The organism is Yinghuangia aomiensis, from assembly GCF_039542225.1.
Classification (GTDB): Bacteria; Actinomycetota; Actinomycetes; order Streptomycetales; family Streptomycetaceae; genus Yinghuangia; species Yinghuangia aomiensis.
Genome location: NZ_BAABHS010000042.1, coordinates 1 through 57671 on the forward strand (window position 1 = coordinate 1; position 57671 = coordinate 57671).

Genomic DNA, 57671 nt, shown 5'->3' on the forward strand with positions numbered 1-57671 from the left:
CCGATGATCCACACGTGCTCCGAAGCCATGCGGAGATTCCTTTCTGCGGGGTGGCGGAGGCTCAGGAGCGCGGGGCGAAGGCGTAGGCGACGGCTTCGACGCCGTTGTCGTCGGTGCCCGCGACGTACGTGGTCAGCCGCACCGGCATGCCCAGCGTGATGTGCTCCGGGTCCGGGTCGACGCCGACGATGTTGCTCTGCACGGTCTCGCCTTCGTCGAGCCGCACGATCGCGGAGACGAAGGGGACCGGGATGCCCGGCGCGGCGCGGTGCACGATCGTGAACGCGACGACCGCGCCGTCGGTGCCCAGCTCGCGCGCGGTGAAGTCGGTGCCGCCGCAGGACGCGCAGGCGTTGCGGCGGGCGAGGTAGTCGGCGCCGCAGGCCGCGCAGACCACGGCCTTCAACCGGGGCTCGGGCTCCAGCAGCAAGTGGTCGACGACGGGAATGCGCGAGGCCATGCGGCTCCTTAGGCGAGTCGGGATTATGCCGTTGGCAGCGGGCATCGGTTGGCCGGAGAGATGGAGGTACGACCGTCGACCCGCTTGTGCGCCTCCTGGGAGGCGCACGTTGAGGCCCTCCGGTCAGCGCAGTCCCGTGTAGTCGACGTTGCCGACCGTCAGAGAGGCTTGGAACCCGCCATCCAGATTGATGTTCGCTCCGTTGATGTAGCAGGAGGCATCCGCGCCGAGGAAGGCGAGGCCGAGTGCTACGTCGCGCCCGGTGGCGAGCCGGCCATTGCCCTGGGCGATGTTCCAGTCGATGACCTTGTCGCTCATCGTCTTCCGGAAGTCCGGAAGCAGTGGCGTGTCGATAGGGGAAGGGCAAATGCTATTGATACGAAGACCGTTGGCGGCGGCAGTCCTGGCGTAGTGCATGGTGTAGACCTGCACGAGTTCCTTGGCGTAGACGTACGCGTCCTGCACCCCGCGTGCGGTCAGCTCCGCGAGGGCGTCCTCCCAGTCGGACAGGGAGATCAGAGCCTGGTGCTCGTCGAGACGGTGTGCCCACGCGTATCCGGCAATCGAAGCGGTGTTGACGATTGCGCCGCCCCGGCGGAGCGTGCCGTTCTCGACGAGCCGTTCGGTGAGGTGGCGCAACCCCAAGTAGTTGACGCAGAAGACGACAGGGGCGGGCAGTGTGCCCGCCACACCTGCATTGTTGAACAGTACGTCGACCGGCCCGTCACTGCCTATCGCAGCTACCGCCGCATCCACCGATGCCCTGTCGTTCAGGTCGGTGCGAACGAACTTGTGGGCGGTGCCGGTCGGTTGATTGATGTCAAGGATCGTAATCTGTGCCGCGCCCAGCTCGTCCAGCAGTTCGACCAGCGCGGCGCCCACTCCCGAATGCCCGCCGGTGACGACGACGGTCTTGCCGTGGTAGCTGTAGGGATTGCTCATTCATGCCCTCCGGTGGGTTGGTCCGCTTGAGGGGGAGCGGTTGTGCGGTGGCTCAGTGTCCGGCGCCCTCTGGGTTTGTGTCGGGAACGCCCGGTGCGAGCCCCTCGCTCGCGGCCCCCTTCGCCCACGCCTCACCGAAGCGCTCCAGCAGGCTCCCCAATGTCGCCCGGTCTTCGGCTGGCCAGTCCTTGATGGCCCAGGCGATGTCCCGGCGGCCAACGGCCTGGGCGCGCTCGCAGGCGGCAAAGCCGATCTCGGTAAGGGTGAGGAGCGCGATCCGCCGGTGGGACGGATGCACCGTGCGGGTAAGGAAACCATCCTCTTCCAGCGGAGCTACCTGGCGGCTGGCTGTGGACTGGTTGACTCCGAGGTGTCGGGCGAGATCCGTGACCGACAACGGGCCCGTGCGTCTCAGGAGCATGAGGATCGCGAGCCCCGAGTCGTGGGTGTCGATCTCGGCCAGCCGTCGCAGCCGCCGCCGTGAGGCGGGCAGCCGGCTCATCGCCGTGATCTGGCCGATGAAGGCCTCGATGCGCCGCACAGCCGGGTCCTCCGCCAAGTTGCTTGCCACGCCCACAGTCATACATGCATTGATGCATAACTTCAACCAAGATGTTGTGAGGTGGGCGAGGGGCGTTCAGGGTGCATATTTTGCGGATGGCATACAAAAAAATGGCCGTCTCCCTTGATGGCATGCATTGATGCATGTATGTCTGTGCAGTGAAGGTCCCGACACCACCGCTGTTGCCTGGGGCGGCGCGCGCGGTTTCGGCAGCCAGGACGTGAGGAGACCCCTATGGCCACGGATACGACCACCGATGTGCAGCGCCTGAACGACGTGCTCCGGCCGGCGGCGCCGCCCCGGGTGATGCAAGACCTCTACACCGAGGACCAGCACGAGCGGATGCTCGGCGTGATCCGGGACCGCGGCCCGTGGCCGACGATCGGCGCCCACCACTTCGACACCGTCGAGGAGCTGGTCGCGACCTCCAACGGCGGCAGTGCCGAACGGGTCGACTTCACGCTCGACGACATCGCCTCGGCGCACTTCCGGGGCTTCTTCGCGGAGAACTCGGTCGTCTACTACCCGGAAATCCACGACTGCTTCTACAACGAGCGGTTCCTGGGCCTGGCGAAGGACTACTGGGGCGGCGCCGCGTACGCGCGGCCGACGATGATGCTGTTCAACTTCTGCGGCCCGCACCGGAGCGGGTTGAACTCGCACATCGACGCGGTCACGTTCCGCGGGATCCGCATCGAGAACTCGCCGGTGTGGCTGCAGAACGTGATGGGCCGGTCGGGCCTGTTCACCGAGCACCTGGTGAAGATGGCGCAGGTCATCACGTGGTGGTATTTGGGGGAGAACGGCACCTTCACGTACTGGCCCGACGGCCCGCTCGGCGACCCGCAGCGCCTCGAACACCCCCTGTGGAACAAAGGGGTCGTCGTGCAGAACGAGGCGATGTTCCATCGCGGCGACCCGGTCGGCCGTCCGGACGAGCGCGACGTCCCCGGTCTGAAGCACCGGTCGCTGATCGGCTACGACGCGGAGCACGGCGACTGGTCGGTCACCACGGACGGCGAGGTGATCCGCCGCTACCGTCCGGACGAGATGCGGCTCCTCGTGCACTGGAACGCCGAGGTCTACAGCGACCTCGACGAGGTCAAGAAGAACATGGACCACTCCGACGACCTCACCCACGACATCGTCTTCGACCGCCTGCTGGCCGACATGCGCGCCCGCGGGGTCAAGGTCGCGGAACCGTCGGACCCGCTGCACGACCAGGACTTCATCCGCGCGCTGATCGCCGCCTACTCGATCACCCCCGCCAAGGACTGGGCCCGCCCCGCCGCCTGACCTCGGCATCAGGCCGGAGCGACCCCTCCGTTCACGACGACCAGGAGTGCCCCATGAGTGTCCACGACCACCTTGCGGCCCATCAGCTTGTCCACCGCTGGTGGTTCAACTACGACGAAGGCCACCTCGACGTACTCGCCGGCCTGCTCGCCGACGACTGCCACCTCAGCTCCCGCACCGAGACCGGACAACATCCGCACGAGGAGTTCATTCGCTCCGACAGCCGCGGCCCCGAAGCGGCCATGGCCTGGACTCGCGAGCATCGCCGGCACAGCCCGTACCCCTTGCGCCACCATGCCGCGAACATTCACGTCACCGCCGAGCGGGAGGGGGAACTCGACCTGGAGTCCTACCTCTTCGTCACCCAGATCGTCGACCGCAGGCCGAGCACCCTGTCCAGCGGCATTGTCCGTTTCACCCTCGTGCAGGCCGAACCCGGGTATCTGATTCGCCGCAAGGAAGTCATCCTCGACTCGATCGAGTCGGCGCCCTTCCATCAGGTCGACTTCGTCGCGGAGCGTCAAAAGGACTGGTGACGTCGACGGACGTCGTCCTCGCGCGGCGTTGCGCCGCGAGACCTGAGGTTGCGGTGTGGCGCGTCCGGGCTTGATTGCCGGGCGCGCCGCACTGTGTTGTATCGACCCTCGCCGGCGGCAATGCACTCGGAGGCCACGCTCCCACGGCCTTGAATCATGCACCAATGCATGACACTCTGATGTTCCCGCTCCCGCCGATCCGTGCAGGGCAGCATGGGCCCATTTTTTTGGCCGCGCGTCGATTGCCGCGGCCGTACCCCGAATTCAGCGTCAAGGAGACCCGTATGGGCAGCAAGCGTTTGGACGGTAAGCGCGTTGTGGTCACAGGTGCGAGCCGCGGCATCGGGGCCGCCGTCGCACGGCGCGCCGCCGCCGAAGGCGCCGACGTGGCGATCGTCGCCCGCACCGTGAACGCGGCTGACGCCTATCTCCCCGGGACACTCGGCGAAACGGCGGACCAACTGCGTCAATTCGGCGGACGAGTGGCGGTGATCCAGGCGGATCTGGCGGACGAGAACGACCGGGACCGCGTCATCGCCGAGGCCGAGGCCGGGCTCGGCGGTTCGATCGACGTCCTGGTCAACAACGCCGCGGTGGCCCTGTACGGCACCGTGGCCGACTATGCGTTCAAGCGCATGCGCCTGATGTACGAACTTAACTGCGTCGCCCCGCTGCACCTCGCCCAGGCCGTGATCCCTGCCATGACGGAGCGCGGCGAAGGCTGGATCGTCAACGTGTCCAGCGGCACCGCCCGGCACTGGCAGGGACCGCCGTTCCAACTCGGCGGCACCGGCACCGGCACCACCGTGTACGGCGCATCCAAAGCAGCCCTGAACCGCGTCAGCAACGGACTCGCCGCCGAACTCCACGGCAACGGCATCCGCGTCAACACGGTCGAACCACGCGCGGCCGTGATGAGCGAAGGAGCCCGGGACCTGGTCGGTGACATCGTCCGCCCCGACCAGATCGAATCCATGGAGGAGATGGTCGAGGCGATACTCGCCCTGTGCGACTGCCCGGCCGACCACACCGGACGCACCCACATCAGTCTGGACCTGATCAGCGAACTCGGACTCGACGTCCGCAGCCTCGACGGCGCCCCGATGTAGGCAGGACTGCCTGCGGATCGCCTTTCAGGTGCCCAAATGGCGCCAATCTGAAGCGTTACCGCTGGGTGATCGTGGACATCCCGTCCACGCAGGCGGCCGCCCTAGCTGAGAGCTATCGGGCGTCGCTCGGCGATCACCTCGCCGCATCAGCTCGTGCGCACGCTGCTTTTGGCACGCACGTCCAGGCTGCGGTCCGCGCGGAGGAGCGCACGTTGGTTCGTTGGCACCGCTCGGATACAGGCGAAGCCGACCGCTCGCGTACTCGGTTCCTGAGCTGACAGAACCTCCGGTGGTCCGGCCACTTCCGCCGACCACCGCACCAATGTAACCGGAGAATCCGCATGTTCGAACTACAGCACAAGACCGCCCTGGTCACCGGCGCCGGACAGGGTGTGGGTGCAGGCATAGCAGGGCTCCTTGCCGAGCAAGGCGCCTTGGTGGCAGTGAATGACGTGGACGCCGAACGGGCAGAAGCCACTGCGGCAAAGATCCGCGATGCCGGCTACCTGGCCAAGGCGTTGCCGTTCGACGTGACCGACTACGAACAAGTGACCGCCGCAGTTGCCGCGTTCGCGCGGAAGGCGTCCCCGTTCGACGTCCTCGTGAACAACGCAGGCAATGCCGGGAGCGGAGCGTTCCGGCCGAAGCCGTTTCGTGCGAGCGAGCCGGAGGAATGGCGCCGGTTCACCGACGTCAACCTGTTCGGCGTCATGAACTGCGCCAAGGCGGTCATCGAAGGGATGAGCAGCCGGGGCCATGGTCGCATCATCACCATCGCTTCCGGTTCCGGCGTCGTGGGCCAGGCGATCGGGGTGTCTCTCTATGCCGCGGCCAAGGGGGGCGCCATTGCCTTCATGCGCCACCTCGCCCTGGAGATGGCGAGTGAAGGCATTACGGCCAACACGATCGCCCTCGGCATGATCGATCCGGCCACAAGCGGTCGCGTGGCAAACCACACGAAGAAGCTCGCCGCCCGCATCCCTGTAGGCCGGACCGGCGCACCCGAGGACGCCGGGGCGCTGTGCGCATTTCTGGCCTCGGACCAGGCGTCGTGGATCACGGGTCAGACGATCCACCTCAACGGTGGCTCCTACACGTCGTAGAGCGAAGACAGCGGACAGCGAGAGGAAGGCCAGCCGTGACGGAGACGGTCGTTCACCAAATCCACGACCGGACAATGGTCATCAAGCTGCAGCGCGAACACAAACGCAACGCCGTCGATCAAGAGCTCAGCGAAGGCATCGAGGCTGGCCTGGACAAGCTCGAGCGGGATCCGGATGTATGGTGCGGCATCGTCACCGGCACAAGTTCGGTCTTCTCCGCAGGCACCGACCTGGCTGCCGGCTATTCGCCGAGGACCGATCGTGGTGGTGAGTACGGCTTGATCCGCCGACCGCGCACCAAGCCTCTGATCGCCGCGGTCGAGGGCCATGCCGTCGGCGGCGGCTTCGAAATCGTTCTGGCTTGCGACTTGGTTGTTGCGTCGCGCAGCGCCACGTTCGGTTTGCCCGAGGTGCGGCGCGGAGTTGTGGCCAACTGTGGTGCCCTCTTCCGCGGGCCCCGTGCCTTGCCGCTCAACTTCGCCCGCGAAATGCTGCTGACTGCCGACCCGGTCGGTGCGGCCCGCCTCCATGACGTCGGTTTCGTGAACCGGCTCACGGAGCCGGGTGAGGCCCTCGTCGGCGCACTGGAGCTCGCCGCTCGCATATGCCTGAACTCGCCCACGGCTGTGGCACAGACGCGGCGAGCCATTGAATTGGCGACCACGTCCCACGACGCCGTCGGCTGGATCGCCACCGAGGTGGGGCATCATGCCGTGCTCGCTTCCGGTGATGCACAGGAAGGGCGAACTGCCTTTCTGGAGAAGCGTCCTCCGCGATGGCGTGGCAAGCCAGAACACTGAGTTGCGCACCAAGCCAGCGAATGGGCGGCCACAACGAGAGCCGACAGTGACCATGACCAGAACACATGCCGAGGGAGATGTCGACGAAATCCAGCGCGGTCTCGAACTCCTGCTGAGAGTCAGGGCAAACCGCCGAGGGCACGCTGTATTTGCCCAAGCCGCAGGTGTGTCCGTCAGCCAGTCATCGTTTGAGGTGCTGTCCCTGCTGTCGCGCACGGGTCCGCTTCCGATGGGCAAGATCGCACAGCAGACCGGAACGGACCGGACGGCGACCACACGGACCGTTGATCGGCTCTTCCGCGTCGGGTTTGTCCGGCGCTTGGCTGACGCAGGCGACCGGCGCCGCGTTCTCCTCGCCATGACCTGGCGCGGTGTGGAGGCGCATCGCAAGATCGCCACGCTGAGGGAGCAGCATATCGTCCACGTGCTGCGCGGTTGGGATGCCGTGGACGTGGAAGCGTTCGCCGGGCTCTTGGCCAGGTTCGTCGAAGACGCCGCGGTGCACGAGTTGGAGACCGCGGGCTCCGCGTAGTGACGCATTTGTGCGGTCGGTTCGCATCACTGCACGTCAGCTGCGCGGGAGACCCTGCATCTGAGGGGACGGGGGACGCCTCCCCAGCGTTGAAGCCGCAGTCGACCGAAGGCCTCGCCGACTTTCGCGTCCACGTGATTTTCCGAAGTCCATGGAGTGCGCAAGCACCAGGTGGCCTTCCAGTCGCGCGCATCCGTTCGCCAAATCGACGTAGTGCCAAGGATGGCTGAAGTAGGGCAGGGCGTCGGACCAGCCGCCCCCGGGCATCGTGGCCGGACCGTGCGGTGGCAGCCGCGCTGGCCCGGGTGCTGCCGAAGGCGCTGCGCGCGCATCGGATCGTCACCCCGGCGACGCTGCTGCGGTGGCACCGACGGCTGGTCGCGGTGCGATGGCGGCAACTGCGTCCGCCGGGCCGACCACCGCTCCCCGACGAGGTGGCCCGGGCTGATCGTGCGGCTCTCGACCGAGAACCGCACCGGGGGCGTGGTCCGGATCCAGGGCGAACTGCGGCGCCTGGGCCACCGCGTGGCCGCGTCCACGATCCGGATGATCCTGCGCGTACGCCGGCTCCCACCGCCCGGCCGACGCGACGACTCGTGGTGCACATTCCTGCGCGTCCAGGCCGATGCGCTGCCGGCGATCGACTTCCTCCACGTCGACACGGTGACGCTGAAGCGGCTGTACGCGGCGTTTGTTATCGCACGGGGCACCCTGCGGGTGCGGCTGCTCGGCGTTACTGCACACCCGACCGGCTCCTGGGCCGTCCAGGTCGCCCGCGACCTGCCGCGCCGACCTCGAGGACGCCGGGCACCGGTTCGCGTACCTGATCCGGGACCGGATCGCGCACTTCGACATAGCCGACACGACCGACTCGGCGGAACCCTCCACGAATACCGACATGCCGCGTGACCTGAATGGATGCATATTCGGCACCCACAGCAGACGCGTGCCGACCGTCTGAGGCGCCTGGGCGTGCAGCGATGCCAAGGCCGGGGCCGACGCGGGGCTCAGCCGATGGATAGCGGATCGGCGAGCACGCGGGACAGGATCGTTCCGGCGGCGCCGCGGACGGCGCTTTCCTCGGCCAGCGCCGACGGCAGCAGGGCCGGGACGCGCGCGCGGAGTCTGCCACCCCCGCGCGTGACCGCCGCTTCGATGGGAGGGATGAGCCAGGGGCCGAGGCGGGCGTGCAGGCCGCCGAGGACCACGGTGTCCGGGTCCAGGAGGTTCACGGCCCCGACGAGGGCGATGGCCAGTCCGCGACCGGCGGCGTTGATCGCCCGATGAGCGTTGCCGTCGCCCTCGTCGAGGCGACGGACCAACTCGGTAAGACGGGACTCGGAGCTTTCCTCGCCGTCGTCGATGCCGCCCGCGCGCAGGACGGCGTCGAGTCCGGCGACCTGTTCGAGGCAGCCGACGCCACCGCACGGGCAGGCGGCCCCGCCGGGGTCGACCACCACGTGACCGAGTTCGCCGGCTGCTCCGTGGGCGCCGCGGAACAGCTCACCGCCGACCACGATTCCGGCGCCGATTCCGGTCTCCCCGGACAGGTACAGGTAGCTGCCAGCGCCGCGTCCCGCGCCGTACCACAGTTCGCCCAGGGCGGCGAGGTTCGCCTCGTTGTCCACCTCGACGCCGTGGGCTTGCGCGGGCAAGGCCTCGGTGAGCATGGCCGCCGCCGGAACCGCCTCCCAGCCGAGGTTGGGAGCGTTGACCCGGCCCTCCACGAAGACGCCCGGCAGCGCGACTGCCGTGCCTGCCACGGTCAGTCCATCGTCGCCGGCCCGCGCGGTGACCCTGCGTGCCAGGGCGGCCAGCGCGTCGACAGTGACCTGGGCGTCGCGGCCGCGGTTGTCGACCCTTACGTGCTCGCGCTGCCGCACCGCCCCGGTCAGGTCGAGCACGCAGGCGGCGAGATAGTGGCCGTTGACCTCCAGTCCCAGGCCGGCGACCGGCCCGGGGGCGAGGGACAGCGGGGCCCCGGGGCGCCCGCGGCCCCCCTCGCGGACCGGCCCGGCGCTGGCGACCAGCCGCAGCGTCTCCAGGCTGGATACCAGGTTGGCGACGGTGGTCTTGGTCAGTCCGGTCAGGTCGGACAGGCGGGCGCGTGTCACCGGCTGATGGCGAGCGATCTGTTCGAGGACCAGGGCGAGGTTGAGGCCGCGCATGGTCTCGGCGTGGGTCGGGCGGGCAGGCACGGTCATGCCGTGATCCTTTCATCGCACCGCAACCGCCCGGTCGGCGAGCCATTGACAGGCGGCCGCGGTGCCGCTTGACTATATTTAGTCTATCGGATGGACTTATTTCTGTGGAGGCGCCATGACCACCCTGACCCCCGTGCCCGACGACCGGTTCACCTTCGGACTGTGGACGGTCGGGTGGCAGGCGCGCGACCCGTTCGGGGACGCCACCCGGGCGCCGCTGGACCCGGTGGAGGCCGTGCACAGGCTGGCGGAACTGGGCGCGTACGGCGTGACCTTCCACGACGACGACCTGATCCCGTTCGGCGCCGACGACCGCGACCGCGCCAAGCGCATCGCCGCGTTCCGCGCCGCCCTCGACGCCACCGGGCTGGCGGTGCCGATGGCGACGACGAACCTGTTCACCCACCCGGTGTTCAAGGACGGCGCGTTCACCGCCAACGACCGCGGCGTGCGTCGCTTCGCGCTGCGCAAGGTGATGCGCAACATCGACCTGGCCGCCGAACTCGGTGCGGGGACATATGTGTTCTGGGGCGGCCGAGAAGGCGCCGAGTCGGACGCGGCCAAGGACGGGCGGGTCGCGCTGGACCGCTTCAAGGAGGCCCTGGACACACTGTGCGAGTACGTTCGCGACCAGGATTACGGCATGAGGTTTGCGCTCGAACCCAAGCCGAACGAGCCGCGCGGGGACATCTTCCTGCCCACGATCGGCCACGCCCTCGGTTTCATCGAGCGCCTTGAGCACCCGGAGATGGTCGGCCTCAACCCCGAGGTCGGTCACGAGCAGATGGCCGGGCTCAACATGGTGCACGGTGTCGCGCAGGCGCTGTGGGCGGGCAAGCTGTTCCACATCGACCTCAATGGCCAGCACGGCCCGAAGTACGACCAGGACCTGGTGTTCGGCCACGGCGACCTCAAGAGCGCCTTCTTCCTCGTCGACCTCCTCGAACACGGCGGATACGACGGGCCCCGGCATTTCGACTACAAGCCGTTGCGCACCGAATCCGCCGACGGGGTGTGGGCCTCGGCCGCTGCGAACATGCGCACCTACCTGCTGCTGCGCGAACGAGCGCACGCCTTCCGCGCCGACCCGGCGGTCCGCGAGGCGATGACCGCGGCCGGCGTTGACGAGCTCATGGTGCCGACGCTGGCTTCCGACGAGTCGTACGCGGACCTGGCCAAGGACGACTTCGACCTGGCCGCGGCAGCCGAACGCGGGTACGGCTACGAGCGGTTGGATCAGCTCGCGGTCGAGCACATCCTCGGCGCCCGCTGACGTGGCGCGGCAACTGGTCGCCGGCGTCGACTCCTCCACACAGTCATGTAAGGTCGTCGTCTGCGACGCCGCGAGTGGGGCGGTGGTCCGCGAGGGCCGCGCCCCGCACCCGGACGGCACCGAGGTCCACCCCGAGGCGTGGTGGCAGGCCCTGCGAAGTGCGCTCGACGACGTCGGCGGGCTCGACGACGTCGCCGCGATCGGCGTCGCCGGTCAACAGCACGGCCTGGTCTGCCTCGACGAGCACGGCGAAGTGGTACGCGACGCGCTGCTGTGGAACGACACCCGCTCCGCGGCGGCCGCCGCGGACCTGGTTGCCGAGCTCGGCGGACCGAAGGCGTGGGCGGACGTGGTCGGCAGCGTCCCGGTCGCCTCGTTCACCGTCACCAAACTGCGCTGGCTCGCCGAGCATGAACCGGAGGCGGCTGCCCGCGTCGCGGCGATATGCCTGCCCCACGACTACCTGACCTGGCGGCTGCGCGGCAGCCGCGACATCGCCGACCTCACCACCGACCGCGGCGACGCGTCGGGCACGGGCTACTGGTCACCCGCACAGGGCGGGTATCGCCAGGATCTGTTGCGTACGGCGTTCGGCCGAACGCCGGTAGTGCCGCGGGTGCTCGGGCCGAGCGACACGGCGGGCACGACCACTGACGGGGCGCTGGTCTCGGCCGGCACGGGAGACAACATGGCTGCCGCGCTCGGCCTGGACGCGGCGCCCGGCGACCTGGTTGTCTCCCTCGGCACCTCCGGGACGGCCTACACTGTCGCGCCCGACGGCGCCGCCGACGCGACCGGTATCGTCGCCGGATTCGCCGACGCCACCGGCAAGTTCCTGCCGTTGGTCTGCACGTTGAACGCGGCCCGCGTCCTCGATGCCGCCGCCCGGCTGCTCCGCGTCGGCCACGACGAGCTGGCTCAACTCGCGTTGTCCGCGCCCCCGGGGGCAGACGGGCTGGTGCTGCTGCCGTACCTCGAGGGCGAACGCACCCCCAACCTGCCTCACGCCACCGGCGCCGTGCACGGACTGACCACCGGGACCACGACCGCAGCCCACTTCGCCCGGGCCGCGGTCGAGGGCATGTTGTGCGGCATCGCCGACGCCCTCGATGCCCTCACCGGCGCACATCCGGCCGGCGAACGCGTCATCCTCATCGGCGGAGCGGCCCGCTCCGCTGCGGTTCTCGACATCGCCCCCGCCCTCTTCGGCCGCACCGTCCTTCTTCCCGAGCCCGCCGAATACGTCGCCCTCGGCGCCGCCCGCCAGGCGGCGTGGGTGCTGCACCCGGCCGCCGCCCCGCCGAGCTGGGCGACGCCGCGCACCGAAATCCACCCCGGCAGGTCCGACGCCGCCGTCCGCGAGCGCTACGCGAGCGCCCACGGACACCACCTCGACCGCCCGGCCGCCCACGCGAGCTCGACAGGGGCACGATGACCAGCGCCGCACCGGCACCGCGCGTCGCGGACTTCGGCACCCTGAGCGACGGCACCCACGTCCAACGCTGGGAGATCGGCGACCCGGGAGGCGTGCACGCAGCGGTGCTCACCTATGGGGCACGCCTGCAGGCCGTCCGCGTGCCCGCCGACGACGGCTCACCCGTCGACGTCGCGCTGGGGCTTCCGACCCTGGACGACTACGTCGCCGACGACGCCTACCTGGGCGCCGTGGTCGGCCGGTACGCCAACCGCATCGCCCACGGCCGCTTCACCCTCGACGGAGCATCCTTCACCCTGCCGCGCAACGACGGACCCCACACCTTGCACGGGGGGCCGGAAGGGTTTCACCGCCGGGTGTGGTCCGGGGAGGGATTCGCGGACGCGAACCGTGAGGGTGTCCGCATGAGCCTGCGCAGCCCTGATGGGGACATGGGGTTCCCCGGGAACCTGGACGTGACGGTCACCTACAGCGTCGACCGGCACGGCACGGTCACCGTGGACTACCACGCCACCACCGACGCCCCGACCGTGGTCAACCTGAGCCAGCACGTGTACTGGAACCTCGCAGGGACCGGAAGCGTTGACGGCCACCTGCTGACGGTCCACGCGGATCAATATCTTCCCGTCGACCCCGCCGGCCTGCCGCTGACGGACCCCCGCCCTGTCACGGGAACCGCCTTCGCCCTCGATGCCCCTCTCGGGCCGGCCCGGCGCTCGTCGGAGACACAGATCGCCCGCCGCGGCGGGCTCGACCACTGCTACCTGCTGCGTGGCGGGGCCACCCGTGAACCACGGCCCGCAGCCGTGCTGACCGAGCCCGCGTCGGGCCTGCGCCTGGAAACGTGGACGACCGAACCGGGCCTGCAGGTCTACACCGCCAACACTCTTGCCAAGCCTTTCGGCCCGTGGGCCGCGGTGTGTCTGGAAACGCAGAACTACCCCGACGGCCCTAATCGAACGTGGACGCCGCGCCCGGTCCTGCGCCCCGGCGGGGTCTACCGCTCCCGCACCGAATACCGGTTCACCGCGACCACGACAGGGAAGCCCGCATGACCGGCGGTCGCCGGCAGAGCACCGTCATTGAATTAGTGTTGCTATTAGATTAAATTGGGCGGTACGCGCTCCAGCGGCTGTTTCATCCCGGTGACCCTGGTAGTCGGTATCCGTGAACGGCTGGGAGCAGCACCGTCGCCAGGTCGCCCGCGCTCGAGCACGGCAACCCCCGCCCATGGTCGTCGTATCGGCAGCGACGACATCCATCAAGGCACAGCGGCCTCAGTGCCGCAGCGGGGCACTATCCGAGCCCCTCCATGCCGCGATGTGACCGCCACCTACAGACAAGGTAAGGAAACGGCGTATGACCACCTGGTCGTGGAGCCCCGACGACATCGCCACATTGGTGTCCCGTCTCACCGTGGAGCAGAAGGTCGCCCAGCTCGGCGGGCTCAGCGCCCCCGACTTGCTCAAGCTCGACGGCGCCGGTCCGCAGCCCGAGGTCGACACGGGTCGCATCGCGTCGCTGCGTCCGCATGGTCTGGGACACCTCTCGATGGCGTGGTTCCTCGCCTCCGACGCGGACGGCCTGCGCGCCAAGGTCGCCGAAGTCCAGGCCGCGGTACGGGACATATCGCCCTTCGGTATCGGCGCACTCGTCCACAACGAGGGCGTCAACGGCTTCCTTCATGCGTCGGCGACACAGTTCCCCACCGCCTGGGCGCAAGCGACGACGTGGGACCCCGAGCTGCTCCGGAAGGCCGCGGCGATCACCTCGCAGCACACCCGCGACGCGGGAATGCAACTGTTGCTGTCCCCGGTCATGGACATCAACCGCGACCCACGATGGGGACGCGTGCACGAGACCTACGGCGAGGACCCGGAGCTGGCCGCGCAGTTCGCCGTCGCCTTCGTCCGCGGCATCCAAGGCGACGACCAGGACACGGGGATCCTGGCAACCGGCAAGCACTTCCTGGGATACGGCGCCTCCGAAGGCGGCCTGAACACCGCAGCGACACAGCTGGGCCGACGGGCTCTGCTCGACGAGTACGCCGAGCCGTTCCGCCGGGCAATCGCCGACGCCGGGCTGGCGGTGATGATGAACTCCTACAACGAGATCGACGGTATCCCCGCGTCCGCGAACCGGTGGCTGCTGACCGACCTGCTCCGCGGCCTCCTCGGGTTCGACGGCATGGTCGTCAGCGACTACGACGCCGTCAATCTCCAGCGCACGACCTACCACACCGCGGCCACCCACGGCGAGGCCGCCGTTCAGGCGCTCTCCGCCGGTCTGGACGCCGAACTGCCCGGTGACGTGAACTACTCCCACCTCGTCGACGAAGTCGCCGCCGGCCGACTCGACGAGCGGATCCTCGACATCGCCGTGGCGCGCGTGCTGACCGCGAAGGCCCGCACCGGCCTGATCCCGGGCTTCAGCACACCCACCGCGCCCACGGCCCGCTCCGAGCCGGAGCACGCGGCAACGACGCGGCGGGCGATCGCCGCGCGCGGCACGGTCCTGCTGGACAACGACGGCACGTTGCCGCTGGCTGCGGACGGGCGGCGCATCGTCGTCGTCGGCCCCGCCGCTGACGAACTGCGCATCCACTTCGGCGCGTATACCTCCGTCTCGTCGGGGGAGATGCCCATGGGGATCATGGCGGTGATGGAGGGCCGTGTCCCCGGCGTCGACCCCGCGACCTTCGTCTTCACCGACATCTTCCAAACGCGCATGCCGGGCATTGAGCCGGCGTTCGAGCAGGCGGCCCGCAGCATCCACCCGCATGCCCCCACCGTCCTGGAGGCACTGCGCGCCCACCACCCGAAGACCGAGTACGCACCGCTCGGCCGCTTCGAAGCCGACCCCGAACACCCGTTGGACGCCGACGCGGTTGCCGCCGCGGTGAACGACGCCGACCTGGTCATCGCCGTCGTGGGGGAGAGGACGGGCTGGGTCGGCAACAACACCGCAGGCGAAGGCCAGTCCACCGCGTCCCCGACCCTGCCCGGCGACCAAGAGGACCTGCTCGCATTCGTCGCCGCCACCGGCAAGCCGTTGGTGACCGTGGTGGTCTCCGGCCGCCCGCTGCTGCTGGAGCGCGCGGCGCAGGCGTCCAACGCTGTGCTGCTCGCGCCACTGCTGGGAGAAGAAGCCGGCGCCGCCGTCGCGGACACCCTGTTCGGCACGATCAACCCCAGCGGCAAACTGCCCAGCACCTTCCCCCGCCACGTGGGCCAACTGCCCATCTACCATGGACACCACTACGGCAGCGGTTACGACCACCCGACCGGCAGCCGGCACGGCTACGGCGACCTCTCCGACCAAGGACCGCTCTACCCGTTCGGCCACGGCCTGTCCTACAGCACCTTCGACGTCGCCCTCGACACCACCGACGGACCTGCGGTCGACCTGCGCGACGGCGTCGTCCACGCGCGCCTGGCCGTCACCAACACCGGCACTAGCGACGGCGAAACCGTGCTGCAGCTGTACGCGCGCGACGAGGCCGCCACCGTCGTGCGCCCCGTCCGGCAACTTATCCAGTTCCGCCGCGTCGCCGCCGCCGCAGGACAGACACAGTCCGTCACGCTCGCGGCGCCGATCGAGCGCCTGTTCTACACCCTGCCCGACGGCCGCCGCGGCATCGAGGCCGGCGACATCACCGTCATGGCCGGCCTGAGCAGCCACGACATCCGCTGCAACGCCACCGTCACCACCCCTGAACACCGCGACACCATCCGCCCGGCACTCGCCCTGTAGATCCAGGAACCCGCTTCGCAAGCAACCCGCGTCGAGGCGGCTCCCCATCGGGACGCCGCCTCGACCCGACCTTCCGGAGACCAGCCATATGCCCAGCAAGACGCTCGCCCTGTTGGAAAGCATCATCAAGGCCGGGCACAGCAACGCTCCCGCCGACCGTGATGCCGAGCGACGGGCCCAGGCGGAACAGGCCGCGATGTACCAGCCGTTCCCCGGAGTCCGCGACGAACCGGCCCCCACCCTGTGCGACGGCTCCTACCTCATGACCCCGGACGGCCCACGCGACGACCTGGTCATCCTCTACATTCACGGCGGCGGGTTCACCTCCGGCACCGCGGGCCTCGCCCGCGCCGTCGCAGCCCATCTGGCCTCCGGTACCCGCGCCCGCGTCGTCCTGCCCGAATACCGCCTCGCCCCCGAACACCCCTACCCCGCAGGCCTGGACGACTGCGAGGAAGCTCTCGCCTACGCCGCCTCCCTCGCACCGCGCGTCGTCGTCGCCGGGGAATCCGCCGGCGCCAACCTCGCAACCGCACTGCTGCTGCGCCGCGCCGCCGCCCACGACCCCGCTCCGATCGCCGGAGTCCTGTACGGGGGCGTGTTCGACCAGCGCGAAGAACGGTACTCTGCCGGCAGCTGGACCGAACGCGCGGACACCGACCTGTTCCTGGGCGCCAGCGACGGCTCCATGAGCCGCCTCTACCTCAACGGCCACCCCGCCGACGATCCCTTGGTCTCACCGCTCCTCGCCGACCTGACCGGACTGCCGCCGCTGTTCATTCAGGCATCCAGCGCCGAACGCCTCCTGGACGACTCTCTGGAATTGGCTGCTCGCGCGGCCCGGGCCGGCGTCCACGTCGAAATGGAGATCTGGCCCCAGATGCCCCACACCTGGCAGATCACCGCAGGCTTTCTCCCTGAAGCCACCGAAGCCGCCGCACGCACTGCCGCATTCATCAACCGGGTCGCCGACGGCCGCATCGTCGACGGCACAGCGCTGCTGGGCGGCCCAGCCACCCTGGAGGAAATCGCCCAAGCCTGACTCCGAGTACGCCACAGATAGTCAACTAGCCAGGTATCGGCGGACTTTCGCGTGCTCACGAAATCCGCGGCAGGTTGTCGATCGCGCCCGCCGGGCGGTCGAGTGCGCTTGAGGCCGAAGATCTTCGTGGCAGCTCCGAGGACCTGGTCGCGAGCGCGAGAGGCCCTGATTCTCTGCGATAGGAGCCGATGACAGGAGCTCGCTTCCCCGTCGCGACCCTCCTGCCGGCTCCACCGTCACCGGCATGCAACGCGAGCAACAGGAACCGCTGCGACGCCGTGGCACAGGCCCCGGCGACCTTATCGAACTCTCGGGCCGGTTCCGTGGCTGGGGCGGCGCCCTGGCGCTGCTCAACCCGGCTTCAGTCGAACATCTGACGCGTGCAATGGTTGGACGTGCTCCGGGATCTTCTCGACTACCCGCGGGAACTGAAGGCTGTCCCGTATCTGGTGAGCGTGACCAACGGCCCCATGGCAACGCGGCCGGCTCAGATTTCGCGGCGTCCCGGTCGCATGGCTGATCGCCGAAGGGTCTCCTGCTACTCGGCCACCACATCGTGGGACTCATCCATGGCAGGACCGCGATTTCCGCCGAATGCATAGGCCGGGAACCGACTGCCGGACTGGCATGCAGGGGGATCCGGGTCATCAGAGGAGCGTTCAACCTCCCGCGCCCGGCGGCGTCGAAGCATGTGCGTTCAGGTGCTGACGCCCCAGTGCGCGGCGATGTCGCGCGGTGGTTCGTGGATGGTCCGGGGGGCCGGGTCGATCTGGCGGGTGGTATCGGTATCGGTGTGGCCGGCGCTGTGGGCTGCCCAGCCGGGGTTTCCGGTGTGGACGAAGCGACGCCAGGCGTCGGCGAGGTGGTCGCGGGTGGCGAGATTGTCGGGCGTGTCGATTCCGACGGCGTTGAGTTTGTCGCCGAGGTAGATCGCTTCGGCGCCGTGGAACGCGCCGGTGCCGGGCCCGAAGGGTTCGGCGGTGAAGAGGTAGGTGTGGGCACGGCCGCCTGCCGCGGACTGGGCGCGAGCGAGTCGAGCGGAAGGGATGCGGTAGACGGCATCGCTGAGGAAAACCGTGCGCAGGTCCCGTAGTTCGTCGGGCGCGCCGCCATACGGACGGCCCGCCCCGGAGGCAGCGGCCCGGAGCCGCGACCGGTAGACCTCCAGCAGGGCCGGCGGGTCGGCGATGCCGGCCCGGGTCATCTCGGCGATCAGGGCGTGCTCGTCGGCGGGGCGGTAGTCGTCACCGCCGAAGTGCGCCCACATGCGGATCTCGTCGCGGTTGGCGCCGATCAGCAGGGGGATGTGTGCGGCGGCCCCGGCCGCAACGGCATCGAGGGGGCGGTCGGACAGGACGGTGCCGTCGTGGACCACACCCCAGATGCGCCCGCCCGGGAGATTGCGGCGTCCGATATCGGAGTCGACGACCCGTGCCTGCGCGTCGAGGATGCGGTCGAGCGGAACATCGGCCAACCGGTCGAAGTCCTCGACCCCCGCGGCGGCGAGGAAGTCCTCGGTGAGGGCCGCGGCGGTGCCGGGGGCCTGTACGCGGGTGACGCTGCCGCTCTGCAGGATTGCCTTGTGGAACAGGCCCTTGGCGGCGGGCAGGGCCAGGAGCGCCCCGACGGAGAACGCCCCGGCGGAGGCTCCGGCGACCGTGACGTTGTCCGGGTCGCCGCCGAAGCGGGCTGCGTTGTCGCGGACCCAGCGCAGTGCCGCGGACTGGTCCTGGAGCCCGAGGTTGGCGCTTTGCGTCCAACGGTGGCTGCCCGGCCCTGCGGGATAGAGCCATCCGAGCGCCCCGACCCGGTAGTTCGCGGCCACCACGACCGCGCCGGTGAGCCGGGACAGCGCCGCGCCGTCGAAGCCGGGCGGGGACGCCGTTCCGGTCTCGAAGCCTCCGCCGTAGATCCACACCAGCACCGGGAGCCGGCTGTCGATGCCCGGCGTCCACACATTCAGGTACAGGCAATCCTCGGAGAACGTGCCCTCGGCGGCCCCGAGCGCCCGGACAACGGCCACCGCCTTGGGGCCGAGCGCCTCGACCTCCGGGGTGATCCCGGCCCGCTGGGCCGGTCCCGCGGGGAAGGTCACCGTGTCGCGGACACCCGTCCACGGCGCGGCCGGCTCCGGCGGCCGCAGCCGTCGCTCGGCCACCGGCGGGGCAGCGAACGGAACCCCGGCGAACAGCAGCCCGGCATCCGCGAACGTGCCGCGGACGGCTCCGTGGGTGGTCGCCACGACCGGTCGGCGAGCCGTCGGCGGCTGGGTGCCGGTCATCGTGTCATGCCTTCCACAGTCGGTCCTTGAACGGTCGCCGTTGCGTGAGGGGTCGGCGACTCACCAGGGAGTTCCATCTCCAACAGGCACATGGCCAGGGCCTTTCCGTGCGCGTCGAGGGCCAGGGAGCGGGTGACGCCACCGTCCAGCGCGTCCTCCAGAACGAACTTGAGCGCCCCGAGCGAGGGCACCTCGTAGCGCCGCACCACGCCGCCGACAACCCCGGTCAGGTGGGCGCGCACGCGGTCAGCGGTGACCTGGTCACGCAGCATCGGGAAGTCAGCGGGATGCCGGGCGATCACCGTGACATCCGCAGTCGCGCCTTTGTCGCCGGAGCGGGCGTGGGCGACGTGATGGAGTAGCACCGCTCATGCCTCCAACACGTGGACGTCGTGGCGTACCACGTCGCGTGGCACGAGGACCGAAGCGACGGCTATGTTCTCCCGGGCGCTGCGGTTCGCCCCGGCCCCGCCTGCGGGGCCGTTGAGCCACAATGCGGTCACCTCCCGCCCGATCCGCCGGGCATCCGCCAATGTCTCGGCCCGCGCGGCAACGCGCGCACGAACCTCCGGTGCTGAGTGGCCACCTGACCGGAAGCCCTCGGGAGCGCGGTGGACGGCGTCGACCCCGATGAGGTCGAACCGCGTCTCGGCACCGTCGAAGCCCAGCAGCCGCAACCGCTCACGGACGATGTCCAGCGCCAGCCGCCCGCGGGCCTCCGCGTTCGCGCCGGCATAGGAGATCTGGCCCTCTCCGATGAACCCGTCGCGGTAAGCCACCGACACCTTCAAATGATCGGGACGCGGGCCGCCGTCAATCCCTGACACGGAAGCGCGGTCCTCGTCGACTTGCGTTGCGCGGGCGGCGGAGAAGTCGGCCACCACGTCGGGGGTCACGTACGCGGCCGGATTATGTACCTCGTACAGCAACTGCTCGGCAACGGTCGCCACGGTGACTCGCCCGCCCGAGCCGGGCACTTTGGAGACGCTGAACGCCCCGTCGGCGGCAACCTCCGCAAGCGGGAACCCCAGCCGCACCAGCCCCGGCACATCATTCACTCCGGGATCGGCGAAGTATCCGCCGGTGACCTGCCCCGCGCACTCCAACAAGTGCCCCACAGCCGTGCCACGCGCCAGCAACCTCCAGTCGTCCAGCGGCCACCCGAACTCATGTACCAACGGCGCCAGGAACAACGACGGATCCGCCACCCGCCCGCACACCACCACATCCGCGCCCAATTCCAGCGCATGAACCACTGGGCCCACGCCCAGATATGCGTTGGAGGCGATGATCCGTTCGCCGAGATCGGCGACCGTCCCGTTGCCGTCCGTCAGCGGCAGATCCGATCCGCGGACGACATCCAGCACATCGTCCCCAGTCACCGCCGCGACCCGGACGCCGCCCAATCCCAATTGCCGCGCGACGCCGACAACCACCTGGGCGGCGGCCAGCGGGTTGGCCGCGCCCATATTGGTCACCACCCGCACGCCGCGCTCCGCGCACGGCGCGAGCACCGCCTCCATGCGCTCGACCAGCCACTCGTTGAACCCCGACTTCGGGTCGGCCAGCCGCTCCAATTGGGCCAGCGCCACCGTCCGCTCAGCCAGGCACTCGAACACCAGATAGTCCAGGGCGCCGTGCTCGACCAACTCCAGTGCGGGTTCCACCCGGTCGTCCGCGAACCCGGCGCCGCAGCCGATCCGAACTGTCCTCATCCGCGCCCCATGGTCTGCTCGACGCCCCAAGAGGCGGGTCGCCCGCCCGCGAACATCGGCCGAAGGCACGACCGCGGGCCGGGGTCGATTGAAACGTTCTATTTGCTGCGCTGGAGCCTAGATCGCAAAACCATGCGTGACAAGGTTTTCGTACGGGCACAACGATGCACAGCCGCCGCACATGCCTCCTCTGTTGTGCCGCGCCAGGCGTGGTAGTCGATGCGAGGGAAGGGGCGTCTGGGCCCTCGGTGCCGACGGCGTGGCCCCCGGCGTCGGCGGGCCGGAGGTAAGCGAGGACTCGACTGCCACCAGCATTGGTACGGGTCCGGAGACGGCCACCCGCTGCCCTGGTGTTGGGAAAGGCAGGTGCTCATTCGTTGCGCTGGTGCAGCAGAAACACGAGCTCAACGACAAGGTCGTCAGCCGCCTGACGTGACGTCCGGCAGCGCCCGCGGCGGCCCCGCCACGTGAAGGGCTCTCAGCTGTTCCCGGCATCGAGAAGGGCACGGACACTGCGGATGTCCCGGACGGGGTCCGTGCCTTCGGGTGTGACATTTAGCGTGGTCACGCCGGCGGCCCGGTAGGCGTCGATGCGGTTGGCGATGTGGTCGGCCGGACCGACGAGGTGGATGAGGTCGATGAGCTCGTCCGGGACCGCGGCCTCTGCGTCGGCGCGGCGGCCGGACAGGAAGAGGTCCTGGATGCGGTCGGCAGCGTCGGCGAAGCCGTACCGGCAGACGAGCGCGTGGTAGAAATTCTGTCCGCGTGCGCCCATTCCGCCGACGTAGAGCGCCGTCATGGGACGCGCCAAGTCGCGAAGCGCTGCTTGGTCGTCGCCGATTGCCAGTACGCCGCCGGCGACGATGTCCAGTGGCCCCAGCGTCGCCGATCGGCGGGCCGATCCGGCAGCCAGCGGCTTTCCCCAAACCTCGTGCATGGCCTCGGGGGCGAAGAGGAAGGTGAGCCAGCCCTCGGCGATCTCGGCCGTGAGCTCGACATTCTTCGCCCCGAGTGCGGCAAGGTAGACAGGGATGCGGCCCCGGACCGGTCGCGTGAGCATCTTCAGCGGCTTGCCCAAGCCGCTCCCCTTGCCCGGAGCGAGCGGCACACGGATTGTCGTTCCGTCAAATGCCACCACCTCGCGACGCCACGCGGACCGGCAGATCTCCACTACGTCGCGGGTCCGCGCAAGCGGCCTGTCATAGGCGAGACCGTGCCAGCCTTCGACGACCTGAGGTCCTGACGCCCCAAGACCGAGAACCGCGCGTCCGCCCGATACCGCGTCGAGGCCGGCCGCGGTCTGCGCCAGCAGGGCCGGAGTCCGGGAGAACACGTTCAGCACTCCCGGCCCCACTTGCACCCGCCGCGTCCGCGCTGCAAGTGCCCCCAGGATAGTGGCGGAATCGAAACCGTACGACTCCGTGACCCACAGAGCATCTGCCCCGGCGTCCTCGAACTGCATGGCACGGTTGAGGACCAGGCCCAGGTCGCCGGTGTACTTCAGGGAGACACTCAAACGCACGGGCCAACTCCTCGATGAGATTGCAGGGGGCTTGCCAGGTTGCAAACGACGGAATGGACCGGGCTCGTCCGCCGGCAGGTGTCTGCGGGCGGCGCAGCCGGTTGTGCAAGCCGGACGCGCCGCTTGCCGCCGTCTCAGTGCCCGTCGGGCACTCTCTCCAGGACCAGGACCGGGATCTCGCGGTCGGTCTTCTCTTGATACTCCGCGTAGTCCGGGTACGCCTCGACCGCCCGCGCCCACCACAGCGTCTTCTCGTCCCCGGTGACCTCGCGCGCGGCCATGTCCTGGCGCCGCGGACCATCCTGGAGTTCGGCGCGGGGGTCGGCTGCCAAGTTGTGGTACCACTGCGGGTGGACGGGTGCGCCGCCCTGTGAAGCGACCACGGCGTACGCGCCGTTGTGCACGACTCGCATGACCGGCGTTTTGCGAAGGACGCCGCTTTTTGCTCCCCGCGTGGTCAGCACGACCACCGGCATGCCGCGGAAGGTCGTTCCTTCGACACCGCCGGAGGACTCGTACGCCTCAACCTGGTTGCGCACCCATTTCTGCGTGCTCGGTACGTACTCACCTGTGAGCGGCACCTGGTCATCTTCCCTTCGTCGTGGGCGGGTTGCTGCGCAACCAGGTCGCCGGACTTGTCAGGCCGGGAGCCGGTGCGGCCAACCCTTTTACCGATGTACGGAATCCGTCATTGGCCGAGCTCGTCAGACCGCGCCCGCGGTCGCCCAGTCTGTGGTGGGGGCGATGGCGTAGGTGTCGATGAGTGCGCGAATGAAGTCCTTGTCGTGCATGGGGTCGCTGGGTTCGGCGACGCTGACGCCGCGGTCCCTGAGGTCGGCGAGAAGGCGTTCGAACACCATGTCGTGTGTCAGGTCGTCGCTGTGGTCCATGTTCTTCTTCAGTTCGTCGTGGTCGGTGTAGACCTCGGCGTTCCAGTGGACCAGGAGGCGCATCTCATCGGGCCGGTAGCGGCGGATGACCTGGTCGTCGGTGGTGATAGCCCAGTCGCCGCGGTCCGCGTCGTAGCCGAGCAGCGAGCGGTGCTTCAGCCCTTCGATGTCGCGTTCGTCGGGGCGGCCGACGGGGTCGCCACGGTGGAACATCGCCTCGTTCTGGACGACGACGCCCTTGTTCCAGAGCGGGTGTTCGAGGCGCTGCGGCTCGCCGAGGGGGCCGTCGGGCCAGTAGGTGAAGGTGCCGTTCTCGCCCAGGTACCACCACGTGATGACCTGGGCCATCTTCACCAGGTGATCGGTGAACAGGCCGGATCGGCCCATGACGTTCATCAGCCACGTGGGGGAGTTCTCGTAGCGAACGCCGCGGAAGGTGACCGCGTCCAGGTGCGAGGTGAGGCCGCTGTGGTGAGGGCCGCACAAGTTGAAGAGCATCATCGTCGGGCGCGCGTGCTGCACGCCCCAGTAGTTCCGTGCCAGGTCCAGGAAACGGCTGTTGTAGAAGCAGTCCTCCAGCTCCGGGTACAGGCACGTGGAGTTCTGCGCGAAAAATCCGCGGAAGTGAGCGTTGGCGATGTCGTCGAGGGTGAAGTTGAGGACGCGGTCGTTGTCGGGGCCGCTGGAGGTGGCGACGAGTTCCTCGACGGAGGAGAACGTCTGGGCGATGATGCTCTGCCACGGACCGTGCTGCTTGAGGACGTCGAGGATGCGCGCGTGCTGGTCGTCGGTGTAGACGCCTTCGACTACCTGAGGCGGCGCCACGGGCTTCAGGATGTCGTTCAACTGCTGCAGAGTCGGGCTCATCGTATGGTTTCCCCTCAAGGAACAGACGGCCGCACGTTCAGGGGCCGGCGTCCGGCGGCAGGAGGCGCGGCCCGGCTCCCTCTGCGTGCGGCATTCATCGGGCGGCCTGGCTGCAGCGCAGGCGTCGGCGACAAGTCCGCCGAGGCCGTGGCCCGGCCGGCGCTTGCCGCGCGGCAGCGGCCGTTAGACGTTGACGGCCAAATAAAATACCACCTACACAAAAAACGCAAGGGGGGCCTGGCTGTCCCCTCTCCATCCGGGGAGGGGAGTGGGGCAGGTGTCCGACGAGTCAATGCAGCGACTGTTGCATTGTTGCGTCGATTGGTTGATGCTGCACCAGGCGGGGACGTCGAACGAGCGCCCGATCGCGCGGTGGTGGCCTCGATTTGGTCCCGAGCCGTGGTCATGGCATCCGGCCGGGCGCTGATGGTCGCCGCACGCCGGACCAAGGGCGCACCAGTAGGCGCCCCCCAGGTGACAAGGAGCTTCCATGGCACGAGCGTTGACCGGCCGTCGGATCGCCGACTCCCACCCCGGATTTGTCGCGTACCCGAAACCTCCTGCCGGAGCGCCGAACGTTGTCGTGATCGTGCTCGACGACGTGGGGTTCGCCCAACTGGGGTGCTTCGGCGGTGGGATCGACACGCCGAACATCGACGCTCTGGCGATGGGTGGCCTGCGCTTCAACCGCTTTCACGTGACTGCGGTGTGCTCGCCGACGCGGGCGTGCCTGATGACCGGGCGCAACCATCACGCGGTCGGCATGGGCATGATCTCCGAGATGCCCCTCGGGTTCCCGGGGTACAACGCCCGCATCCCGAAGTCCGCGGCCATGCTGCCGCGCATCCTGCGGGACAACGGCTACAACACGTTCGCGGTGGGCAAGTGGCATCTCGCGCCGGGAGGGGAACTGTCGGCGTCCGGTCCCATGGACCGCTGGCCGATCGCCCAGGGTTTCGACCGCTTCTACGGCTACTTGGGAGCGGAGACAAGTCAGTGGCACCCCGAGCTGGTGCGGGACAACACGTTCATCGACCAGCCGCGCACGGCGGCAGACGGCTACCACCTCACCGAGGACCTCGCCGACCAGGCCATCCGCATGATCCTGGACCAGCGCCAAGCGACGCCGGACAAGCCGTTCTTCTGCTATTTCGCCACTGGCGCCGCGCACTCCCCGCACCAGGTGCCCGCCGCTTGGAGCGACGCGTACCGCGGCCGCTTCGACGATGGCTGGGAGGCATTCCGCCGCGACGCGTTCGCCCGCCAGCTTTCCGAAGGTGTGGTGCCCGACGGCACGCACCTGACGGAACGTCCCTCCTGGGTGCCTGAGTGGGCGAGCCTTACGGCGGAGGAACGGCGCCTGTACGCCAGGTACATGGAAGTCTTCGCCGGCTTCATGTCCCATGCCGACGCGCAGATCGGACGGGTCATCGACTTCCTGGCGAGCCGAGGCGACCTCGACAACACACTGGTGCTTCTGCTCTCGGACAACGGCGCGAGCGCGGAAGGCGGGCCCACTGGCACGCTGCACGCGAGCCAGGTTACCCTCCGCGGCGAAGCCGAGGACCCGGTGACGGCGATGGCGCGCATCGAGGAGATCGGAGGGTTGCGGACCGACAACCACTACCCCTGGGGCTGGGCGTGGGCCGGCAACACTCCGCTGCGGCTGTGGAAGCGCTACAGCTGGCTCGGTGGCGTACGTACCCCGATGATCGCCCACTGGCCGGCACGGATCCCCGACCCCGGGTCGGTGCGGAACCAGTTCTGCCACGCGGTCGACGTCTTCGCGACGGTGCTCGACGCGGTCGGAGCGGAAGTCCCCGGTGCCGTAGACGGCGTCACGCAGCAACCGGTCGACGGAGCCAGCCTGCTCCCCGCGCTGCTCGACCCGGAAGCACCAAGCCTTCGCCGCACCCAGTACTTCGAGACCTTCGGCTCACGGGCCATCTACCACGACGGCTGGAAGGCGACGACGGACCGCGTCCTGCCGATGTTCGGCGAGCAGGAACGCATCCCCGGCAGTCACGACCTCGACGACGACCGTTGGTCCCTGTTCCACCTTGACGCGGACTTCTCCGAGGCCCACGATCTGGCCGACGGGCACCCGGACAAGGTCGTCGAACTGAACGACGTGTGGTGGATGGAAGCCGGGCGGAACGGCGTCCTGCCCCTCTTCGAGGGCATGGCATCGATGCTCGCGACCCACCCCGGGGAGTACTCCCCGCCGCAGCGGGCCGAGTACCAGCCTGGCGGCGGACCGGTGAAGAGCGGACAACTCCCGCCGATGGCAGCTGGTTTCGACCTCACGGCCGACATCGGGACGCCGGACCGCGCCCCCGTTGAAGGCGTTCTGTGCGCGCAAGGCGACGCTCACTGCGGCTGGACGCTGTACTTGCTTGAGGGAAGGCCGACGGTCTGGTTCACCATCTTCGGGGAGCACGTTGTGCTTCGCTCCAGCGACCCGATCCAGGCTGAGAAGCACACCGTGGCGGTCTCCTACCGACCCGTCGACGGCGGCTCGGTCGTCCTTTCCCTGGACGGGAAGCCGGTCGCGGAGGCCGTGCTCCCGTCGGGGCCGCCGCTGGCGACGCAGGCGATCTTCGGCAGCCCCATGACCTTCGGCGGCGATCCCGGCCTGCCGGTGACCGAGGACTACGAGGCTCCGTTCCTCTTCACCGGCACGCTGACCCAAGTGGCGATCGAAAGCCACGCCGTGCCGGTGCCGCCCCCGACCGACGAGGCGCTGCGGGCCGGTCTGCGCGCCGACTGAGGAATGGCTGGTGGCGCCGACCCGACACCCTTTGCGGCGAGTACGGCGGCGACCCTCCGGGTCTCCTCAGGGACTCCTGCCATCCATCCTCCTCGTCCCCCGATACCGACGACGCAGGGAGCCTTTTGTGACCGCCCCCGTACGCATTGGACTCGCCGGCTACGGCTTCGGCGGCCGCTTCTTCCATGCCCCCTTGATTGCGTCCGCATCGGCATGCGACTTCCTGGGCGTGGTCACCACTTCGCGCGAGCGCGGGGCCCAGGTTGCCGAGCAGTGGAACCGGCCGACCTACGACTCACTGGAGGCCTTGGCGCGCGCGGGCGCCGAGGCCGTGGCGATCTCCACCCCCGCGTCCACCCATGCCTCGCTGGTCCGGCAGGCCCTCGAACTGGGTCTGGCCGTCGTCTGTGACAAGCCGTTCACTCTCGACGCCGCTACGGCACGCACCACGGTTGAACTCGCCGAGAAGCTCGGCCGCCCACTGACGGTGTATCAGAACCGGCGATGGGACTCGGACTTCCTCACACTCCGCGCACTGCTGGAGGCCGGGCAACTCGGTTCCTTGGTGCGGTACGAGTCGCGCTTCGAGCGTTTCGCCCCAGAGGGGGAAGTGCCCGTCGCGGGAGGCGGAACCCTCCTGGACTTCGGAAGCCATCTGGTGGACCAGGCTCTGGTGCTGTCCGGGCCGGTCGCGCGGGTATACGCGGAGGTGCACCATCGGGCGGATGTCGACTGCTTCGACGACGACGTTTTCGTGGCCCTCACACACCGCAACGGTGTGCAGTCTCATCTCTGGGGGAGCTGGCGACAGGGTGCCCCGGGGCCCAGGATACGCGCTACCGGGAGCACGGGCACCTTCGTCGTCGACCATGTGGACAGCCAGGAACCGGTGCTTCTGACCGGCGCGACCCCTGCAACGGAAGGCGACCGATGGGGCCTGGAACCCAAGGGCCACCATGGTGAGGTGCGGCGCGGCGACCAAGCCGAATCCGCCCCTTCTGCGCGTGGAAGGTGGGACTTGTTCTACCCGGCTTTCGCGGCGGCGGTCCGCGGCGCCGGCCCGATGCCCGTTGACCCCTGGGAGGCCGTGGCCACCGCCACCGTTCTGGACGCCGCCAGGGCAAGTGCCTCCGTAGGTCGAGTGGTTCACCTGACCTGAGGACATCCCTTCTGCCGATGGCAGATGGACCGACGGTCTGGGCTGTCGGCCCCGGTCAGGTGCCGGGGGTGACCAAGCCGGTCTGGTAGGCGATGACGACGAGTTGGGCGCGGTCGCGCGCGCCGAGCTTGGTCATGGCCCGGTTGACGTGGGTCTTGGCGGTGAGTGGGGTCACGTGCAGGCGCTCCGCGATGTCGTGGTTGGACAGTCCGAGCGCGGTGAGGATCATGATCTCGCGTTCGCGAGGGGTCAGGCGATCGAGCTGTCGGACGACCCGGGGGTCGGCGGCGGTGGGTTGGGCGAGGACTCGCGAGATGAGCTGGCGCGTGGCGGTGGGCGACAGCAACGCCTCGCCCAAGGCGACCGTACGGATCGCGTCGAGCAGGTCGGGCGGGTCGATGCCCTTGCCGAGGAAGCCGCTTGCTCCGGCGCGCAGGGCGTCCACGACGTGTTCGTCGACCTCGAACGTGGTGAGGATCAGAACCTTGACGCCCGCGAGATCCTCGTCGGCGCAGATGCGGCGCGTGGCCTCGATGCCGTCCAGGACGGGCATCCGGATATCCATGAGCACGACGTCGGCGCGTTCGCTGCGAGTCGACTCGACGGCTTCTGCCCCGGTGGACGCTTCGGCTACCACTTCCATGTCCGGCTGGCTGTCGATGAGGAGTTTGAAGGTCCCGCGCAGGAGAGCTTGGTCGTCGGCAAGGAGAACGCGGATGGTCATGATCGGGCTCCCGGGTCGGCGGACAGGGGGAGTTCGGCGCTGACGCAGAACCCGCCACCGGGCCGTGGCCCGGCGGTGAGGATGCCGCCCGAGGCGGCGGCGCGTTCGCGCATACCGATCAGCCCATGGCCACTGGTGGTGATCGCGCTCGGGGGGACGACCTCGCCGGTGTTGGTGATCTCCAACCGCAGCGCGGCATCGCCGTAGTCGAGTCGGACGCGGGCATGGGCATCGGGGCCCGCGTGCTTCGCGGTGTTCGTCAGAGCCTCCTGGGCGATTCGGTACGCGGCCAGTTCGACCGACGGGGAGGGCGGACGGGGAGTTCCCGTGACAGTGACGTCGACGGGGAGTCCGGTGTGGCGGAAGGAGGCGGCGAGGTTGTCGAGGTCGGCCAGAGTGGGCGTGGGTGTGCGCGACTCCGCCGCGTCGTCGTCCTGGCGCAACAGGCCAACAGTTGCCCGTAGTTCGTCCAGAGCCGCGCGGCTGTTCTCCTTCAACTGGCCAAGCGCCAGGTATGCGGCCTCCGCGTCGGTGCGCACCAGATGCTGGGCCACCCCGGCCTGGGCGTTGACGAGAGTGATGTGGTGGGCGACGACATCGTGCAGGTCGCGGGCGATGCGCACGCGTTCGGCGGTGACCCGGCGGGCGGCTTCGTCCTCGCGGGTGCGTTCCGCCTGTTCGGCTCGCTGCCGTAGTGCCAAGAGATGGGCGCGCCGTGAGCGCGTGAGGTCACCGAGTGCAAGCGCCAAGACCAGCAGATCGAAGGACGCGAGTGTGCCAGCGGCGAAGAATTCGTCCGAGCCGTCCAGGGCCAGCGCGATGGTCAGCAAGACCGCGACGGTGAGGCCGATGGGCCAGGCACGCTGCCGCGGCAGACGCGAGGCGACGGTGTAGAGGGCGATCAGGCTCGAACTGGGAACCAGTAGTTGGTCCGACGCCACGGCCAGATGGGTGATCTCGACGGCCACGACCGCGACGGCCACCGTCACGGGAGCGCGGCTGCGCCACACCAGCGGCACGCACGCGGCGGCCGTCCACAGCACGGGAGCCGCCCTCGGCCCGTGCCATCCGGACGCCCCGGCCATCGAGGCGAACACCGAGATCGCGACAAGCAGCAGGCCTGGGAAGGCGTCCCGGGCTCGGCGGTGCGCCGCTAGGTGGTCGCGAACGTTGCTGATCATGCGCACTCCTGAACGGTACGCAGGCCCTGCCCGGCGCGGAAGCCGTCCGCGCCGAGCAGAGCCGAATGGGCGAAAAGGGAGGGGGACCAGCGCGAGGCCCCGAACCTCAGCGTTGGACCGGCACTGGGACTGTCTCCTCGACGACTGGGGGCGGCGTGTGTTCGGGTGCGCCTTCGACGGATATACGGGGCAACGCTTTGTCCAGCCATGTCGGGAGCCACCAGTTGGCCCGGCCGCAAAGGTGCATCAGACCAGGCACCAAGATCATGCGTACGACGATGGCGTCCAAGGCGATCGCCGCCGCGAGGCCTACTCCGAACGTGGCGATCACGCGCATGCCGCCTCCCGCGAAGGCTGCGAACACGCTGAACATGATGGCCGCGGCGACCGCGATCACCTGTCCGGTTTCCGCCTGGCCGACGCGGACCGCGCGGTGGTTGTCCCCAGTGTGCGTCCACTCCTCGCGCATGCGGCTGACCAGGAAGACCTGGTAGTCCATCGACAGTCCGAACATCACGCCGATGACGAGGATCGGCACGAACGCTTCGATCGGCCCGGCCGACCCGACCCCGAGGAGTTCACTTCCCCACCCGTGCTGGAACACCAGCACGATCGCGCCGAGGGCCGTCCCCAGCGTCAGGATGTTGGTGAGGGCACCGACCAGCGGCACCAGCAAACTGCGGAACGCCACGGTCAGCAGTAGGAAACCGAGTGCGACGATGATGCCGATGAACAGCGGCAGCTTGGCGATGAGAGCGTCGGCGAAGTCGTTGTTGGTCGCGGTGGTTCCGCCGACGTACACGCGCAGGTCGTTGCCCTGTTCGGCGGCAGGGACCACGTCGTCGCGCAGATGCTCGATGAGGTCACTGGTCGCCTGCGATTGCGGGGCGCTGTCCGGGACCACCGTGACCACGGAGAACGTCTGGCCGGGTGCCGGGGCCGAGGCTGTGACGGCCGCGACCCCGTCAGTGCCGTCCAGACGATCGACCAAACCGCTCAGAGCCTGACGGGCGGCGTCGTCCGGGGTCTGGGTGGCCAGCAAAAGAGGACCGTTGAAGCCGGGGCCGAATCCGTCGGCAAGGATGTCGTAGGCCTTCCGACTGGTCGACGCGGGCGGATTGTTTCCGGCGTCGGGCGAACCGAGACGGATCGACAACGCCGGAATCGCCACAACGGTCATGACGACGACCGCGACGGCGACGAGCCGCTTGGGTTGCCGCCGCACCCGGTCGGCCCAGCGGCCCCAGAACCCGTCGGCCGCGCTTCCGCGCGATGATGCGTGGGCTGGCCCATCCGACTGGGTCCGCGGCCCGTCCCCGGCCAGTTCGCGACGCTGACGCCGGCTCAGCACCCGGCTGCCGAGCATGCCGAGGAGCGCCGGCAGCAGCGTGACAGCGGCCAGCATGGTCAGCACGACGGTCAATGCGGCACCGAGCGCCATGCCGTTGAGGATGCCGATCCCGAGCGTCAACATGCCCAGCAACGCGATGACCACGGTCAGCCCGGCGAAGACAACCGCTCGTCCCGAGGTGTTGAGCGCCTTCGCGACGGAGGAGGCCACGTCGTCGCCGTGCATGAGGTTGCGGCGGTGCCGGTTGACGATGAACAACGCATAGTCGATGCCCACGCCCAGCCCGATCAACGCACCGAGCGTCGGCGTGACGTCGGCGAGGGTCATCAGGTGGCTGAGCAGCACCGTGGCCATCAGCGCGGTCACGACGCCGGCCACCGCAGTGATCACCGGCAGGGCCGCCGCCCACGCGGAGCGGAAGACCAGCAGGAGCAGCAGGGCGGCCATACCGATCCCGATCAGCTCGCTCCACTTGGACACCGAGGGCGCCTCGTTGAACGCCCCGCCGCCGAGCTCGACATGCAGGGCATCGGTGCGCGCGGAAGTCGCCATGTCTTCCACGGCCTGCACGTCGGCCTTGGGCAGGTCTCCTTCTTCCTCGGTGAAGTTCACTGTGGCATACGCGGTGTGCCGGTCCGGACTGACTTGGTGCGCACCCTCGTCGGTGTACGGAGTGACGACCGCGGCCACACCGGGGGAGTGGGCAATGCGGTCCAGGACCGCGCTCATCTCCCCGCGCACACCGGGGTCGCCGACGTCTCCGCTCTCGACCTGCCATACGACCGTCCCGCTTGCGCCGGCGACGGCCGGGGCGTTGGCCTGCATTAGCTTGATGGCGGTCGCCGACTCGGTGTCCGGCATGGACGAGTCGTTGCTGTACTTCGCCCCTGCGGACAGGGCGGAGATGGCGAGCGCGGCGAGCACCCCCACCCACAGCAGGACAACCAGGACGCGGTGCTTATGGCACCAGCGGGCGAGCGCGGACATCGAGCCTCCGAAGCAACGGCGGTCTTCCCGTCTTCGCGGCATGACAAGGCTTGCGAGCGGGATGCTTTCCAGGGCCGGCGACCAGAGCCTGGAGTGGTGGTCGCGTTCGCCCTCGTCAACCATCGCGCGATGTCGCCGCCGCGTCGTTGCCCAGTCGTAGACACTTGTCCCTGCAACGAACGCAGCAGGCACCGACGCGGCGGCGGTACGTATGTGAGCCGTTGAAGCGCTGTGACGCACGTCGGCGCACGCCTGGCTGGTCAGGCGACGGCGAGTACGGCAAGGAGCGGGCCCAGCGCAGCCACCGAGCTGGTGGGCGAGATGCAGCAGTCCCAGGGCCCGGGCCGCCTGGGCCCTCGGGCGCCCGGCGTGTCACGAACGTGCCGAGCGTGGACGGCCCGCCGAAGGCTGCGGCGGCGCACAGAGCGGCGGCAGGCAGAAGCGCGAGGCTCCAAGGCACCAGCGCCGCGGTCGCCGGCGATACCAAGCCGCACCCAATGAGGATGGCGACCGGCAGGCGCCGCCCCAGCCACATCGACGTGGCAGCCAGAACCAGGGACGCCGGCGCTCCGGCCGGCAGCGCTGTCATCTGGGGCAGCGCCGACTACGATGGCAAGTCGTGGAAACCGGGGGCGCGGAGCAGCGCGATACAACGTGGTGTCGAGCAGCGTCGCACCGCGAACGTCGCAAGGGTCCACGCCGCGCACGGCAGTCGGGTGTGCGACGCAGGCCGCACCGCCGAGGCTCTGCAGCGCTCGTCCGGCGACCCATGAATCCGTCGTCGATGCGGGCAGCCGCTTCGACGCTGCCCTCGTCAAGGGCCGGGGCGGCTGATCGATCAGGTGCGGATGCAACAGCCCGGATGTCTCGGCGGTGTTGCCTGTGGCGTCTTCGAGTAGTGCGCACTGCGCGCTGTCGGCCGTGGCGGTCGCGTGGGGCCGCCCTCAGTGGTCCAGGCGGACGAGGACCTTGCCCGGGGTCCCGTCACGTGCAGCCAGGCCGGCAAAGACCGTCGGCGCATCGTCGAGCGGAACCTGACGGCTGATCAGCTGGGCGGCCACAGCAGGTGCTGCCCCCATCCACGACGCGGCAGCACGAAAGCTGTCGCTGGAGTAGGCGAAGCTGCCGACAAGGCTGCGTTCCTCGGTAGTCAGCGAGAAGGCGTCGAGTTCCAACCGAGGGCTTGCCATGCCGACCAGGCACACCTTGCCTCCGGGCCGCGTCGCGGCCAGCGCGTCGGCGACGCTGGAGGACGCACCCGCGGCGTCAAGCGTCACGTCGGCGAGGCTGCCGTACAGCCGTCGCACCTGGTCGGGAACGGGCGCGATCGTCGGGTCGATGGTCCGCGCGCCGAGACGTTCCACGAGCGCGCGCCGGGCGGGGTCCGTTTCGCTGACGACAACGTCGTGGATCCCGTCCATGGCCAGTGCCAGGACGACCGACTGCCCGATGGGTCCGCCGCCGACGACAAGCGCCCGGTGAGCGGAAGCGGCGTCGACTCGGCGCGCGGCGTGCACGGCAACGGCAAGCGGTTCGACGAGCGCACCGTACTCAATGGGCATGTCACCAGGGAGCGCGATGACGTTGCGCGCAGGCGCGACCATGAGCTGGGCGAAGGAAGAGACGTAGTCGGCGCGGACACCGATCACGAACTTTCGCGGGCTGTGCTGCTCACGGCCGCCGAACTCCTCGACATCCTCATCCGGGATGACCACCGGGTTGAACGTAACCGGTGTACCGACCGCCAGGCCGGTGACTCCCCGGCCGAGGCTTGCTACGTGGCCCACGCCCTCGTGACCCATGATCTGACCGGGCGTGCGGCGGCCGTTGGCTCCAGTGAAGCCGTGGATGTCGGAGCCGCAGATGCCGGTTGCCACGATCTCGATGAGCACCTCACCCGGGCCCGGTTCAGAGGCGATGCGGTCTTGCACCTCCAGTCGACCGAAGTCCGTGAGTACCAGTGCGCGCATGCGGCTTCACTCTCCTTGATCAGGTGGGGCGACGGCCTTTCGGGAAGCCGGCGAATTCTGAGCCCTTCGCCGGGTGGGGCAAGCCGTTACGGCCCCGAGCGGTGGCGGCGGGGATTCACATGGACCTTGGGACCGGGACCGGCGCCGGCGGGGCGTTCGCCGGCCAGCACGGCGTCTATGCCGTCGAGGTCGACCGTGGCTGCGACCAGGAGGCGAGGGTCGATCTCGCCGTCGGCGAACAATGCGATGGTTGCGTCGAGACCGGGAGAGCCGCTGAGAATTCCGGCGGCCGTGACGTCCTTGAACGCGAGTTTTCGGGTGTCGACCATGCTCGGGGAGCCCGCCAAACCGACATAGACAACGCGGCCGCCGGGCTCGACGAGGTCCAAGGCCTTCGCCGGCAGGGCAGCGGCATTCGAGGCATCGATCACCGCGTCCCAGGGCAGGTCCGGAAGTTCGTCCTCCGTGCCGACGCCGTCGAACCCCAAAGTGCGTGCGAAGTCCAGGGAACGTCCTGGACGCCCCATGACGTGGACTTCCGCGCCCGCCTGCCGGGCGAACATCGCGACGAGCAGCCCGATGGTGCCCGGTCCGAGGACCAGCGCGCGGTCGCCGGGACGAAGGTCCGCAGCCCATGCCGCTCGCAGCGCGTTTCCCCCCGGCTCGACCAGGGCTCCCAGGGCGTCGTCGACGGTGTCGGGCAGCGCGTGCAGTGACGCGGCGGGGACGGCGAGCTGTTCGGCGAGGGCTCCTGCGCGCCCGCCGCGAACACCCAGCTCATGACGGTCCTCGCAGACATGTCCACGTCCATGTGCGCAGCGTCGGCAATGGCCGCAACCAAGCATGGTGTCGCCCATCACACGCCGCCCGATCCAGCATGGGTCGACACCCTCGCCCACCGCCGCGACCGTGCCGGCCCATTCGTGGCCGAGCCGCATGGGGTAGTGGGCGTGGCCCTCGTGGAGGTAGGCCATCTCGCCGGTGTAGAACTCGACGTCGGTGCCGCAGACGCCGACGCGGGCGACGTCGACGACAACCTCACCCGGAGCGGCCGTCGGCGGTTCGACGTCGACGACGGCGGATTCACCGGGGCCGTACAGGATGAACGCTCTCATGGGTCACCTCGCGGGGATCACGCGTTGGCGTTGGGAGCCCAGACTGTTGATGCCGAGCTCCACCACGTCGCCGGCCTGCAACCACACCGGCGGGTTGAACCCCATGCCGACACCGGGAGGGGTGCCGGTGTTGATGAGGTCGCCGGGTTCGAGGACCAGGAACTGGCTGAGGTAGTGAACGATGAAGAAGGGGTCGAAGACCATCGTGGACGTCGACCCGCTCTGTCGGCGGACCCCGTTGACGTCCAGCCACATATCGAGGCTCAGCACGTCGCCGATCTCGTCAGGTGTGACGAGCCACGGTCCCGCCGGGTTGAACGTCTCCGCCGACTTGCCCTTGCACCACTGGCCGCCGCGTTCGAGCTGGAAGGCGCGTTCACTGACGTCGTTCACGACGAGGAAGCCGGCGATGGCGTCACAGGCTTCCTCAATCGACGCGAGGTAACTGGTCCGCTTCTTTATGACTATGCCGAGTTCGACCTCCCAGTCCGGCTTCGTTGCCCCACGGGGCAGCCGGACGTCGTCATGGGGCCCGACGAGAGTGTTCGGGGACTTGGTGAAGACGATCGGCTCGTCGGGAACGGCCTGGCCGGTCTCGGCGGCATGATCGCTGAAGTTGAGCCCAATGCACAGGATCTGGTGCGGCCGGGCGATCGGCGCGCCGACGCGCTCGCCCGCGAAATGACGAAGAGCGCCGCTGCGGACCCGCTCGTCCACCATCCCGGCAAGGCGGTCCAGTCCGCCGTCGCGGAAGAAGCTCTCGTCGAAGTCAGGGACTTGGTCGGACACATCGACATAGCGTTCGTCGTCAAGGCGCACGATGGGGCGCTCGGAGCCGGCGGGCCCGATACGCATGAGATACATGGTTCTCCTCGGACGGTGTTGTGTGGGGCGGGGTCGGTCAGACGGTCGGTGGCCGCCAGGGGGTGGCCGACAGGCCGGGGACCTCGATGCGAGCGGTGAACAGGCGGCCGGAGTCCGGATATCGGCGAAGTGCCCGCACCGGCAGTTCGTTGCGTGCGGTCGTGATCACGAGGGTCCGCAGGTCGTCCCCGGCGAAGGTGACGGCTGAGGTGTGCGGGGCATTGACGTGTACGACACCTGTGAGACGGCCGTCGGGAGTGAAGCGCCGTACTTGGCCTGCTCCCCAGACGGCCACCCACAGGTGGTCGTCTGCGTCGACAGCGATGCCGTCGGGCAGCTCACCGGCAAGTGTGATGTGGTCCGTACGCGGCCCGACCACCTCGGAGGCCGGATCCCAGGCGCGGGAGTGGACGACACCATCGAGGGTGTCGACGCTGTACATGCAGGTGCCGTCGGCGGACCACGCGATGCCGTTGGACAGGGTCAGATCCTCATCGAGGACACGGACTGTCCCGTCGTGGTCGACGACGACGAGGCATTCGCCACTGCCCGGCCCGTGCAATGAGAGAGAGCCGACGACGAACCGTCCACCCGGGTCGACGGCGCCGTCGTTGAGTCGGCGCGTCGAGCCGTCCGGCAGGATTCGCGTTCCGAGAACGCGAGTTCCGTCGGGTCGGATTCGTGTGAGTTGCTCCTTCGCCGCGACGACGAGCTCGCCATCTGCGGTGAAAGCGACGGATCCGGCGAATGTACCGACCGCGAACTCCTCTGCCGGTTGGATGGCCGAGCCGTCGAGCTTGCCGGCATGGACTCGTCCCGCGACGATGTCGACCCACAGGAGGCGTCGGCGTTTCGCGTCCCAGACCGGGCCTTCGGCGAGCGCGTAGGTGGTCCAGGTCGCCGGTCTCGCGATCCACTGCCTGAGGGCATTCATTGACCGGCCTCCGATGCGGCGGCCCTGACCCCCGAGGCGAGTACCTCGAGGACGTGCCGGTAGGGGTGGCCGGTGGCGCGGGTCATGCCGATCTCGCAGGTGCGGTTTGCCGAGACGAACTCGTCGGCCTCGGGAAGACGTTGCGCCTGGCGTCGGGTGGCGGATGCGGTGAGTTCGGGGTGAAGCATGCCCCGGTCGCCGGCAAAGCCGCAGCAGCCCCAATCGTCGGGGACGTGCACCGTGTCCGCCGCCGCGGCGGCGACACGCAGCAGAGCGCCGGTGATGCCTAGGCGGGTGGTCGCGCACGTGGCGTGCACCACGATGTCCGGGACTTTCGATACCGGCGGGAGCTCGGGTAGGAGCACGCGATCGACGAAGTCGACGGCGTCGATGATGGTGAGCGGCGTTCCCTGGGCGGAGAGTTCCAAGGCGAGGAGCCCTTCGGTGCACGAGGAAGCGTCGCAGACCACGGGGAGACGCCCGCCGGTGGTCGCCTCCATCAGCAGGTGTTCGACGCGTACACGCATCTCGCGGTACCCGTCGCTCAGACCTTTGGACTTCCATGGGGTTCCGCAGCATGTTGACCCGGTACGCGGTGGGACGGCGACCTTGAGACCGGCACTTTCGCACAGGGACAGAAAGGCTGACCGGACGCCATTACCGCCCCGCGCGGGGGCGAACATTGCAGAGACACACGAGGGGAAGTAGACGACGTCGGCATCATGCGGCGCGGGGGCTGCCATCGGGCCGCCGCCGCGCGGCAGGTCCGGTGTCCACAGCGGAACCGCGTCGGCGCCGAGCAGGGCGCGGGCGGCCCTGGTGGCTGCCGAAGCGACCCCGTCCGGGAGCGCCGCGGCAACCTTGAGCGCTGCACTCATGGTGCGGGTGGTGCCGCCCCAGTGCTTGGCGGCGAACGTCCACGTCGCGCGCTCGGCGGTCGTACGCCGGTCCGTTCGCAGTCGCCGGACGAGGTCGCCGGTGTTGATGAGCACCGGGCAGGCCGTCTCGCACATGCCGTCGACGGCGCAGGTGTCGATGGCGTCGTAGGCGTAGTCGTCCTCCAGCGCCCGGGCCAGGGCGTGGTCGCCGCCGATGTGGGCGCGTTCGATCTCGCGACGCAGGACGATCCGCTGGCGGGGGGTGGTGGTCAGGTCCTTCGAGGGGCAGCCAGGTTCGCAGTACCCGCACTCGACACACTGGTCGACCTCGGCCTCGACGGGAGGCGTCGACTTCAGGTTCCGCACATGCGCACGGGAGTCCTCGGCGATCAGCACACCGGGGTTCAGGATGCCGTCCGGATCGGCAAGGCGTTTGATCTCGCGCATGACGGCGTGGAGTTCGTCCCCGTACTGGCGGGCGAGATAGGGGGCCATCATGCGGCCGGTGCCGTGCTCGGCCTTGAGGGTGCCGCCCTGAGCGAGCACCAGGTCGACCATGTCCTCGGTGAAGGCGAGGTAGCGGTCGAGGTTGGCGGAGTCGTCGAAGCGCTCGGTGAGCATGAAGTGGATGTTGCCGTCCTTGGCGTGCCCGAAGATCGCACAATCCTGGTATGCGTGCGCGACGAACAGGCCCGTGAGAGCCCGGCAGGTCGGAAGGAGGCGGTCCGGCGGCACCGCGATGTCCTCCAGCAGCGCGGTGGTTCCGCGGGGCCGGTCGCCGGCGACGAGGGCGTAGAGGCCCTTGCGGACATGCCACAACTGTCCGCGTGCGGACGCGTCACGGGTCAGCTCGACCGGCGACACGAGGGGAAACTTGGACCACAGATGGGTTGAGCCGTCTTCGCGCGCGTCGAGCCCGATGTCGTCGAACTCCTGGAACTCCACGAGCAGCGCCGCGTGGTCGGCAACAGTGAGGGCTCGGAGGCTTGACGGGGCCTCGGGGTCGCGTTGCGCGACGCGCAGGCTGGTGGCGTCCATCAGCTCGATAGCGGCGAAGCCCGCGTCGATGAGTTCGGGCAGCGCGGCGGTGGCGGCTTCGAGGCCGTCGAACAGGAGTAGGCCGGTGGCGAAGTGCGTGGGTAGTGGCACCGTGCGGAAGGTCGCCTCGGCGACGAAGGCCAGAGTGCCTTCGCTGCCGATGACCAGGCGCAGCAGGATGTCCACGGCGCTGTCGTGGTCGACGAACGAGTTGAGGCCGTAACCCATGGTGTTCTTGATCGCGTAGAGCCGCGCGATGCGGTCCATGGAGTCCGGATCGGCACGCACGCGGTCTCGCAGGAGCGTCAGTCCGGCGTGCAGTTCCGGTTGGAGTCTGGCGAGTTCGTCGTCGGCATCGGGGCGGGCGGTATCGATGACGTTGCCGCTCGCGAGGACCAGGACGGCGGATTCGAGGGTGCGGTAGGTGTTGTGGGTCGTCCCGCACGTCATGCCGCTGGAATTGTTGGCGACGACGCCGCCGATCGTGCAGGCAATTTCACTGGCCGGGTCTGGGCCGAGCTTGCGGTGGTGACGGGCCAGACGGGCGTTGACTCCGCGGACCGTCGCTCCCGGCTGTACCCGGGCCCGGAGCCCGTCGTCGAGGATGTCAACGCGGCGGAAGTGCCGGCGGGTGTCGACGAGCAGGTGCTCAGTGCCTGCCTGGCCGCTCAGGCTGGTCCCTCCGGAACGGAAGGCGAGCGGCATCGCGTGGGAGGTGGCGAAGCGGGCGAGCCTGCTCATGTCGGCCGTGTCGCTTGGGCGCACGATCGCCTGTGGGGTCAGCAGGTAGTGAGAGGCGTCGTGCGCGTGTGCGAGCCGGTCGCTCGGACGCGCGGCAACCGTGCCCACACGGGCGATCTCCAACGCCGCGACGAGGTCCTGGTCGATGGGAGCAAGCAAGGTCGCGGGTGCGTCGGTGTCAGTGGGATTCACGGCTGACCTCCGATCCGGACGCGCCGACGAGGAAGTCCAGGTCGGCACCGGTGTCGGCCTGCATCACGTGGTCGACGTACAGGCGTTCCCAGCCGCGTCGGGGGGTTGCGTAGGCGGACACTGCGGCCTCGGCGGGTGTACGCGCGGCCAGTTCGGCGGCGTCGACCTCGAGCGTGAGGGTCCGTCCGGGGACGTCCAGGTGGATCAGGTCGCCGTCGCGGACCAAGGCGAGCGGGCCGCCCGCGGCGGCTTCGGGGGCGACGTGTAGGACGACCGTGCCGTACGCGGTTCCACTCATCCGGCCGTCGCATACCCGGACCATGTCGCGCACTCCCTGTTCGAGGAGTTTGCGGGGAAGGGGCATGTTGGCGACCTCGGGCATGCCGGGGTACCCCTTGGGTCCGCAGCCGCGCAAGACCAGCACGGAGTCGGCGTCGACCCGCAGGTCCGGGTCGTCGATACGGGCGTGCAGGTCCTCGATGCTGTCGAACACCACCGCTCGGCCGCGGTGGGTCATGAGTGCCGGGGTCGCGGCGGCGGGCTTGATGATCGCGCCGCCGGGAGCCAGGTTCCCGCGCAGTATGGCGATTCCGGCATCGTGGCGCAGCGGCGCTTGGCGGGTGCGGATGACCTCGTGGTCCCAGATGGGAGCCTCGTCCAAGCCGTCCACCAGCCGCTTGCCGTTGACGGTGATCGCGGTCGTGTCGAGCAGGTCGCGGACCTCGCGCAGCACCGCACGCAGGCCACCCGCGCGGTGGAAGTCGTCCATGAGGAACCTGCCTGACGGCAACAGGTCCACAAGCAGCGGAACTTCCGCGCCGATCCGGTCGAAGTCGTCCAGGTTCAAGCCCACGCCGAGGCGGCCGGCGAGTGCGAGCAGGTGCACGACGGCGTTGGTGGATCCGCCGGTCGCCGCGAGCGTCACGATCGCGTTGCGGAAGGACGCGGCGGTGATCACGGTGGCGGGGGTGCGCTGCTCGTGGACGAGTTCGACGGCGAGTTTCCCGGTGGTGTGGGCGCCTTCGAGCAGCCGACTGTCAGGCGCAGGGGTCCCGGCCAGCCCGGGCACGACCATGCCGAGGGCTTCGGCGAGCAGGCCCATCGTCGAGGCGGTGCCCATGGTGTTGCAGTGGCCGCGGCTTCGGATCATCGACGATTCCGAGCCGGTGAACTCCTGCTCGGTCATGGTTCCCGCGCGAACCTCCTCACTGAGCCGCCATACGTCGGTGCCGCACCCGAGAGGCCGTCCGCGGAAGCTGCCGGTGAGCATTGGGCCGCCGGGCACGACCACGGCGGGGAGGCCGACCGACGCCGCGGCCATGAGCAGCGCCGGAATGGTCTTGTCGCATCCGCCGAGAAGCACGACTCCGTCGATGGGATTGGCGCGCAGCATTTCCTCGATCGCCATCGCGGCCATGTTGCGCCACAGCATGGCGGTGGGGCGGACCTGCGTCTCGCCGAGGGAGATGACCGGGAGGTTCAGCGGGATGCCGCCGGCCTCGTGGACTCCGTCGCGTACCGACCGGGCCACCTCGTCCAGATGGGCGTTGCACGGGGTCAGGTCCGACGCGGTGTTGGCGATCGCGATGTGCGGCCTGCCGGAGAAGGCGTCCCGGGGGAGTCCCCGACGCATCCAGGCGCGGTGAATGTAGGCGTTGCGGTCGGAACCCGCGTACCACTGGGCGCTCCGGAGCCGAGACGGCATCGTGTTCTTCCTTCTCGTCGGGATCGTCCCGCCGCGCGGGGACGTCGGGGGAACGTTAACTCAATGCAACATATGCTGCATAGAAGATCTTGTCAGGCCGCTCCGGTGACGTCGGCCACAGGGAGCGAGTGGGTACGCCGCAGTCCGAACGCGCGACCGTGTACTTGGACGCAGCGACGGCCGACGGCTGTTCCCCGGGGGCCGCGCCTGGTCGAGCATCCGATCGCCAACGCGGGGGAGGCCTGGGGTGCGGGTTGGTCAGCGGCCCGTCGATGTTGCGGGGAACCCGTGTGGCGCTGAGCCTCCGAGGCGCTTCGTGAAGGCGTGCGCGGCGGCGAGCATGCGGTCGCCGATCCGCCCGCCCGCCGGCCGGGTCCAATTCCGCCAAGACGGACGCGCTGACGTTGAGGGCCGCGTGCCCGGCGCCGGTGAACGGGAGCGGACGTCACCACCACCGGATACGTGTGGGACGCGCGGAGGTCCTCGTCGAGGAGTTCGGTGACGGCTGGGTGGCGGACCGAGAGAGAGTCGAGTTCGGAGCGGAGGGCGCGCAGGCGCCGGAAGGCGGGAGCGGTGCTTTCCACGGTGTAGCCGCGACGCCGGACCGTAGCCAGGACCTCCCGGAATCGGCGGCGGCGCTCGGGGTGCCTTTCAGGGCGCGGGTGAGCCCAGCTCTCAACCGCGGCTTCCGTTCCCCGGGCGACCAGGCCCGGGCCGCAGGGCGGGGCGAAGGGGATGCGTTGTCCGATGCGCACGGCGTCGTGGTTCCCGCCGGCGGGGACGCGGCTACCGACGACGATGTGGCCGCCGCTGGGGTAGCTGATGGTGGCGGACATTCCGAGATCCCGTACGAGCGCCGTGAGCTCCCGTTCGGCGGCGGAAGCGGCGGGAACGCTGAACCCGGCTGCGCGGCCGAGTGCGATCAGGCCGGTCCGGCGGCCAAGGTCGTCTTGGCGGGATCGCGCACGATCCATCGGTCGCGTACTGTCCGCGGGACAGGGCCGATGCCCGTCGACCCTGGGACGCCGTGGCCACCACTACTGTCTGGAATGCCGCCCGGCGCAGTGCATGCGGGGACCGAATAGTTCATCTGCAGTGACAGATGTATGGACGACCGCAAACAACGTCTCGGAGGTCGTCGAATTGTCGGATCGTCATCGGGGGGTGCGTCACCCGGCAAATGTGACGACGGCAAGGAACGGCCCGAGCGCGGCACCCAGTTGGTAGGAGAGGTGCAGCAATCCCAAGGCCTGGGCCCCCAGAGGCGGGGGCGCTCGGTGGGACACGAGGACGCCGAGCGTGGAGAGCCCACCAAACGCCGCCGCCGCGCCGAGCGCGGCGGCGGGCACGAGCACGGGGCTCCACGGAACCAGCAGCGACGTCGCCGGTGCCACCAGGCCGCACCCGACGAGTACGGTGATCACCGGTCGCCGCCCCATCCGCGCTGAGGCGGCTGTCAAGCCCAGGGACGCGGCTGCGCCGGTGAGAAGAGCGGACATCTGCGTGATGCCGATTGTGGTGGCCGTCCAGTCGGTCGTGTCGCGCAACCGCAGAGGCAGTGCGTACAGAAGCCCGAAGTGCGCGGTCGCCAGGGCTGCCGCAGCGCTGGTCGCGCCCAGATAGATCCGGTCACGCAGCAGGTCCCGGGGCACGAATCCGCTCGGTCGTCGACGCACATGCCAGGCGAGAACGACCGCGGCGGCGGCGCCCAGTCCGATACCAAGGCGCGGATACCGCGGTGCGAGGACCAGCGCGGACACACCGATCGCGACAAGTGTCGCGCCGCGGGCGTCGAAGCGGTCCGCGCCGACCGCCACGTCGGGCATGCGGCGCAGATGCCACATAACCATGGGGACGCCAGCCAGCGCGATTCCCGATGCGGAGAGCGCGAGCTGCCAGGAGACGGCTGCGCTGAGCAGCGACGCGGTTAGTGGGCCGATCCCGCCCCAGAACGCGAAGCCCGCGGTGATGACCCCCATGCGGCGTACCGTCCCGGCCAGGTTCATCGCCACCGCGGCGAGCGCCGTACTGCCGAGCGCCTGCATCGCCCGTCCGGCCAGTAGGAGCGGCAGGTTCGGCGCACACGCCACCGTGAACACGCCGAGCACAGCCAAAATCGTGCCTGCTCCCAATACGCGCGGCAGCCCGTGACGGCGTATCAGGGCCGCCATCAGCGGGTTGCCTATGGCCGTGGCCATGGCAAAGCTGACGACCACCCAGGTCGCCGCAGTCGTCGACACCGCCAATGAACTCGCGATGTCGGGCAGGATCAGAGCGGGTGCGGTGGCGCTCGCTGCCGCAGGAGTGGCCATCAACGCCAGCCACGGAACCGGTGTACGCGGAGCCGACGGCGCCGAGTCGGCGATGCGGCGGGTCTCGGAACCTCGCCCGCCCGTCCGCGCTGTGACCCGGCTCCGCGCCGCCAGACGGCCGCGCCGCCGCATGTCAGTCAAGGGCGGGGAGAACCTCCGACTCGAACAAGCGGAGGCTCTCCCAGGCCAGCTCCGGCGGAATGCCGCCCATGAGCGGGTGGAACAGCCCGAACGCTGCCGTTCCCGCGGCGTTGAGCTCGGCAGCGAACTGCTGCGGAGTGATTACGCGGTACTGGCCGGTCCTGCGGAGGGCGTCCGCGTTCTCGGCGACCGAGAATCCACCGATGCCCTCAGTGCCGGCCGCCGCCATGTTGGCGCCATATGCGTTGGACTCGTGCATGGCGTAGGGGGCGATGCGCTCCCAGTCCCGGTCGGGATCCTTGGACAGGTGGAGGAACTCGGTGCCGACGCCGAAGTAGGGGCCCGGGTCTTCTTTGCCGAGGGTGACCATCTCGTCCCGGTAGAAGTCCCATACACCGGCGCTGGAGGGCATGAAGCCGTCGGCGATGCGGGCGGCGCGGCGTGCCGCGGCCTCGACGCTGCCGCCGAGGATGATCGGTGGGCCGCCGGGCTGGAAGGGCTTCGGGGTCACGCGCACGGTACGTCCCCGGTATTCGAACGGTTCGCCTGTCCACGCCGCGCGCAGGGTATGCACGGTCTCGGTGGTGAGCCGTGCCCGGTCCTTCATCGAGACGCCGAACATGTCGAACTCGGACTGGACGTAGCCGTTGGCGAGGACGACGCCGACCCTCCCCTGACTGATCAGGTCGACGACGGCGATTTCCTCGGCCAAGTGCAAGGCGTCGTGCAGCGGTGCGGGAACCGCCGCGATGTTGATCATCATGTTCCTGGACCGGGTGGTGATGGCGGCGGCCAGCGGGAGCGGGGCAGGGAGGTAGCCGTCCTCACTGCCGTGGTGCTCCGAGAGTGTGACCGCCATGAATCCGAGTCGGTCCGCCCACTCGACCATGTCCAAGGCGGCGGCGAAGCGTTCCCCCATCGTGGTGCCGGCGAAATCGGGATTGCGGAAGTCGAACCTCAACGCGAAGACGGCCATGTTGTCTGCTCGTTTCCTGGTCGGCGACAGGAATGTCACCTGTCGCGGTGGTGGGCGCCTGTCCAGTGCGGGTGGCGGGTGAAGGGGCTGGGTATTGTGGCGCGCGGCCGACCGGCTGTTCAGTGCGTCGGCAGGGCCTCGCGATCAAGCCCGGCCGGCAGCGGGCGCGGTGTCGGTCAGGATTTCGGCAGGACGAAGGTACGCAGCGCCGGGTCGAAGACGAAGAACTGCTGCGGGACAGCCCCGTTCGGGGTGTCGCGGGTGTACGTCGCGGGCGCGGTGTACGTCGGCAGGTCGAACGTGCCGAGGGTGAACCCGGCGTTCTGGAAGGTCTCGTAGTTCAGATCACGACCGGCCTTCTCCGCGATGGCCTTGAACAAGGCGAGGTTGCGGCATGCGGTCCGGGGGGAGTCGTCCGGTGCAGGCTTGTCCGCCGGGACCGAATCCGGGTCGACGAGCTTGTCCTTGATGGTCGGAATGGCCGCGGAGACCGTGGCCACGCATTCCTGCGTCCCGGGGTCGTTCCAGGGGATGTCGAAGCCGACGGCGGCGGCACCGTTGAACATCGCGAGGTCGTGTTGACCGGGGCTCCGCAGGAACGTTGCCGCGGCCAGGGGCTCGGTCAACATCAGCCGGGGCCGGAACTTGCTCTTCTCCAGCGCGGGCAGCAGCACCCCGCTCACGTATCCGACACTGAGGACCGTGTCGACGTTGGAGGACTGGAACTTCTGGATGAACACGCCCATCTGCTGGGCAACGGCCGCGGCGTCTTGCGCGGGGGCGTCCAGCACACCGGTTTCCACGGGTGTGATGCCGAGCGCCTGGAGGGCGGGGATGACGTGGTCCTTCATCTGGGCCTGGTCGGCCACGTTCGACATGACCGCGACGCGCTTCCCCGCCAATTGGCCGTTGGCTGCGAGTAGCCCCACACCCTTGTCGAGTTCGTCGCCGCCTTGCAGCTCGCTGAACCACGGGGCCTGGGCTAGGGCGTAGGTCTTCTTGGGCAGGGGACCGCCGATCAGCGCTGTCTCGTGGGTCTGCACGTAGCAGAGCGGCTGATCGGTGTTGAAAGCGCCCAGCACCGCGAAGACGTCCTCGTCTTCGGTCAGTTTCACGCAGGTCTCCTGCGCGGATGCCGGGCTGATCATGTTGAGCTTGCCGTAGACGGGGACGATCTTGCGGCCGTTGATGCCGCCGCTGTCGTTGATCTTCTTGATGAGCGCGTTGTAGATGTCCTCGGTGGGCAGAGGGTCGATCTTGACGTACGCCTTGATGGCCTCGTAGTCCGGGTAGGCGATGCCGATCTTGATGGTGGTGTCCGTGACGCCCGGCGCGATGCGCGGCATCGGCGCGCCAGAGGCGGCCTGGCCGGCGTCGTCCTTGGATTCAGCGGTGCAGGCGGTGACAACGAGGGCGGCTGCCGTTGCGATGAGCGCAGCGGCCCGACGTCTGGTTCGAGGCAGTGACATTGGCTGGTGGTCCCTTTCGGTCGTTGCGGGCGTGCGGGGCGCGTGTGACGGCAGGGGTGACACACGCTTCGTGGGTCACACCGCAGGTGCAGGGCGGTACGTCATGCGGTCGAGGGCGTGCCGGCTGCCACGTCGCCAACGGATCCGCTGCGTTCGATGGCGCGTTCGTCGGTGCCGAGGTAACTGGCGACGACCTTGGGGTCGTTGCGGACCTCGGACGGCTGTCCGGCGGCGATGACGCGGCCGGTTTCCAGACAGTAGACGCGGTCGCTGATGCCCATGATCAGCGGCATGTCGTGCTCGATGACCAGCATCGAGGCGCCCAGCTCGCGGCGGATTTCCTGGATGAGTGGTCCGAATGCCTCGGTCTCGCGCTGGGCGACCCCGGCGGTGGGTTCGTCCAGACACAGCACGCGGGCGTCGAGGGCCAGCAGGCCCGCGAGTTCGACAATGCGGCGGGTGCCGGTGGACAGGTCGGCGACGAACGCATCGGCGTACCGGCCCAGCCCGAGGAAGTCGATCAGGTCGTCGGCATCCGAGCGCTTGGCACGTTCACGCGCGAAGCCGTGCGGTAGATGAAGGGCCGTCGACAGCAGTCCGGTGCGCCCGCGGGCCTCCAGCGCGAGCTGCACGGTCTCGCGGACGGTCAGCTCGGGGAAGAGCGTGGCGGCCTGAAAGGTTCGTCCCAGCCCGAGCTTTGCGCGAAGGGCGGGGCCGACGCGGGAGACGTCGCGGCCGAGGAGTTCACATCGCCCGGTGGCAGACACGAATCCGCCGATGGCGTTCATCAGGGTCGATTTGCCGGCGCCGTTTGTCCCGATGAGGCCGACGATCTCGTCCGGGCGCACCTCGAGGGACATCCCGTCGACGGCGGTCTTGCCACCGAAACGGACGCGTACGTTCGACACGCTGAGCACGACGGCGTCGCCAGACAGAGCGACCCGTGCCGTGCGGGTCACGGAGGCGGGCACGGCCGTCGTCGACTTCTCGGGCGGAGGGCCCAGCCGCCTGTCGGCCCAGCCCAGCAGCGCGTCTCTTGCGGCATACGCGATCTGCACGAGGCCGCCCGGGAAGTACAACAACAAAATCAGCAGACCCAGGCTCGAAGTCAGCAGCGGCACCAGGTCGTTGTCGGGGAAGATCGCCGGCAGGCCGATGACCCACAGCGAGCCGAGTATCGGGCCCGACACTGAGCCGAGGCCGCCGATCACCACGATGGAGACCAGAGCCAGCGAGTCGGGGCTGAGGAAGTACTTGTCCGCGTAGGGCACGGTTTGCACGGCTCCGGCGAGCAGCGCTCCACCGAGGCCGGCGATGCCGCCTGCGAGCGCGAACGAGCGCAGCTTCACGCCTGTGGCACCCACCGTGTAGGCAGCGGCGCTCGCAGGATTGTCGCGCACGCCGATGGTCGTTCGGCCGATCCCGGACTTGCGTAGCCGGGCGACGACCACCATGACCACGGCCAGCACGGTCAACACCAGGTAGTAGTAGGCGCGTTGGCTGGTGACGTCGATGCCGAACACCGTGCTGCGGGGGAATGACGCGGTTCCCGCTCCGGTGTCGTGGAAGAAGTCGCGCCGATACAGGTACTGCTCGCACGCCACAGCAAACGCGAACGTGCTCACGGCCAGCAGCAGCCCGCGCACCCGCAGAGCGCCCGCTCCGACCACCGCAGCCAGCGCGGCGGTGACCAACGAGGCGACCAAGACTGACGCGGGGAACGTCAGGCCGCGGAAGGTGAGCACGGAGTCACCGACCTCCAGCCGCAGGCCGCGGCTGAGCGTGGCGGCGGTCAGGGCGCCGAGACCGGCGAATGCCATCTGCCCGAGGGACAGTTGCCCGGCCCAGCCGGTGAGCACGGTGACCGAGGCTGCACAGATGGCATAGGCAAGGATGACGGTGTAGAGCAGGTGGCGCGACGGCTGGGTGACCACGAGGGGGATCACGACGGCGACCAGACCCAGGAGTAGCAGTCCGGCTCGCTCCATGTGGCGTACCCACCACACCCTGCGCAAGCGTTCGGGTACGGGCCTGACCTTCGGTGCGAAGGAGAACGACGATGCCGTGGTGTCGCGTCCGCGGCTGACGAAGAAGACCGCCGTCAGCACGATGGCCAGAATCACCAGGTCCGTCAGCCCGGGCTGGTCGAGCCAGTTGAACTGGACGAAAGCCTGGAGCAGCCCCAGTCCCACGCCCGCGAGCAATGCGATGCGGAAGGACGTCATACGGGCGATCACCGCTGCGGCGAGGGCGCGCAGCAGCGTCGTGGGTCCGAGTGTGGTGACTTGGGTCAGGGACTTGTTCTGTGCGGAGATCAGGATCAGGCAGGTGGTGCCGAGAAGTCCGGCGACGGCCCACACCGCGGTTGAGACGGCCTTGGGGCTGATGCTTTGCAGGCGCGCCAGTTCCGGGTTGTCGGCCGAAGCTTTGACGGTTCGCCCCAACACCGTGCGTCCGAGGAACCATCCGAGGGCGAGTGCCACCAGCGGAACGGCGATGAGGATGCTCATCTGGGCGCTGGTGATGCTCAGGTTCTTGGTCGGGGACCATTCCGCGGTCCACGGCACCGGGTAGTTGCGGGAGTCGTCGACTTCCGGGTAGGACTCCACGATGGCCAGGGCCAACTGGGCGACGCCGATGGTGGCGACCAGGACAATGACGCGGGGTGCGGCGAACAGCCGGCGAACGACCACGAGGTCCACGATCACCCCGAAGAGAGCCCCGGCGGCCAGCGAGACGACGAGTGCGATCCAGTAGGGCACGTGGTAGCGCACGACGAGCAACGCGAACAGCACCGAGCCGACCAGGCCCATGTTGGCGACCGCGAAGTTGATCACCTGGGTGGAGCGGTGCACGAGCACGATGCCCATGGCGAGGAGGCCGATGACCAGGCCGGTGACCGCGCCGTCGAAAAGCAGTTGGATGGTGGGCATATCCATCGCGGTCAGCCTCCTTCCCGTCCGAGGAAGACCGCGCGGGCGAGGTCGTCGCGTTCGGCCAGTTCGCGGGCCGGGCCGGTGAAGCGCACCTGCCCCTTCTCGAGGAAGACTGCGCGGTCGGCCAGTGCGAGCGCGATGTTCAGAGACTGCTCGACGATGACGATCGTCAGACCGTCCGTCTTCAGCCGCTCGATGATCGCCAGCAAGTGCTGCACGACGACCGGGGCCAGGCCGAGCGAGAGTTCGTCGATCAGCAGGACCTCGGGCTCGTGAATCAGCACCATGGACAGCGCCAGCATTTGCTGTTGTCCGCCCGACAGCGACCCGGCGAGTTGCGAACGGCGGTCCTTCAGATCGGGGAACAGGTCCAGCACGTACGCGAAGCGGCGGTCCCGATGCTCGGGATCGCGGCGCATGCGGAAGGCGGCCATCTCCAGGTTCTCCTGGACCGTCATGCCGGGGAAGACACCTTTGCCGCCGGGCAGCAGGTGCACGCCGTAGCGGCCGCGCTGTTCGGGGGAGACGTAGGTGATCGTCCGGCCGTTGAGCCGAACCACACCCCGCGACGGGGTGCCCAGGCCGCAGATGGCCTTCAGGATGGTCGACTTGCCCGCTCCGTTGGTGCCCAGGAGGGCGAGGGTTTCGCCGCGTCTGACCTCGAAGCCGACGTCGAACAGCACCTGTACGTGGCCGTATGAGAAGTCGATGTTTCGGACCTGAAGGACCGGGATGTTCTCCGGGTCCTCCAACTGCCGGTCTCGTTCCTCCAGTTCCTCGCGGAGCTCCTGAACGACCAGAGACAGGTCGTTCTTGATGAACGACGAGCTGCGCACGATGAGGAACCCGCCCACAGCCGTGGCCGGGATGCCGAGAGCCAGCACCGCGACCCGGGGGTCGTATGCGGAGATGATCAGCGCGGCGATCAGTGCGCCGCCGGTGGCGCCGACGAAAAAAATGTAGATGGCGGACAGCGCAGAGCCGAGGCCACGCAATCGGTAGGGCACGACGGACTGGGTGACCGGGCCCACCATGGCGAACGAGGCCGACATCAGGATCAACGACGGGATCCCAACTGCCGCGAACGCCGCTGCGTTGGGCATGAACCACTGGATCGGCGTCAAGACCGCGACCGGCAGGATCAGGTAGCCGAGCAGCGCCAGGGCGCGGGACGGGTCGCGGCGGTACAGGCGGTCGTACCGCGGGCCGACGAACGGCAGGACTGCCAGCACCGCGACGCCCGACACGGAACCCACCACGCCGCGCCCGAACGAGGACATGCCGTAGTGGTCCTCAAGCCACAGGTTGGTCAGCACCCCGCCCGTGAAGAGGCTGAACCCCAGCGCCGCGAACGCCATGATCACGGTTTTGAGCGTGCGGACCCGCATCAGCCGGGCGAACGCTGCCTCCACGGAGATCGGCATCGGCTGGACGTCCTTGACCACTTCGCCCAGGACCGACCTCATTTCGTGCTGCCCCCGCGCGGGCTCGGGCAGCCGAAACGCCCACATCGCCACCGCCAAGGCCGGCAACCCCAGGATCAGGAAAGGCCAGCGCCACCCGTCATTGCCGCCCGCCAGCGCCGCGATGCCCCCGACCGCCAGCGGACTGAGCGCCCCCGTGATCCGACCGGCGCTTGCGCCGAGCGCGCTGAGACGGCCACGAACCCCGATCGGGTACGTGTCGGCCAGCATCGAGCCGTGCACGGGCAGGGTGCTGGACTTGGCCACGCCCACTCCGAAGCGGGCGAGGAAGAACAGGAACGCGTTCGCGGCGAGCCCACCGGCGAACACCATCGCCGAGAACGCCACGCCGGCCCATCCGATCACTCGGCTTCTGCGGCAGCGGTCGGCGAACCATCCCATGGGCAGCGCGCCCAGGACGAGGAACGCACCCGCCGCGGCCGAGATGAACACGATCGCGCCGTTGCTCATGCCGAACGCGTCACGGATGTCCGGGGCGAGCACCGAGAGTGCGGCGGACTCCAGCTCGTCCATGGCCGCCAGTGCCGTCAGCGTCAAGAACGTCGCCGAGCCCCCGGCGGCCAACCCCCGGCGGAGCGACAGTTGTTCCTCGCCGACGCCGGGCAGCAACTCGTCTGCGAACAGCACCTCTCGCTGCGCTTCGGCTTGGCGCCGACGCCGCTCGGCCTCCGCTTCGATCAGGCCGGAGGCCAAGCCGGCGGCCGACGAGGCGGATGTGGTCGCGAGTTCAGGCCCTCCGGGCATGTGCTTCGCGCTCACGCGGTCCCCCGGAGTCTGGGGTGTGGGCATGCAATATTCACCATGGGACTCTCCGCGTAGTACTGAGTAGGACAGAACTGTGCGGTTGCCATGTGGTGCGCAACCAAGTGCTCGAGGAACCGTGCGCCTGCGCACTGCGGTGAGACGGATGTGGACTCTGCGGGGACTGCTGCTTCCCCAATTGCCGTGCGGTTGTTGGGGACAGACCGCTACAGATCGACCCACTCCGCTGGGGCCGAAGCCGGATTCACGCAGTTACTCGGCGGACGACGTCTCCTTGGCGGGTGCGAGCTTGGGGACCAAGGACAGGAGCAGCGTGCCGATCAGCAGGAAGCCGGCGCCGAGCAGGTAGGCGTTGCGGTAACTGGCATCGCTGTAGAACTGGGTGCCTTGCACGACGGTGCCCTCTTTGGCCAGGGTGACGAAGACAAGTTGAGTGCCGATGGCGCCCGCGACGCCCTGGACGATGAGGTTCACGCCGCTCGCGGTGCCCTGCTCGTGCGGCGCGACGACGCGGAGGATCATGACGGGGCCACAGGACACGATCGCGCCCAGGCCTAGCACGAACACCGCGCTACCGAGCACCACATGCCACGTGTCGTCGTGCCACATCGCGAGAAACGTCAGCCCTGCGGCACCTACCAGCGTTCCGACGAGGGTGGGGATCCGAGCGTCGAACCGACGCAGGAGTAGGCCTGTCACAAGCGCGGTGACGAGCATGAGGATGCTGCCCGGCATGCCGATGACGGCCGTCTTCGTCGCGGACACACCGAAGCCTTCCGAGACACCCGGGATCTTGGGATAGAGCAGCAGCAGCGACGTGATCAGCGACGCACCACTCGCCAGACCGGCGACGACGCCGTTGACCAAGAGGACACTCCACACCGGGCGCCTGGACAGCATCCGCGTGTCGACCAGGGGGTGCTTGGCCCTGGACTCGACGACAAGAAATGCGGCGAAGGCGAAGGCCGTTCCAAACACGTACGCGAGGAACTTGCCGCTGGTCCATCCCCAGGCCGCGCCGTTGCCCAGTGCGTAGGTGATGGCCGCCGCGCCGCCCCCCAACAGCAGACCGCCGAGCCAGTCGACGGGAACGCGCGGAACGCGCAGGGAGCTCTCCGGAACCAGCGCTGCGATCAGCACGAAGCTGAGTGCCGTGCACCCGGCGATGAACCACAGCACACCGCGGAACCCGTGGTTGTCGAGCAGCCAGCCGGACAGGAACGGTCCCCCGAGGGCCACCACGCCCATGCTGCCGCCGACCAGGCTGCTGACCAGAGCGACGTGCTTGGGCGGGAAGACGTCCCGGATGAGGGCGTATACCAACGGCGTCATGACGCCGTAGAAGCCGGCCAGGCCGCGGCCGATCAGGAGGACTTCGTAGCTGGTCGCCATCGCAGCGATCACGTCGCCGACGAGGCCGATCGCGGACACCGCCAGCATCACGCGCTTCTTGCCGAAGAAGTCGCCGAAGCGCACCGCGAAGGGAGCGACCACAGTGCTGACAAGGGATACCACGAGCATGAACCAGGCAATGTCCGTGGTGTGGAAGTGCAGCGCGACGCCGGCCTGTGCGTTCGAGCCGAGTAGGCCGGCGGCGGTGAGTACCTGCGCCGGCCAGATCAGAGCCACCAAGGCGGCGGTCAAACGCAGCCCCAGGCCGTTCCCACCACCCTCAGGACTTGTCGCGGTATGGCGGGACGCCGTGGCGGGGGGCGCAGGAGTGTCGGCGGATGTTGTCATGGCGGGTTCTCTCTCACGAAGACCGGCTGCGCGTATGCCGAGTTGCGGCAGTCCGTCGCGAGATGGCAGGTCGACGGACGGGCCATCCGGCGTTGGCGCGGTGCGGCGGCGCGCGGCGTGGTCGTTGACGGGTCCACGTCTGGGGCGCCAGCGGTGAGGAGGCGGCATGAGAACGATTCATGCCCCGCGGGCCAAGATTTCCGATGGGTCGACCACCGGAGATGCGCGGCAGCGTAGCCCGCGAATCCGTCGTGCGCCAGAGATCCAGCTTGCCGTCTTTCGCCGCCCCGAAGACGGCGCCGCATTTTTGTGTATCTGGTACGCAGCATTCATGTCCGCATGTCTATGCAGCGAACGTTGCATTGCGCTAGCGTTTCAAATCCCTGACCGCTGATGACGACGTGGTGGCGAACGATGCAGACAACCTCGTTACCCGACGGCTTACGCGGCCGCCGCAGGCCCGAGCGGACACCCGGTATGAGGAGACCGGGCGTTTGGTCTCGGGCACGGCGGCACCGCCCATCCCAGCACTGCACCTTCTCCGTGCGATCCCAGGCAAAGCATCCGCCGGACCGAACGGCTGCTCGCGCGCACGAGATCCACGGCGGCCGGTCGCCGGCTGTGGCCGGCGACGGTCTGACCTTCGACGACCACAACTGGAGTGCGCACCATGCCCCTGGCGTATCACCCCGACCTCACCGCTCCGATGGCGGTCATCAAGGCCGTCACCGACAACCTGCCGCCACTGCCACCGGGTGATTGGAAAGCCCTCCGGGCCGGCACCGAGCAGTTTCAAGTCTCCACAGGCGCGGAAGGGTCACTGCCTGACGACGTCTTGTGGACCGACTACTCGGTCACCGTCTCCGACGGCGCCTCACTCCTGCTCCGGTGGATCACTCGCCGCGGCTCCGCGCCCGGATCCGCGATCCTGTACCTGCACGGTGGCGGGATGATCATGGGTGACGTCGAGCAAGCCACACCTCTCGTCGCCGGGTACGTCCACGACAGCGGGGTGCCCTTTCTCGCGGTCGACTTCCGCAACGCACCCGAAGTGCCCGGGGCCACACTCGCGGAGGACGCGTTCGCCGGCCTCGGCTGGCTCGTCCGCCACGCCGGTGAACTCGGCGTGGATTCGGCCCGTATCGTGGTCATGGGCGAGAGCGGCGGGGGCGGTATCGCCGCGGGGACGGCGATTCTGGCCCGCGAGCGCGGCGTTTCCCTCGCAGCGCAGATCCTGGTGGCCCCGATGCTCGACGACCGCACCACCGAACCCGACCCGCAGCTGGCGGCCTTGGTCACCTGGAACTATGACGCGAACCAGGCCGCCTGGAGTGCCGTCCTCGGTGATCGAATTGGTGGCCCTGATGTTCCTGCCACTGTGGCGCCCGCCCGGCTCGTGGATGCGACGGGCCTCGCCCCCGCCTACATCGACGTCGGAACGGTCGACATCTTCCGTGACGAGGACATCGCCTACGCGGTCAAGTTGCTCGGTGCCGGCGTCCCGGTCGAACTTCACCTGTATCCGGGCGCACCGCACGGGTTCGAGGGGCTCCAGCCGACGTCCGAGCTGGTCGCCTTGGCCAAGCGAAACCGCATCGCCGCGATCCTCTCGGTCTAGCCCGCCAAACCGGTCGCCCATGCCCCGGGGGACCCGGCCGGATCGCCGGCTTGCCTGGTCGCCGCCGGGGGCGTCCGGCCCCGGACCCTCCCGGCACGGCGATCAGATGGTCGCATACGCTGTGGCAAGGCAGGCCGGCAGGAGGAACACCGTGCGCGAGAACGACCCGAGATTCCGGCGGTCGAGGCGTCTGATGCGGGAGGCTCTCGTCGAGCTGGCCCGGGAGGGACCCGAGAACCTGACGGTTTCGGCGATCTGCCAGGCGACGGGGGTGGACCGCGCCACGTTCTACCGGCACTTCCCCGACCTTGAGCACCTGGTTGCCGACACGCTGGCATATCTCGCCGACGAGTCGGCCACCCGCTGGGAAACGTCGTCATCGGGTGGTACGGCGCGCGGACCCGAAAGCTCCGCTGTCGTCCTCTCGCAGTACTTCGCCCACATCAAGGAGAACTGGGCGCTCTACCGGTGGGCGCTCGGCGGGAGCGGAAGCGCTGCCGCACTCCACGGGATCCTGGACCGTACCCGGCGGGCGATCGAATCCGAGCTCTTGGTCGTCCACCAGGGCGAGCCGGAGACCGACCTTCACCGTCGTGCCACCTTCGCGGCCGGCGCAGTGCTGGGCACGATTCTGGGCTGGCTGGCAGAGCCCAACCCCGCGCCGGCGGAGGAGATGGCGGCTTGGACGGTCTCGGAGATCGACAGCCGCCTGGTCTACCCGGCGCTCGCCCCGCTCGGCGGCCAACCGCGGCGTCCGTGACAGCCGGACATCGACCGCGGCGAGGGCATCGGCGCGCGATCGCGATCTGAAACAGGCAGGGCAGCCGTTGCGTGCCCCCACCACGCGGCAACGCCGCCGATCCTCGCCTCGCGAGGATCGGCGGCGGTGGAGTTTTTCGTGATTTGGTGCATTACGAGTGCTGGAGTGTGCACGACCAGGTCGTTGTGCCAGGAGCGGCATCGTGCTCTTGACCGTCGGGAAGAATTACGCGGGCCGTGCTGCCGGGCGGAACGGTCACATCGAGGGTGAAACGGTCGGCGTCGCGTTCCCAGCGTGTGGCGATCGTGCCGTGCGCGCTGTCGAGCGAAGCCTCGGCCCAGGTCAGGCCGCCGCCGGGCACCGGCTGCACGACAAAGCGACGGTAGGCGGGACTGTCTTCCAGCAGACGGATCCCGGATGTGTGCGTGTGCAGGAAGTGGATGACCGCGCCCTTGCTGTAGTGGTTCAGCGAACCGGACGCGATGCCGTCCTCATCGATACCCTCCCAGTTCTCCCACACAGTTGTGGCGCCTCGGGCGGTCATGGCAAGCCATGACGGGTAAGTCCGCTGCAGAAGAAGTCGATAGGCGACGTCGGCGTGGCCGTTGTCGGCCAACACCGGTAGGAGCAGCGGGGTGGCGAGGAATCCGGTGGCGAGGTGGCCGCCTGCCTCCGCGACCAGGTCGGCCAGGTGTGCCGCAGCGGCTGCCCGAAGGTGCTCGGGGACCAGTTCGAAGGCGAGGGCGCGGACGTACCCGGCCTGGCTGTGCGACGTCACCCTTCCGTCGGCGGACAGGTACTCCGTGCGCCAAGCGTCACGGATCCGCTCGGCCAGGTCGCGGTACGCGGCGGCCCGGTCCTTCATCCCCAGGACCTCGGCGATTTTGACCATGGTGCTTACCGAAAGGAAGAAGTACGCGGTGCCGATCTCGCCCTTGTCCGCGGTGAACCAGACCATGGGGTCGGACATGACGGGGTCGACCCAAGTGCCGTCGTCAAGGCGTTTCTTCGGCTCGGTCCATTCTCCCCAGTGAAAGGTGCCGTCCCACAGGTACTGCTCGTGGGCGGCGGGCTCGGGGGAACGGTCGATCCGCGTTTGGTGGCGCTTCTCGCCGGCGCTGCGGGTCTGGAAGTCGACCCATGCGGTCATCGAGGGCCACAGGTCGCGCAGCACCTGCTCGTCGCCGTAGACGGTGTGCAGGGTCCACGGTACGAGCACTGCCGCGTCTCCCCATCCCGCCGAGCCGGTAACGCCGTCCATGACCGGGTCCGCTTGCCAGCCCGCCGGTCCGCTGGGCGAGATATTGACGATGCGGCCGTCCGGAAGCTGCTCCTCGGCGACCGCCCGGAGCCAACGGGCACTGAATCCGGCGACGTCGTAGAGGAACGACGCCGTCGGAGCGTACAACTGGAAGTCGCCCGTCCATCCCGCGCGTTCGCGGGTCGGGCAGTCGGTGGGCACGTCTACCGCGTTGCCACGAAAGCTCCAGACCGCGGCCTCGTAGAACCGGTTGAGCTCGTCGTCGCTGCACCGGAACCGGC

42 protein-coding genes (1 of these 42 running past the window's edge) are annotated in these 57671 nt (G+C 68.9%); 16 read left to right on the forward strand and 26 right to left on the reverse strand.

Features of this window, described 5'->3' with window-relative positions; all coding sequences use genetic code 11:
- Nucleotides 1-61: 61 nt before the first annotated feature.
- The 3 genes from ABEA93_RS36065 to ABEA93_RS36075 form a co-directional block, all read right to left on the reverse strand.
- Nucleotides 62-460, reverse strand: a complete 399-nt coding sequence (locus ABEA93_RS36065; RefSeq protein ID WP_345680163.1) for a Zn-ribbon domain-containing OB-fold protein — start codon at nt 458-460, stop codon at nt 62-64.
- Between the two features lie 123 nt (nt 461-583).
- Nucleotides 584-1402: a coniferyl-alcohol dehydrogenase gene (locus ABEA93_RS36070; RefSeq protein ID WP_345680164.1), complete on the reverse strand. Its 819-nt coding sequence runs from the start codon at nt 1400-1402 to the stop codon at nt 584-586.
- 52 nt (nt 1403-1454) lie between these two features.
- A complete protein-coding gene (locus ABEA93_RS36075; RefSeq protein WP_345680165.1) occupies nt 1455-1943 on the reverse strand; it encodes a MarR family winged helix-turn-helix transcriptional regulator in 489 nt (162 codons plus the stop codon).
- A gap of 255 nt (nt 1944-2198) precedes the next feature.
- Here ABEA93_RS36075 and ABEA93_RS36080 point away from each other — a divergent pair, with 255 nt between their 5' ends.
- From ABEA93_RS36080 to ABEA93_RS36110, 7 genes are all read left to right on the forward strand, one after another.
- Nucleotides 2199-3260, forward strand: a complete 1062-nt coding sequence (locus tag ABEA93_RS36080; RefSeq protein WP_345680166.1) for a hypothetical protein — start codon at nt 2199-2201, stop codon at nt 3258-3260.
- Between the two features lie 53 nt (nt 3261-3313).
- Nucleotides 3314-3796, forward strand: a complete 483-nt coding sequence (locus ABEA93_RS36085) for a nuclear transport factor 2 family protein (protein ID WP_345680167.1) — start codon at nt 3314-3316, stop codon at nt 3794-3796.
- Nucleotides 3797-4080: 284 nt separating this feature from the next.
- Entirely contained in the window at nt 4081-4905 is an 825-nt protein-coding gene (locus tag ABEA93_RS36090; protein ID WP_345680168.1) for an SDR family NAD(P)-dependent oxidoreductase, read from the forward strand.
- 341 nt (nt 4906-5246) lie between these two features.
- Complete coding sequence (locus ABEA93_RS36095; protein WP_345680169.1) at nt 5247-6008, forward strand: SDR family NAD(P)-dependent oxidoreductase; 762 nt, start codon at nt 5247-5249, stop codon at nt 6006-6008.
- Between the two features lie 35 nt (nt 6009-6043).
- A complete protein-coding gene (locus ABEA93_RS36100) occupies nt 6044-6808 on the forward strand; it encodes an enoyl-CoA hydratase-related protein (protein WP_345680170.1) in 765 nt (254 codons plus the stop codon).
- Nucleotides 6809-6860: 52 nt separating this feature from the next.
- Nucleotides 6861-7340 carry a MarR family winged helix-turn-helix transcriptional regulator gene (locus ABEA93_RS36105; protein WP_345680210.1) on the forward strand — a complete coding sequence of 160 codons (480 nt, stop codon included), beginning with the start codon at nt 6861-6863 and terminating at the stop codon, nt 7338-7340.
- Nucleotides 7341-7790: 450 nt separating this feature from the next.
- Complete coding sequence (locus tag ABEA93_RS36110; protein WP_345680171.1) at nt 7791-8249, forward strand: hypothetical protein; 459 nt, start codon at nt 7791-7793, stop codon at nt 8247-8249.
- Nucleotides 8250-8347: 98 nt separating this feature from the next.
- Here ABEA93_RS36110 and ABEA93_RS36115 read toward each other — a convergent pair whose 3' ends face one another.
- The gene (locus tag ABEA93_RS36115) at nt 8348-9544 is read right to left on the reverse strand and encodes an ROK family transcriptional regulator (protein ID WP_345680172.1); all 1197 of its coding nucleotides are present in this window, start codon (nt 9542-9544) and stop codon (nt 8348-8350) included.
- 115 nt (nt 9545-9659) lie between these two features.
- Between ABEA93_RS36115 and xylA the strand changes: the two genes are divergently transcribed.
- The 5 genes from xylA (at nt 9660) to ABEA93_RS36140 (ending at nt 17047) form a co-directional block, all read left to right on the forward strand.
- The gene (gene xylA, locus ABEA93_RS36120; RefSeq protein WP_345680173.1) at nt 9660-10817 is read left to right on the forward strand and encodes a xylose isomerase; all 1158 of its coding nucleotides are present in this window, start codon (nt 9660-9662) and stop codon (nt 10815-10817) included.
- Between the two features lies 1 nt (nt 10818).
- Nucleotides 10819-12252, forward strand: a complete 1434-nt coding sequence (gene xylB / locus ABEA93_RS36125; RefSeq protein WP_345680174.1) for a xylulokinase — start codon at nt 10819-10821, stop codon at nt 12250-12252.
- Nucleotides 12249-13307: an aldose epimerase family protein gene (locus ABEA93_RS36130; RefSeq protein ID WP_345680175.1), complete on the forward strand. Its 1059-nt coding sequence runs from the start codon at nt 12249-12251 to the stop codon at nt 13305-13307. Before xylB ends, ABEA93_RS36130 begins: the two co-directional genes overlap by 4 nt.
- Nucleotides 13308-13611: 304 nt before the next feature.
- Nucleotides 13612-16005 (forward strand): glycoside hydrolase family 3 N-terminal domain-containing protein, encoded by a 2394-nt coding sequence (locus ABEA93_RS36135; protein ID WP_345680176.1) that lies wholly within the window; start codon nt 13612-13614, stop codon nt 16003-16005.
- Between the two features lie 88 nt (nt 16006-16093).
- Nucleotides 16094-17047, forward strand: coding sequence for an alpha/beta hydrolase (locus ABEA93_RS36140; RefSeq protein ID WP_345680177.1), 954 nt, complete (start codon nt 16094-16096; stop codon nt 17045-17047).
- Between the two features lie 697 nt (nt 17048-17744).
- On the opposite strand, the gene ABEA93_RS36145 is transcribed toward ABEA93_RS36140, so the two are convergent.
- From ABEA93_RS36145 to ABEA93_RS36170, 6 genes are all read right to left on the reverse strand, one after another.
- Complete coding sequence (locus tag ABEA93_RS36145; protein WP_345680178.1) at nt 17745-19328, reverse strand: carboxylesterase/lipase family protein; 1584 nt, start codon at nt 19326-19328, stop codon at nt 17745-17747.
- A complete protein-coding gene (locus ABEA93_RS36150; protein WP_425585234.1) occupies nt 19325-19693 on the reverse strand; it encodes an AtuA-related protein in 369 nt (122 codons plus the stop codon). Before ABEA93_RS36150 ends, ABEA93_RS36145 begins: the two co-directional genes overlap by 4 nt.
- A 3-nt stretch (nt 19694-19696) precedes the next feature.
- Nucleotides 19697-21043: an acyclic terpene utilization AtuA family protein gene (locus ABEA93_RS36155; RefSeq protein WP_345680180.1), complete on the reverse strand. Its 1347-nt coding sequence runs from the start codon at nt 21041-21043 to the stop codon at nt 19697-19699.
- 478 nt (nt 21044-21521) lie between these two features.
- Nucleotides 21522-22565: an LLM class F420-dependent oxidoreductase gene (locus ABEA93_RS36160; protein ID WP_345680181.1), complete on the reverse strand. Its 1044-nt coding sequence runs from the start codon at nt 22563-22565 to the stop codon at nt 21522-21524.
- A gap of 134 nt (nt 22566-22699) precedes the next feature.
- Nucleotides 22700-23146, reverse strand: a complete 447-nt coding sequence (locus ABEA93_RS36165; RefSeq protein WP_345680182.1) for a nitroreductase family deazaflavin-dependent oxidoreductase — start codon at nt 23144-23146, stop codon at nt 22700-22702.
- Between the two features lie 123 nt (nt 23147-23269).
- Nucleotides 23270-24322, reverse strand: a complete 1053-nt coding sequence (locus ABEA93_RS36170; protein ID WP_345680183.1) for a hypothetical protein — start codon at nt 24320-24322, stop codon at nt 23270-23272.
- 490 nt (nt 24323-24812) lie between these two features.
- On the opposite strand from ABEA93_RS36170, the gene ABEA93_RS36175 reads away from it, so the two are divergent.
- The gene (locus tag ABEA93_RS36175; RefSeq protein ID WP_345680184.1) at nt 24813-27092 is read left to right on the forward strand and encodes an arylsulfatase; all 2280 of its coding nucleotides are present in this window, start codon (nt 24813-24815) and stop codon (nt 27090-27092) included.
- 127 nt (nt 27093-27219) lie between these two features.
- Entirely contained in the window at nt 27220-28251 is a 1032-nt protein-coding gene (locus tag ABEA93_RS36180) for a Gfo/Idh/MocA family protein (RefSeq protein ID WP_345680185.1), read from the forward strand.
- Between the two features lie 55 nt (nt 28252-28306).
- On the opposite strand, the gene ABEA93_RS36185 is transcribed toward ABEA93_RS36180, so the two are convergent.
- The 15 genes from ABEA93_RS36185 to ABEA93_RS36255 form a co-directional block, all read right to left on the reverse strand.
- On the reverse strand, nt 28307-28975 hold the full coding sequence (locus ABEA93_RS36185) for a response regulator (protein ID WP_345680186.1): 669 nt from the start codon (nt 28973-28975) through the stop codon (nt 28307-28309).
- Complete coding sequence (locus tag ABEA93_RS36190) at nt 28972-30156, reverse strand: sensor histidine kinase (RefSeq protein WP_345680187.1); 1185 nt, start codon at nt 30154-30156, stop codon at nt 28972-28974. The genes ABEA93_RS36185 and ABEA93_RS36190 overlap by 4 nt, the downstream gene beginning before the upstream one ends.
- Before the next feature lie 106 nt (nt 30157-30262).
- Entirely contained in the window at nt 30263-32494 is a 2232-nt protein-coding gene (locus ABEA93_RS36195) for an MMPL family transporter (protein WP_345680188.1), read from the reverse strand.
- Nucleotides 32495-33438: 944 nt separating this feature from the next.
- Nucleotides 33439-34464, reverse strand: coding sequence for a zinc-dependent alcohol dehydrogenase (locus ABEA93_RS36200; RefSeq protein WP_345680189.1), 1026 nt, complete (start codon nt 34462-34464; stop codon nt 33439-33441).
- Nucleotides 34465-34550: 86 nt separating this feature from the next.
- Nucleotides 34551-35579, reverse strand: a complete 1029-nt coding sequence (locus ABEA93_RS36205) for a zinc-dependent alcohol dehydrogenase (RefSeq protein WP_345680190.1) — start codon at nt 35577-35579, stop codon at nt 34551-34553.
- A gap of 3 nt (nt 35580-35582) precedes the next feature.
- A complete protein-coding gene (locus ABEA93_RS36210; RefSeq protein ID WP_345680191.1) occupies nt 35583-36443 on the reverse strand; it encodes a fumarylacetoacetate hydrolase family protein in 861 nt (286 codons plus the stop codon).
- A gap of 37 nt (nt 36444-36480) precedes the next feature.
- Nucleotides 36481-37377: an SMP-30/gluconolactonase/LRE family protein gene (locus ABEA93_RS36215; protein WP_345680192.1), complete on the reverse strand. Its 897-nt coding sequence runs from the start codon at nt 37375-37377 to the stop codon at nt 36481-36483.
- On the reverse strand, nt 37374-40226 hold the full coding sequence (locus ABEA93_RS36220) for an FAD-binding and (Fe-S)-binding domain-containing protein (RefSeq protein WP_345680193.1): 2853 nt from the start codon (nt 40224-40226) through the stop codon (nt 37374-37376). The genes ABEA93_RS36215 and ABEA93_RS36220 overlap by 4 nt, the downstream gene beginning before the upstream one ends.
- The gene (locus tag ABEA93_RS36225) at nt 40213-41931 is read right to left on the reverse strand and encodes an IlvD/Edd family dehydratase (protein WP_345680194.1); all 1719 of its coding nucleotides are present in this window, start codon (nt 41929-41931) and stop codon (nt 40213-40215) included. The genes ABEA93_RS36220 and ABEA93_RS36225 overlap by 14 nt, the downstream gene beginning before the upstream one ends.
- 1169 nt (nt 41932-43100) lie before the next feature.
- Entirely contained in the window at nt 43101-44243 is a 1143-nt protein-coding gene (locus ABEA93_RS36230) for an MFS transporter (protein ID WP_345680195.1), read from the reverse strand.
- A 133-nt stretch (nt 44244-44376) separates the two neighbouring features.
- Nucleotides 44377-45360, reverse strand: coding sequence for an LLM class flavin-dependent oxidoreductase (locus ABEA93_RS36235; protein WP_345680196.1), 984 nt, complete (start codon nt 45358-45360; stop codon nt 44377-44379).
- Nucleotides 45361-45536: 176 nt separating this feature from the next.
- Nucleotides 45537-46706 (reverse strand): ABC transporter substrate-binding protein, encoded by a 1170-nt coding sequence (locus ABEA93_RS36240; protein ID WP_345680197.1) that lies wholly within the window; start codon nt 46704-46706, stop codon nt 45537-45539.
- Nucleotides 46707-46930: 224 nt separating this feature from the next.
- The gene (locus tag ABEA93_RS36245; RefSeq protein ID WP_345680198.1) at nt 46931-49768 is read right to left on the reverse strand and encodes an ABC transporter permease subunit; all 2838 of its coding nucleotides are present in this window, start codon (nt 49766-49768) and stop codon (nt 46931-46933) included.
- Nucleotides 49769-49773: 5 nt separating this feature from the next.
- Complete coding sequence (locus tag ABEA93_RS36250) at nt 49774-52143, reverse strand: ATP-binding protein (RefSeq protein WP_345680199.1); 2370 nt, start codon at nt 52141-52143, stop codon at nt 49774-49776.
- Between the two features lie 120 nt (nt 52144-52263).
- Nucleotides 52264-53640, reverse strand: coding sequence for an MFS transporter (locus tag ABEA93_RS36255; RefSeq protein ID WP_345680200.1), 1377 nt, complete (start codon nt 53638-53640; stop codon nt 52264-52266).
- Nucleotides 53641-54421: 781 nt separating this feature from the next.
- On the opposite strand from ABEA93_RS36255, the gene ABEA93_RS36260 reads away from it, so the two are divergent.
- Nucleotides 54422-55369: an alpha/beta hydrolase fold domain-containing protein gene (locus ABEA93_RS36260; protein WP_345680201.1), complete on the forward strand. Its 948-nt coding sequence runs from the start codon at nt 54422-54424 to the stop codon at nt 55367-55369.
- A gap of 151 nt (nt 55370-55520) precedes the next feature.
- The gene (locus ABEA93_RS36265) at nt 55521-56129 is read left to right on the forward strand and encodes a TetR/AcrR family transcriptional regulator (protein WP_345680202.1); all 609 of its coding nucleotides are present in this window, start codon (nt 55521-55523) and stop codon (nt 56127-56129) included.
- Nucleotides 56130-56280: 151 nt separating this feature from the next.
- Here the strand turns inward: ABEA93_RS36265 and ABEA93_RS36270 are convergent, their stop codons facing one another.
- Nucleotides 56281-57671 carry the 3' portion of a family 78 glycoside hydrolase catalytic domain gene (locus ABEA93_RS36270; protein WP_345680203.1) on the reverse strand. It continues 1282 nt past the right edge of the window, so the window shows 1391 of its 2673 coding nt (coding positions 1283-2673); its start codon lies off the right edge, out of view; it ends in the stop codon at nt 56281-56283.

What these genes read in the sequence shown, in the direction of transcription:
- ABEA93_RS36200 (WP_345680189.1), bottom strand. Translation starts at nt 34,464, where the DNA reads ATGCGCGCACTGGTACTCACGGACTTCGGTCGACTGGAGGTGCAAGAC.
- ABEA93_RS36130 (WP_345680175.1), top strand. Translation starts at nt 12,249, where the DNA reads ATGACCAGCGCCGCACCGGCACCGCGCGTCGCGGACTTCGGCACCCTG.
- ABEA93_RS36225 (WP_345680194.1), bottom strand. Translation starts at nt 41,931, where the DNA reads ATGCCGTCTCGGCTCCGGAGCGCCCAGTGGTACGCGGGTTCCGACCGC.
- ABEA93_RS36170 (WP_345680183.1), bottom strand. Translation starts at nt 24,322, where the DNA reads ATGAGCCCGACTCTGCAGCAGTTGAACGACATCCTGAAGCCCGTGGCG.
- ABEA93_RS36215 (WP_345680192.1), bottom strand. Translation starts at nt 37,377, where the DNA reads ATGAATGCCCTCAGGCAGTGGATCGCGAGACCGGCGACCTGGACCACC.
- ABEA93_RS36205 (WP_345680190.1), bottom strand. Translation starts at nt 35,579, where the DNA reads ATGAGAGCGTTCATCCTGTACGGCCCCGGTGAATCCGCCGTCGTCGAC.
- ABEA93_RS36175 (WP_345680184.1), top strand. Translation starts at nt 24,813, where the DNA reads ATGGCACGAGCGTTGACCGGCCGTCGGATCGCCGACTCCCACCCCGGA.
- ABEA93_RS36065 (WP_345680163.1), bottom strand. Translation starts at nt 460, where the DNA reads ATGGCCTCGCGCATTCCCGTCGTCGACCACTTGCTGCTGGAGCCCGAG.
- ABEA93_RS36195 (WP_345680188.1), bottom strand. Translation starts at nt 32,494, where the DNA reads ATGTCCGCGCTCGCCCGCTGGTGCCATAAGCACCGCGTCCTGGTTGTC.
- ABEA93_RS36235 (WP_345680196.1), bottom strand. Translation starts at nt 45,360, where the DNA reads ATGGCCGTCTTCGCGTTGAGGTTCGACTTCCGCAATCCCGATTTCGCC.
- ABEA93_RS36230 (WP_345680195.1), bottom strand. Translation starts at nt 44,243, where the DNA reads ATGGCCACTCCTGCGGCAGCGAGCGCCACCGCACCCGCTCTGATCCTG.
- ABEA93_RS36085 (WP_345680167.1), top strand. Translation starts at nt 3,314, where the DNA reads ATGAGTGTCCACGACCACCTTGCGGCCCATCAGCTTGTCCACCGCTGG.
- ABEA93_RS36245 (WP_345680198.1), bottom strand. Translation starts at nt 49,768, where the DNA reads ATGGATATGCCCACCATCCAACTGCTTTTCGACGGCGCGGTCACCGGC.
- ABEA93_RS36190 (WP_345680187.1), bottom strand. Translation starts at nt 30,156, where the DNA reads ATGATCAGCAACGTTCGCGACCACCTAGCGGCGCACCGCCGAGCCCGG.
- ABEA93_RS36145 (WP_345680178.1), bottom strand. Translation starts at nt 19,328, where the DNA reads ATGACCGGCACCCAGCCGCCGACGGCTCGCCGACCGGTCGTGGCGACC.
- ABEA93_RS36090 (WP_345680168.1), top strand. Translation starts at nt 4,081, where the DNA reads ATGGGCAGCAAGCGTTTGGACGGTAAGCGCGTTGTGGTCACAGGTGCG.
- ABEA93_RS36210 (WP_345680191.1), bottom strand. Translation starts at nt 36,443, where the DNA reads ATGTATCTCATGCGTATCGGGCCCGCCGGCTCCGAGCGCCCCATCGTG.
- ABEA93_RS36240 (WP_345680197.1), bottom strand. Translation starts at nt 46,706, where the DNA reads ATGCCGCGCATCGCGCCGGGCGTCACGGACACCACCATCAAGATCGGC.
- ABEA93_RS36070 (WP_345680164.1), bottom strand. Translation starts at nt 1,402, where the DNA reads ATGAGCAATCCCTACAGCTACCACGGCAAGACCGTCGTCGTCACCGGC.
- ABEA93_RS36155 (WP_345680180.1), bottom strand. Translation starts at nt 21,043, where the DNA reads ATGAGGACAGTTCGGATCGGCTGCGGCGCCGGGTTCGCGGACGACCGG.
- ABEA93_RS36115 (WP_345680172.1), bottom strand. Translation starts at nt 9,544, where the DNA reads ATGACCGTGCCTGCCCGCCCGACCCACGCCGAGACCATGCGCGGCCTC.
- ABEA93_RS36260 (WP_345680201.1), top strand. Translation starts at nt 54,422, where the DNA reads ATGCCCCTGGCGTATCACCCCGACCTCACCGCTCCGATGGCGGTCATC.
- ABEA93_RS36095 (WP_345680169.1), top strand. Translation starts at nt 5,247, where the DNA reads ATGTTCGAACTACAGCACAAGACCGCCCTGGTCACCGGCGCCGGACAG.
- ABEA93_RS36140 (WP_345680177.1), top strand. Translation starts at nt 16,094, where the DNA reads ATGCCCAGCAAGACGCTCGCCCTGTTGGAAAGCATCATCAAGGCCGGG.
- ABEA93_RS36185 (WP_345680186.1), bottom strand. Translation starts at nt 28,975, where the DNA reads ATGACCATCCGCGTTCTCCTTGCCGACGACCAAGCTCTCCTGCGCGGG.
- ABEA93_RS36135 (WP_345680176.1), top strand. Translation starts at nt 13,612, where the DNA reads ATGACCACCTGGTCGTGGAGCCCCGACGACATCGCCACATTGGTGTCC.
- ABEA93_RS36080 (WP_345680166.1), top strand. Translation starts at nt 2,199, where the DNA reads ATGGCCACGGATACGACCACCGATGTGCAGCGCCTGAACGACGTGCTC.
- xylA (WP_345680173.1), top strand. Translation starts at nt 9,660, where the DNA reads ATGACCACCCTGACCCCCGTGCCCGACGACCGGTTCACCTTCGGACTG.
- ABEA93_RS36105 (WP_345680210.1), top strand. Translation starts at nt 6,861, where the DNA reads ATGACCAGAACACATGCCGAGGGAGATGTCGACGAAATCCAGCGCGGT.